The sequence below is a fragment of the Saprospiraceae bacterium genome, from assembly GCA_016714025.1.
GTDB lineage: Bacteria > Bacteroidota > Bacteroidia > Chitinophagales > Saprospiraceae > Vicinibacter.
Window position 1 is genome coordinate 2,305,758 of record JADJOB010000002.1, and the last position, 57,671, is coordinate 2,363,428.

At 36.7% G+C, this 57,671-nt stretch carries 51 protein-coding genes (2 of these 51 cut by a window edge); 31 read left to right on the forward strand and 20 right to left on the reverse strand.

The window, feature by feature from the left end; translation table 11 throughout:
- Positions 1-1,108, reverse strand: the 5' portion of a protein-coding gene (locus IPJ80_12340) for a PIG-L family deacetylase (protein ID MBK7914269.1). The gene continues 1,376 nt to the left of window position 1, outside the view; only the first 1,108 of its 2,484 coding nucleotides appear in the window; its start codon is at positions 1,106-1,108; its stop codon lies beyond the left edge, outside the window.
- 137 nt (positions 1,109-1,245) lie between these two features.
- On the opposite strand from IPJ80_12340, the gene IPJ80_12345 reads away from it, so the two are divergent.
- Positions 1,246-2,319 (forward strand): bifunctional 3-deoxy-7-phosphoheptulonate synthase/chorismate mutase type II, encoded by a 1,074-nt coding sequence (locus IPJ80_12345; protein MBK7914270.1) that lies wholly within the window; start codon positions 1,246-1,248, stop codon positions 2,317-2,319.
- Between the two features lie 95 nt (positions 2,320-2,414).
- On the opposite strand, the gene IPJ80_12350 is transcribed toward IPJ80_12345, so the two are convergent.
- Positions 2,415-3,257 (reverse strand): cupin-like domain-containing protein, encoded by an 843-nt coding sequence (locus tag IPJ80_12350; protein MBK7914271.1) that lies wholly within the window; start codon positions 3,255-3,257, stop codon positions 2,415-2,417.
- Positions 3,258-3,455: 198 nt separating this feature from the next.
- Here IPJ80_12350 and IPJ80_12355 point away from each other — a divergent pair, with 198 nt between their 5' ends.
- Together IPJ80_12355 and IPJ80_12360 are read left to right on the forward strand one after the other, a co-directional pair.
- Positions 3,456-4,622, forward strand: a complete 1,167-nt coding sequence (locus tag IPJ80_12355) for a phosphoribosylformylglycinamidine cyclo-ligase (GenBank protein ID MBK7914272.1) — start codon at positions 3,456-3,458, stop codon at positions 4,620-4,622.
- Positions 4,623-4,627: 5 nt separating this feature from the next.
- The gene (locus tag IPJ80_12360) at positions 4,628-4,921 is read left to right on the forward strand and encodes a hypothetical protein (GenBank protein ID MBK7914273.1); all 294 of its coding nucleotides are present in this window, start codon (positions 4,628-4,630) and stop codon (positions 4,919-4,921) included.
- Here IPJ80_12360 and purB read toward each other — a convergent pair.
- The 5 genes from purB to IPJ80_12385 form a co-directional block, all read right to left on the reverse strand.
- Entirely contained in the window at positions 4,913-6,256 is a 1,344-nt protein-coding gene (gene purB / locus IPJ80_12365; GenBank protein MBK7914274.1) for an adenylosuccinate lyase, read from the reverse strand. The genes IPJ80_12360 and purB overlap by 9 nt on opposite strands.
- Positions 6,257-6,266: 10 nt before the next feature.
- Positions 6,267-6,965 (reverse strand): TIGR02206 family membrane protein, encoded by a 699-nt coding sequence (locus tag IPJ80_12370; GenBank protein ID MBK7914275.1) that lies wholly within the window; start codon positions 6,963-6,965, stop codon positions 6,267-6,269.
- Positions 6,966-6,976: 11 nt separating this feature from the next.
- Positions 6,977-7,561 carry a tRNA-(ms[2]io[6]A)-hydroxylase gene (locus IPJ80_12375; GenBank protein ID MBK7914276.1) on the reverse strand — a complete coding sequence of 195 codons (585 nt, stop codon included), beginning with the start codon at positions 7,559-7,561 and terminating at the stop codon, positions 6,977-6,979.
- Positions 7,562-7,766: 205 nt separating this feature from the next.
- Entirely contained in the window at positions 7,767-9,047 is a 1,281-nt protein-coding gene (locus IPJ80_12380) for an AAA family ATPase (protein ID MBK7914277.1), read from the reverse strand.
- Positions 9,048-9,058: 11 nt separating this feature from the next.
- A complete protein-coding gene (locus tag IPJ80_12385; GenBank protein MBK7914278.1) occupies positions 9,059-10,090 on the reverse strand; it encodes a hypothetical protein in 1,032 nt (343 codons plus the stop codon).
- Positions 10,091-10,155: 65 nt separating this feature from the next.
- On the opposite strand from IPJ80_12385, the gene IPJ80_12390 reads away from it, so the two are divergent.
- From IPJ80_12390 to IPJ80_12400, 3 genes are read left to right on the forward strand one after another with little or no spacing between them, the layout of a single operon-like run.
- The gene (locus IPJ80_12390) at positions 10,156-12,912 is read left to right on the forward strand and encodes a TonB-dependent receptor (protein ID MBK7914279.1); all 2,757 of its coding nucleotides are present in this window, start codon (positions 10,156-10,158) and stop codon (positions 12,910-12,912) included.
- A 30-nt stretch (positions 12,913-12,942) separates the two neighbouring features.
- Entirely contained in the window at positions 12,943-14,982 is a 2,040-nt protein-coding gene (locus IPJ80_12395; GenBank protein ID MBK7914280.1) for a hypothetical protein, read from the forward strand.
- The gene (locus IPJ80_12400; GenBank protein MBK7914281.1) at positions 14,982-15,719 is read left to right on the forward strand and encodes a methyltransferase; all 738 of its coding nucleotides are present in this window, start codon (positions 14,982-14,984) and stop codon (positions 15,717-15,719) included. The genes IPJ80_12395 and IPJ80_12400 overlap by 1 nt, the downstream gene beginning before the upstream one ends.
- 78 nt (positions 15,720-15,797) lie before the next feature.
- On the opposite strand, the gene IPJ80_12405 is transcribed toward IPJ80_12400, so the two are convergent.
- The 4 genes from IPJ80_12405 to IPJ80_12420 form a co-directional block, all read right to left on the reverse strand.
- Positions 15,798-17,132, reverse strand: coding sequence for an MATE family efflux transporter (locus tag IPJ80_12405; GenBank protein ID MBK7914282.1), 1,335 nt, complete (start codon positions 17,130-17,132; stop codon positions 15,798-15,800).
- Between the two features lie 87 nt (positions 17,133-17,219).
- Positions 17,220-17,465 (reverse strand): DNA-binding protein, encoded by a 246-nt coding sequence (locus IPJ80_12410; GenBank protein MBK7914283.1) that lies wholly within the window; start codon positions 17,463-17,465, stop codon positions 17,220-17,222.
- A 112-nt stretch (positions 17,466-17,577) separates the two neighbouring features.
- A complete protein-coding gene (ald, locus tag IPJ80_12415; GenBank protein ID MBK7914284.1) occupies positions 17,578-18,690 on the reverse strand; it encodes an alanine dehydrogenase in 1,113 nt (370 codons plus the stop codon).
- A gap of 572 nt (positions 18,691-19,262) precedes the next feature.
- Positions 19,263-20,096: a 1,4-dihydroxy-6-naphthoate synthase gene (locus IPJ80_12420; GenBank protein ID MBK7914285.1), complete on the reverse strand. Its 834-nt coding sequence runs from the start codon at positions 20,094-20,096 to the stop codon at positions 19,263-19,265.
- Between IPJ80_12420 and IPJ80_12425 the strand changes: the two genes are divergently transcribed.
- Together IPJ80_12425 and fsa are read left to right on the forward strand one after the other, a co-directional pair.
- Positions 20,095-20,796 (forward strand): RluA family pseudouridine synthase, encoded by a 702-nt coding sequence (locus IPJ80_12425; protein MBK7914286.1) that lies wholly within the window; start codon positions 20,095-20,097, stop codon positions 20,794-20,796. The genes IPJ80_12420 and IPJ80_12425 overlap by 2 nt on opposite strands.
- Positions 20,797-20,977: 181 nt before the next feature.
- Complete coding sequence (gene fsa, locus IPJ80_12430; protein MBK7914287.1) at positions 20,978-21,649, forward strand: fructose-6-phosphate aldolase; 672 nt, start codon at positions 20,978-20,980, stop codon at positions 21,647-21,649.
- Here fsa and IPJ80_12435 read toward each other — a convergent pair.
- On the reverse strand, positions 21,638-22,465 hold the full coding sequence (locus tag IPJ80_12435) for a nucleoside phosphorylase (protein ID MBK7914288.1): 828 nt from the start codon (positions 22,463-22,465) through the stop codon (positions 21,638-21,640). The genes fsa and IPJ80_12435 overlap by 12 nt on opposite strands.
- Before the next feature lie 19 nt (positions 22,466-22,484).
- On the opposite strand from IPJ80_12435, the gene IPJ80_12440 reads away from it, so the two are divergent.
- The gene (locus IPJ80_12440; protein MBK7914289.1) at positions 22,485-22,844 is read left to right on the forward strand and encodes a hypothetical protein; all 360 of its coding nucleotides are present in this window, start codon (positions 22,485-22,487) and stop codon (positions 22,842-22,844) included.
- 51 nt (positions 22,845-22,895) lie between these two features.
- Here the strand turns inward: IPJ80_12440 and IPJ80_12445 are convergent, their stop codons facing one another.
- Positions 22,896-23,402, reverse strand: a complete 507-nt coding sequence (locus tag IPJ80_12445; GenBank protein ID MBK7914290.1) for a hypothetical protein — start codon at positions 23,400-23,402, stop codon at positions 22,896-22,898.
- 6 nt (positions 23,403-23,408) lie between these two features.
- Here IPJ80_12445 and IPJ80_12450 point away from each other — a divergent pair, with 6 nt between their 5' ends.
- Complete coding sequence (locus IPJ80_12450) at positions 23,409-24,404, forward strand: acyl transferase (protein MBK7914291.1); 996 nt, start codon at positions 23,409-23,411, stop codon at positions 24,402-24,404.
- Between the two features lies 1 nt (position 24,405).
- Here the strand turns inward: IPJ80_12450 and IPJ80_12455 are convergent, their stop codons facing one another.
- The gene (locus IPJ80_12455; GenBank protein MBK7914292.1) at positions 24,406-25,794 is read right to left on the reverse strand and encodes an N-acetylmuramoyl-L-alanine amidase; all 1,389 of its coding nucleotides are present in this window, start codon (positions 25,792-25,794) and stop codon (positions 24,406-24,408) included.
- Positions 25,795-25,927: 133 nt separating this feature from the next.
- Between IPJ80_12455 and IPJ80_12460 the strand changes: the two genes are divergently transcribed.
- From IPJ80_12460 to IPJ80_12510, 11 genes are all read left to right on the forward strand, one after another.
- The gene (locus IPJ80_12460) at positions 25,928-26,572 is read left to right on the forward strand and encodes a heme exporter protein CcmB (GenBank protein MBK7914293.1); all 645 of its coding nucleotides are present in this window, start codon (positions 25,928-25,930) and stop codon (positions 26,570-26,572) included.
- Between the two features lie 5 nt (positions 26,573-26,577).
- On the forward strand, positions 26,578-27,666 hold the full coding sequence (ccsA, locus tag IPJ80_12465; GenBank protein MBK7914294.1) for a cytochrome c biogenesis protein CcsA: 1,089 nt from the start codon (positions 26,578-26,580) through the stop codon (positions 27,664-27,666).
- A 353-nt stretch (positions 27,667-28,019) separates the two neighbouring features.
- Entirely contained in the window at positions 28,020-29,441 is a 1,422-nt protein-coding gene (locus IPJ80_12470; GenBank protein ID MBK7914295.1) for a Glu/Leu/Phe/Val dehydrogenase, read from the forward strand.
- Positions 29,442-29,935: 494 nt separating this feature from the next.
- The gene (locus IPJ80_12475) at positions 29,936-30,814 is read left to right on the forward strand and encodes a pirin family protein (GenBank protein MBK7914296.1); all 879 of its coding nucleotides are present in this window, start codon (positions 29,936-29,938) and stop codon (positions 30,812-30,814) included.
- Positions 30,815-30,937: 123 nt separating this feature from the next.
- Entirely contained in the window at positions 30,938-31,420 is a 483-nt protein-coding gene (locus IPJ80_12480; protein ID MBK7914297.1) for an Lrp/AsnC family transcriptional regulator, read from the forward strand.
- A gap of 26 nt (positions 31,421-31,446) precedes the next feature.
- Positions 31,447-32,247 carry a TraB/GumN family protein gene (locus tag IPJ80_12485; protein ID MBK7914298.1) on the forward strand — a complete coding sequence of 267 codons (801 nt, stop codon included), beginning with the start codon at positions 31,447-31,449 and terminating at the stop codon, positions 32,245-32,247.
- Positions 32,248-32,300: 53 nt separating this feature from the next.
- Entirely contained in the window at positions 32,301-34,652 is a 2,352-nt protein-coding gene (locus tag IPJ80_12490; GenBank protein ID MBK7914299.1) for a TonB-dependent receptor, read from the forward strand.
- Positions 34,649-35,587 carry a DUF4249 domain-containing protein gene (locus IPJ80_12495; GenBank protein MBK7914300.1) on the forward strand — a complete coding sequence of 313 codons (939 nt, stop codon included), beginning with the start codon at positions 34,649-34,651 and terminating at the stop codon, positions 35,585-35,587. Before IPJ80_12490 ends, IPJ80_12495 begins: the two co-directional genes overlap by 4 nt.
- A 4-nt stretch (positions 35,588-35,591) precedes the next feature.
- Positions 35,592-35,933, forward strand: a complete 342-nt coding sequence (locus IPJ80_12500) for a gliding motility protein GldC (GenBank protein MBK7914301.1) — start codon at positions 35,592-35,594, stop codon at positions 35,931-35,933.
- 5 nt (positions 35,934-35,938) lie between these two features.
- Positions 35,939-36,985 carry a hypothetical protein gene (locus IPJ80_12505; protein MBK7914302.1) on the forward strand — a complete coding sequence of 349 codons (1,047 nt, stop codon included), beginning with the start codon at positions 35,939-35,941 and terminating at the stop codon, positions 36,983-36,985.
- A gap of 2 nt (positions 36,986-36,987) precedes the next feature.
- Positions 36,988-37,482 (forward strand): hypothetical protein, encoded by a 495-nt coding sequence (locus IPJ80_12510; protein MBK7914303.1) that lies wholly within the window; start codon positions 36,988-36,990, stop codon positions 37,480-37,482.
- 29 nt (positions 37,483-37,511) lie between these two features.
- On the opposite strand, the gene IPJ80_12515 is transcribed toward IPJ80_12510, so the two are convergent.
- From IPJ80_12515 to IPJ80_12525, 3 genes are read right to left on the reverse strand one after another with little or no spacing between them, the layout of a single operon-like run.
- The gene (locus IPJ80_12515) at positions 37,512-38,090 is read right to left on the reverse strand and encodes a molybdenum cofactor guanylyltransferase (protein ID MBK7914304.1); all 579 of its coding nucleotides are present in this window, start codon (positions 38,088-38,090) and stop codon (positions 37,512-37,514) included.
- The gene (gene fdhD / locus IPJ80_12520; GenBank protein MBK7914305.1) at positions 38,087-38,947 is read right to left on the reverse strand and encodes a formate dehydrogenase accessory sulfurtransferase FdhD; all 861 of its coding nucleotides are present in this window, start codon (positions 38,945-38,947) and stop codon (positions 38,087-38,089) included. Before fdhD ends, IPJ80_12515 begins: the two co-directional genes overlap by 4 nt.
- Positions 38,941-39,321 (reverse strand): hypothetical protein, encoded by a 381-nt coding sequence (locus IPJ80_12525; protein MBK7914306.1) that lies wholly within the window; start codon positions 39,319-39,321, stop codon positions 38,941-38,943. The genes fdhD and IPJ80_12525 overlap by 7 nt, the downstream gene beginning before the upstream one ends.
- Before the next feature lie 27 nt (positions 39,322-39,348).
- Here IPJ80_12525 and IPJ80_12530 point away from each other — a divergent pair, with 27 nt between their 5' ends.
- On the forward strand, positions 39,349-41,106 hold the full coding sequence (locus IPJ80_12530; protein ID MBK7914307.1) for a M28 family peptidase: 1,758 nt from the start codon (positions 39,349-39,351) through the stop codon (positions 41,104-41,106).
- Positions 41,107-41,200: 94 nt separating this feature from the next.
- Here the strand turns inward: IPJ80_12530 and IPJ80_12535 are convergent, their stop codons facing one another.
- The gene (locus tag IPJ80_12535) at positions 41,201-42,886 is read right to left on the reverse strand and encodes a formate--tetrahydrofolate ligase (GenBank protein MBK7914308.1); all 1,686 of its coding nucleotides are present in this window, start codon (positions 42,884-42,886) and stop codon (positions 41,201-41,203) included.
- A gap of 38 nt (positions 42,887-42,924) precedes the next feature.
- On the opposite strand from IPJ80_12535, the gene IPJ80_12540 reads away from it, so the two are divergent.
- Positions 42,925-44,031 carry a PD40 domain-containing protein gene (locus tag IPJ80_12540; protein MBK7914309.1) on the forward strand — a complete coding sequence of 369 codons (1,107 nt, stop codon included), beginning with the start codon at positions 42,925-42,927 and terminating at the stop codon, positions 44,029-44,031.
- On the opposite strand, the gene IPJ80_12545 is transcribed toward IPJ80_12540, so the two are convergent.
- Positions 44,028-44,375 (reverse strand): hypothetical protein, encoded by a 348-nt coding sequence (locus tag IPJ80_12545; protein ID MBK7914310.1) that lies wholly within the window; start codon positions 44,373-44,375, stop codon positions 44,028-44,030. The two genes, IPJ80_12540 and IPJ80_12545, sit on opposite strands and share 4 nt — an antisense overlap.
- A gap of 154 nt (positions 44,376-44,529) precedes the next feature.
- Positions 44,530-45,612, reverse strand: coding sequence for an endonuclease (locus IPJ80_12550; GenBank protein ID MBK7914311.1), 1,083 nt, complete (start codon positions 45,610-45,612; stop codon positions 44,530-44,532).
- 35 nt (positions 45,613-45,647) lie between these two features.
- On the opposite strand from IPJ80_12550, the gene IPJ80_12555 reads away from it, so the two are divergent.
- The 8 genes from IPJ80_12555 to IPJ80_12590 all read left to right on the forward strand — a co-directional run.
- Positions 45,648-45,989: an MmcQ/YjbR family DNA-binding protein gene (locus tag IPJ80_12555; GenBank protein ID MBK7914312.1), complete on the forward strand. Its 342-nt coding sequence runs from the start codon at positions 45,648-45,650 to the stop codon at positions 45,987-45,989.
- 3 nt (positions 45,990-45,992) lie between these two features.
- Complete coding sequence (locus IPJ80_12560) at positions 45,993-47,078, forward strand: FAD-binding oxidoreductase (protein MBK7914313.1); 1,086 nt, start codon at positions 45,993-45,995, stop codon at positions 47,076-47,078.
- Positions 47,079-47,150: 72 nt separating this feature from the next.
- Positions 47,151-48,254 (forward strand): Re/Si-specific NAD(P)(+) transhydrogenase subunit alpha, encoded by a 1,104-nt coding sequence (locus IPJ80_12565; protein ID MBK7914314.1) that lies wholly within the window; start codon positions 47,151-47,153, stop codon positions 48,252-48,254.
- Positions 48,254-48,553: an NAD(P) transhydrogenase subunit alpha gene (locus IPJ80_12570; GenBank protein MBK7914315.1), complete on the forward strand. Its 300-nt coding sequence runs from the start codon at positions 48,254-48,256 to the stop codon at positions 48,551-48,553. The genes IPJ80_12565 and IPJ80_12570 overlap by 1 nt, the downstream gene beginning before the upstream one ends.
- Complete coding sequence (locus tag IPJ80_12575) at positions 48,550-49,950, forward strand: NAD(P)(+) transhydrogenase (Re/Si-specific) subunit beta (protein ID MBK7914316.1); 1,401 nt, start codon at positions 48,550-48,552, stop codon at positions 49,948-49,950. Before IPJ80_12570 ends, IPJ80_12575 begins: the two co-directional genes overlap by 4 nt.
- Before the next feature lie 403 nt (positions 49,951-50,353).
- Entirely contained in the window at positions 50,354-50,737 is a 384-nt protein-coding gene (locus tag IPJ80_12580) for a hypothetical protein (protein ID MBK7914317.1), read from the forward strand.
- Between the two features lie 33 nt (positions 50,738-50,770).
- The gene (locus IPJ80_12585) at positions 50,771-57,055 is read left to right on the forward strand and encodes an HYR domain-containing protein (protein MBK7914318.1); all 6,285 of its coding nucleotides are present in this window, start codon (positions 50,771-50,773) and stop codon (positions 57,053-57,055) included.
- Positions 57,056-57,533: 478 nt separating this feature from the next.
- On the forward strand, positions 57,534-57,671 hold the 5' end (the start) of the coding sequence (locus tag IPJ80_12590; protein ID MBK7914319.1) for a T9SS type A sorting domain-containing protein. The gene runs 4,974 nt beyond the window's last position; the window shows 138 of its 5,112 coding nt (coding positions 1-138); its start codon is at positions 57,534-57,536; its stop codon lies beyond the right edge, outside the window.

Below are 57,671 nucleotides of genomic sequence, written 5' to 3' on the forward strand. Positions count from 1 at the left end.
TAATATTTTTATCAGTCGTTGCTTCAGCATAAAAACCGGCGCAATCCAGGATTAAACCAATCACTTCCTGTAATTTCAATTTTGTCCAATAACTTTCAGGCAAATCTTCAATATATGTTTGTATTTTTTGAAGGCGTGGAATACTCAACCAAGGTTTTTCCTGGCTAAAGTCAAGAATCAGCGAATCAATTTGCTGTTTTACATTGCCTCCTCCATTAATGCGCGTCCAGCTTAAATCAAGACCATCAAAGGGATTGGAATGAGATTTATCTTTCGGTTGATCTAAACGCTCAAAGTATTCAAGTTGACTGCCCCTGCTACTGTTTATGCCAAAACCTTGTGATTTATGCATGCTTCTGCTTTGTGCAGCAATTTCATTGTTTGAATAGCCATAAGCAGGTAAATAGGAGCCGACATCCAAATGGTATAAATTTGATTTATCCATTGCATCGAATTTTTCTTTTCCCCCAAAGAAAAACCATGAAGTATTAAAGTAAATCCGGGAAACAATGTGCATCTCTGTTCCTTTCAATGCATCCATTTTAAATAGTGGACTATTCGAAAATTTGGCTGCTTCCAGCCCTAAAATTGCGGATGCAGTATGATGGCCATGTGTTTTGCCGCTGCTTCTGTGATCAAAACGATTGATGATTACGTCAGGTTTAAATTCGCGAATTACACGTATCACATCGCATAACACACTATCATAATTCCAGATAGTAAATGTTTCCTCTGCATTTTTTGAATAACCAAAATCATTTGCCCTTGAAAAATATTGGATTCCACCATCAATTTTTCGAGCTTCCAGCAATTCGTTGGTACGAATGACCCCTAATTTTTCATCTAATTCAGATCCAATTAGATTTTGTCCGCCATCGCCACGTGTTAATGAGAGATATGCGGTATTTAATTTCATGTCTTTAGATAAAAAACTTATAAGACGGGTATTTTCATCATCCGGGTGTGCAGCTATATATAATACGGACCCTAAAACATTTAATTTCTTGATTCCCTCTAAAATCTCTGCACTTGTTTTGCATTTTTGAGCAAATAAACTAAATGGAAGGAAAACAACGAGTAAAAGCAAAGTGCATTTTAAATGGTTCATTTTAATGGATTTGGTAATGATTCTTCTCAAAAGTGGGTATAATTTTAAAAACCTGGGGTGAATTCTATAGCAACACAAAGATGAGAATATATGAGTTAACCAGCGATCAAAATTCATTTACATTTGTTGTCTAAGATATGAATATTAACAGTTCGAACCATGCAGATAAGGAAGTTTCTAAATTATTAATATTAGGACCCTGCAGTGCGGAGTCTCCGGAGCAACTTTTGCAATTGGGTAAGGATTTATTAGAGTTTAAACCCGATTACGTACGTGCTGGTATTTGGAAACCGCGAACCAGACCGGGACATTTTCAGGGATTTGGCGAACCAGCCATTGATTGGATGCTTGAACTTAAAAGGGCCTACGGATTTAAGATTTGTACTGAAGTAGCGACTCCTCAACATGTTGAGCTGGTTTCTAAAGCTGGATTCGACGCAGTATGGATTGGCGCACGCACTACGGTTAATCCATTTTATGTTCAGGAAATTGCTGAAGCGCTAAAAGGCAGTAAAATGGTTGTCTTCGTAAAGAATCCAATCAATCCAGATCTTTTTTTGTGGTTAGGAGCTATTGAACGAATTCAAGAAGCAGGAATCAAATCAGTTGCTGCAATCCACAGAGGTTTTAGTTTTTATGGAAATTCAATTTATAGAAACATTCCCCGGTGGCAAATTCCAATTGAGTTAAAACGGCGTCTACCGGATTTACGCCTTATTGCAGATATATCCCATATTAGCGGGAAACCTGACAACTTGTTGGAAATTGCTCAAATAGCCATGGATTTGAATTATGATGGATTAATGGTTGAAATTCACCCGAATCCCTCCATTGCATTAAGTGATTCAGATCAACAAGTAACACCAGCTTTTTTCAAAAAGGAGATCGCTTCTAAATTAATTCTGAGATCCGTCCAATCCACTGATTCAAAATTCAATCAGAATATTAAAGCAATTCGAAGTGAAATTGATTTAATTGATGAAAAAATTTTAGCCTTACTTTCTGAGAGAATGGCCCTGGCAGAGCATATAGGCCTTAATAAAAAGGAAATCAATATATCCATTTTTCAACCAGATCGTTGGGATGAGATCGTAGAACGGTTTCTGCTCTTAGGTAAAACGATGAATCTAAGTGAAGAATTTATTTTTTCATTAATTGAAGCAATTCATATTGAATCAATTCAACATCAAAGTATAAAAATGAATAAATAAAAAATCCTTTCCATCTGGAAAGGATTCTCAATTTGGTTTTAACAGATACTAATAGGTTTCGTTCTAATTATACTTTCAAAATGCATGCCAAGCTTTCAGGCAAGATGTGCATTTCGTTTTGCCATTTTGATTTTCATATCCATCCATCGGTTTCCCAATATCAAATTCATCCCGCGGTCTACTACAAAATGGCGGGCAATATTATAAAACCCCTTTGCTTTTAAGCTGATTGAATTGGAAGCCCGTAAAGATAAAGAAAAACCGCCGTCAGTATATTCAATATGATGCCAATACATACTGGGAATAAAGAGGGTTTCACCATGTTCGAGAATGGTTTCATATCCTATTAATTGTTTAATTCCGGGATATTTTTCCTCATCAAGTTCAATGGGATTGACTAAACAAGCAACAGTATAAGGAATGTGGTATAAATATTTTGATTGATCCTGATCAAAAAGCAATACGCGTTTCCTGTTTTGAAGTTGCGTTAGAAATACATGAGAGCAATCAATATCATAGTGAATTCTGGTATAGGACCCCTGGCCACCAAAAAACATAAATGGGAATTCATTATAAAATCCATCCATTATGTTTGGGATTTTAATATGCTGGGCCAATTCCGGTGCTTGTTTAAATATATTCCATAAAAAAATTCGAAGTTCGGTAGGTTCTCGCTGAATAAGATCCAAATAATCACCAAATTTCATGGTGCCTGTTGAGCTCATATAGTTTTTTCCAGCTTTGCTAAAACTGCTATCGTAAATTGGGACCTTCAAATGACCGTAATTTGTTTTTAAATATTCAAACGTCCATAAATCTTTTGCGGGCCAGTCATTTATAAGATCGGTGAACACAACTGGTTTCATTGGGTCCAGATAATTCTCTTTAAAGGAATCCCTGTTTAAGCCTGAAACTTTCTCAATAGGGTATAAATTCATACAACGGCGCTTTGTATTAAATTGATTACAAATTTAACATCCAATAGAATGCATCGTTCATTTAACAGAAGGATTTTAAAATTCCATAAGTGATTAATGTGTAAGCTATGGATAATCAAATACATAACAAGAATCTTTTTGTATTTTTTTCTGATGAATTTGGTTGCGGCTGTAGTTCCTTTTACCTTTGACAGCATTATGTCAAAACGCTATCAATCTTTGGGGGTCTCGGCTGGGAAGGAAGATGTGCATCATGCGATCCGAAATTTAGACAAAGGGCTTTTTGAGAGGGCTTTCTGTAAAGTTTTACCCGATTATGTGGGTTCAGACCCGGATTTTGTGAATTTCATACATGCGGATACCGCTGGGACTAAAACAAGTTTAGCTTATTTGGATTGGATGGATTCCAATGATTTTAGTGTATGGGAGCGAATTGCACAAGATGCCCTGGTTATGAATTTGGATGACCTGGCTTGCGTCGGCTGCTTTGATAATATCATTGTTTCATCTACAATTGGTAGAAATAAACACCTGATTCCTGGAAAAGTCATTGAACACATCATTATGGGTACCGAATCGTTTATTGCTAAAATGAAGGATTTTGGAATTCAAATTCATTCAGGAGGAGGCGAAACTGCTGATGTTGGAGATATTGTCAGAACCATAGATGTTGGGATTACTGCTTTTGGAAGATTGCCAAGACAAGATCTGATTGTAAATCAGATTTCTGACGGGGATTTAATTGTTGGACTTGCATCATTTGGACATGCAATCTATGAATCAAATTATAATAGTGGGATTGGATCAAATGGATTGACAGCAGCAAGGCATGATGTTCTCAAAAAGGACTATGCACTGGCAGAAGAATCATATGCTCCACAAACAGAGAAGGACTACATTTACACAGGATCCTATAAGTTGTCTGATCAATTTATTTTCAACAATACATCTTATCGGGTAGGGGATTTATTGCTTTCCCCCACACGAACCTATTTACCGCTTTTGCAATACTTTGTTAAAAATTACAGAGATGCTATTCACGGAATAATCCATTGCACCGGAGGCGCTCAAACAAAAGTTAAAAAATTTATTGATCCATTGCGAATTGTAAAAAATAATTTATTCCAGATTCCACCTGTATTTGAATTGATTCGCTCACAATCTTTGTGTAGTTCACAAGAAATGTATGAAGTTTATAATATGGGTCATCGCATGGAGGTATACACCAATGTTTCAGGTGCCGAAGCACTCATTAAGTTGGCTTCAGAATTTAATATTGAAGCACGAATTATAGGATTTGTCGAAAAGGCTGCGCAGCCTGAAGTGCTTATTCAATCAGAATTAGGCGAATTTTTGTACAATTGAGTGAAATGGCCATTGAACCCGGAGAAGAACTATTGTGGAAATATGCAAAAAGTCAATGCACAGAAGCAGAAAAAGTTTACATCGAAGCCTGGTTGGTAGCTGATCCTGAAAATTTTAAAAAATTTCAACGTATTCAATTATATACAAACGCTATGAGTCAAAATGAAACCAATCCAACCAATCCAGAGCAACCACAAGATGAAGGAAAATCAAGTTATCAGAATTATTTAATGGCGATTATCATTCTATTGATTGTATTTGTATTGTTGGGAATTTTCGCAATTTTAAATTCAAAATAATTTACCGGCATTTCCTGTATAACTTTCAGGTCTCAAGGCTTTCAATTCTGTTTTTATTGAATCAGTTACATCCAATTGATCAATAAAATTGTGTAGATCTGTTTTAGTTAGTTTCTGTTTGCCCCTTGTCAGCGTTTTGAGTGCTTCATAAGGATTTTTGTAGGATTCTCTTCTCAAAATAGTTTGTATGGCTTCTGCCAGGATTACCCAATTATCATTTAATTCTTCTGATAAAATAGATTCATTCAATACAAGTTTATGGATGCCTTTTTGCAAGGAGTCAATAGCAATATATGTATGAGCAATAGGTACTCCAATATTGCGCAAAACGGTGCTGTCTGTAAGATCTCGTTGCAATCTGGAAACGGGCAGTTTCTCTGCAAGATGGGATGCCAGGGCAGTTGAAACGCCTAAATTCCCTTCAGCATTTTCGAAATCAATAGGATTTACTTTATGTGGCATTGCAGAAGATCCTATTTCTCCTTCTATGGTTTTTTGCCCAAAAAAGTCCATTGAAATATATAACCAGATATCCCTTGAAAAATCAAGGAGAATTGAATTGATTCGAATCAATAACTGCATCCATTCAGCAAGCTCATCATAATGGGCTATTTGTGTTGTGTGCAGTTGGCGCTTTAATTTTAATTGTTCGCTTAAAAAAAGATCAGCCCATTTAGCCCAGTCAATTGAAGGGAACGCTGCAATGTGGGCATTGAAATTACCAGTGGCGCCACCAAATTTACCGGAATATTCAAATTGTGAAAGTGTATTAATTTGTTTAGAAAGTCGTTCAGAAAAAACCTTTAGTTCCTTTCCGACCGTTGTTGGACTTGCAGCCTGTCCATGGGTCCTTGCAAGCATCGGTACTTGTTTCCATGCTTCTGCGATTGCTTCCAAACTACTTTTTAAACTGTTTAATTTTTCGAGAAAAAACCGTTCAGTAAAGTCACGAAGGGACATTGGAATGGCTGTATTGTTGATATCCTGTGAAGTCAATCCAAAATGAATCAATTCAATATGTGATGTAAGTCCAAATGATTCACATGCATCTTTAATAAAATACTCAACTGCTTTTACATCATGATTAGTAGTTGTTTCAATTTTTTTAATTTGAGCAGCTTGTTCTAATGTAAAATCATGATATAAGGATCTTAGTTGGATGCATTGATCAGATGTTAATTTATATTTTAAATCGAGCGTTGAACTCAAGTGAATGAAATATTCTATTTCAACCAATACCCGATATCGAATCAAAGCATATTCAGAAAAATACCCAACAAGATCTTTGATCTTGTTTTCATATCGACCATCCAAAGGAGAAATAGCTTGAAGCATTTACTATATTTTAATTTGTTTTGGGTATGAAATACTTACGACTTAACCAATATATAAATACAATGTGTAAAAACCCAAATACTTCAAATCCTATTAAATGCATAGGATATGGGTGTAAAATTAATGGGTTATTGGCTTTTGGAGCCTCCATTAAATAAATGTAATTGGAATTAAACAACAAGTTAAGACAATAAACCACTAATAAAACCAGATTTCCAAAGCAAAATACACGAAGCCAGGAGCGATCTCTGGGTTTCATATTTAATACGATTATCGCATAAAGGGGCACAAATATGATGGCACTATGGCTGAAATAATAATCTAAAAAGAAATAGTCCGAATAACCATGAGTTAACTCTGGAGTAATCAAGCTCTGCAAAGCTCCGGCGAGCCCTAACATCAAGATAAACTCGAACAAGAAATAATTGGGTTTTATTAATACAATTATCAGTGAAACATAGGAGATATTACATAAATGCAAGGGCAGTGAATCTTGGACTGTAAATTGGCCCATTTGAAAGATATATGCAAACAAATAGACTTCCCTGATTATAAAAATGCCGGCCAGGAAATACCTGTATTTTTCTTCAAATCCATTCTGCTTTGCGTACATTCCGGCCCATAAAAGCAAGCCGTAAACAATTAGACTAAACAACAATCCCCAAAACCATTGTGTAGATAGGACGGGTACAATGTAATGTTCATGCATTTATGTGTAATTTAATGTAATGCAGCACGAATTTCTAAATTTCGGATCACTTCTGACTCAATATCCGTCCAACGATCAAGCCATAAATACACGGTATCCTCCGGGAAGTAATTTAAAGCCATCTTGACGTATATATGTCCATGCTTTGCTTCAGAAGTCCAAAGCATTTTGTAAAATTTTTTAAGATCTTCATCTTCAAGTTGTTCAGCAATTAAACGGAAACGCTCAGCACCTCGGGTTTCTGCAACGGAAGCGATCAGTAAACGATCTAAAAATCGTTCTTCAAGTCCAGTTCGTGTGTTTCTTAATAATTCGGATATATACGGGTCTTTGGCCATTCCGCTCGGTAATTGAATCCCTCTTTGCTGCATGAGTTCATAGACCATTTTAAAATGCTCCAATTCTTCCAGGGCTGTTTCAATCAATTCGGGAATTATTTCCGTTCGATTTGGATATTTGGCAACAAAACTTAGCGCCATAGCCGAAGCTTTGCGTTCACAATCAGCATGATCGATTAAAAATGAATTAAAATCAGCTAGAACAGCTTCAAGCCAAGACCTGGGACTTGGAAAGCGGATATCAAGATTTAACTTCAAAATTAACTGGCACTAAACATCCAATACATCAACAACATGAGGATGACTGCAACGACAATTAACACATAAAAAAATTTGCGTTCTCCATGTGAGCTGCCTGATTTTGAAGTGCGTTGGTTTTTTGACATATTTTTTATGTTGATTCGCTCAAAATTAAATAATCTAATTTAATTATAGGATATAATGATTCAATAAATGCTTTCTTTTAAGTGTGCTGTCTTAAAAAATCTATAATTCGCTCATCAGATCGGATGTCCTGCCATCGTAATTTTTGTTTTAATTGAATGCCTTGCAGGCTTTTACATCTGCTAAAAGCTACATAGGCTTGCCCAAATTCAAAAGCGCCTGATCCCATTTCAATTGCAATGTTTTCAAATGTTTTGCCTTGGCTTTTGTGAATGGTGATTGCCCAGGCAAGTTTTATTGGAAATTGAATAAAATGACCAACAACTTCAGTTTCCAGGTCCTTGTTTTTTCCCGGAGAAAGCTTGTATTTAATTATTTCCCATGTAAATGCTTCCAGTTCAATTCGTTTGTTCTCAATGTCTATTTCAATTGAGTTTTCATTTAATCTACGCACAACTCCCAAACTCCCGTTGACAAAACGTTTGGATGGATCATTTCTGGTAAAAACCACCTGTGCTCCAATTTTTAATATCAATTGTTCTTCGCCGGGATATTGATTTAATTGCACTTGGCCATTTATTTTGGCCTTATAAATTTTAGGAACATCATCTAATGCCTGCAACCGTTCCATATTAATTCGGTTTGCAGAAGCATTGGTTGTGCACAAGTGGATTTGTAAGAGGTCCGGTTCATCCTTTGGCATGCAACAAATTTCGTTGATTTCTTCAAGTTCATCAGCATCCAGATCATTCATTCGGATCTTTTCCAATAATTTAATAAAGTAAGGATCCGATTGTCGGTAAATGCGATTCAGTTCAATCAATTCAAATGATTCAATCAAATTAAAGACCTTGGCTGAGAAAAAATAGGGACTTGCATATTCTTTCTGGAAATATTCTTTTTCAAAACTGGTACTAATCACAGGAGGTAATTGAAACAAATCACCACACCATAACATGGCTTTTCCGCCAAATGGTTTTCTAACTCCAGTCGAAAGTTGAAGCAATTGGTCAATATGGTCCAACAGTTCTGCGCGAACCATTGAAATTTCATCTATAAAAATTAAATCGATCTGTTCAACAAACTTTTTAGGAAGGATTTTATAATCTGCTTGACGAATCCATCCTGGGGGAAATTTAAAAAAGCTATGGATGGTCTGTCCTTTAATTTGAACAGCAGCTACTCCGGTAGGAGCAAGGTAAATGACTTTTTTTGCATTCAATTTTTTAAATAACTGAATCAAACTGGATTTACCAGTTCCAGCTCTTCCGGTTAGAAACAAACAGCCTTGCAGTGAATCCAACTGATCCAAAACATAATGATGTTCTGAATTCAGTTGAAATATAAACGAATCATCCATTCACACCCGCTTTACCTATCAAAATAACAGATAACAGGAAAATGATCACTAAATCCACCTATATATTGATTTCCTGAAAAGGTTCGTTTAGGGTAATTGCGAAAATGCCCATTCTTTTCAAGCATAAATGCTCTTCTGAATATTAAGTGATCTGTGAAATGATAACTTTGATTGGATTTATTTAGCAGTGAACCAGCAAGAATCATTTGATCAAAAAGATTCCAGCTATCTTCATAAGCAGTAGAACCTTCTCCATTTTTATAATTAGCATAAAATGGGTTAAAATAAGTTATACTTCTTGATTGATTGATTTGCGTTTCTGTCTCTAGTCCTTTCATTAAACTGATATCATCCGGGTTGTCGTTGAGATCTCCCATAATGATTATTCCAGCTGTAGGATCTATTTGCAGGATAGAATCCGCCAAATGTTTGTTTAACTTAGCTGCAATAACGCGATAGGGTGTTGTTAATACTTCACCACCTCTCCGGGAAGGCCAATGATTGACAAATACATATAGCATCTGGGTACCAAGTTTGCCTTTAACCATTAAAATATCACGGGTCAATCTGGGACTGCTGTCTCTTTCAAATAGAGGTATTTTAATTGATTTGGACTGGAGGACGGTAAAGTAGTCCGCACGATATAAAAGTCCGACATCAACGCCTCTGGGATCATTGGAATTATGATGCACTATCTTATAATAGCTTGAATTTATTTGTTTGTTTTGTACTAAATCTTCTAAAACAGTTTTGTTTTCAATTTCACAAACCCCGATCATAATCAATGGGACTTGTTTGCGAGCTGTTTCCATAGCATGAATGACCCGTGCCATTTTTCCGATTTTGTCCTGGTATTTTTCTGGCGTCCAGTTTTTTAATCCATTGGGTGTAAATTCTTCATCTATTGTAAGACTGTCATCGGAAACATCAAAAAGGTTTTCTAAATTATAGAATCCGATGCCAATCTGTTGCCCAAATAGGTCGGAAAAAGGGAAGCACCAAAACAGAAAAAAGAGCGTACAGTAAAAGTATCGAAATATCATGCTAATTTTGTTATTTAAAACCTGAGGTGGTTTATTCTTACACAAAGTAACAAAAAGCGGAAATAATGCATTCCCAAATAGTGTTCATCAAGTCATATTTAATTGTATTTATTTCCATCCTGCTTGCGGGACCATGTTTTAGTCAAGTATTAAAGGGGAAAATTGTCAATAATCAAACCCAAGAACCTATAGGGAGCGCAATTATTAGAGATAAAACGACTCAGAAAGATTTTATTTCTGATGAATCCGGGTATTTTTCTATAATGCTTGATAATCCTGAGCAGTTGTTGGATTTGGAAATCATCAAAGAAAATTTTGCTTTATTTTCCATAAAATTATTTGCAACAGATTGGAATACAGACATTCAAGAGTTTTATTTGGTATCAAGTACAGGCAGATTGGCCAATGATCAGGAAACTTCAACCAGTACAAATGATCAGGAAACCGATGAATCTGACGTTTATAGCCTTTTGTCATCATCGGATGATCCGATTTTAGAAGCTGCCAGTTTTGACTGGAGTTCATTCCGGTTCCGACTGCGTTCTGTGCAATCTGTATATGATCAATTTGGTATCAATGGATTTATACTCGGAAATTTAGTAACAGGCTATTCCCAATACAACCTATTGTCAGGTCAAAATTTATTAACCCGTTATGGGGAGGCTTATCGAAGCTTTAAAGACAATCCTTATGATTTTGGAAGTTCTGGCCTAAGTCAATGGATTGATGCAAATGCCGCAAGTTTCAGAGAAGGGCTGGTGCTTCGATATTCTGAATCCAATCGGGCATATAGACACAAAATGGATGTCCATTATGTATCGGGTGCACTTAATCACAATTGGTTTTTAGTTGCTGGGTTAAACCGGCGTTGGGCACAGGAAGCTTATATACCAGGGAGTTATTACGATGCTTGGGGAGCATATCTTGGTGTTTCAAAATACCTTGGAAAGCATCATTCACTAAACTTCTTAGCAGTTAACGCACCAGTTGAGCGAGGGAAGGCTAGCCCTGCAACCAAAGAAGTTTATGCCCTGGCTAAGGATAACTATTACAATTCCTATTGGGGGCTTCAAGAGGGTGAAATCCGGAACTCTAGATCTGCTAGTTCAAAAATTCCAATGGCCATGTTGAATTATTTGTGGACCCCGAATGAGTCAATCCAAATTGAATCTGGTGTACTTGGAATAAAAGGAAAGCGCGCTGACAGTCAATTAGATTGGTACAATGCACCAGACCCTAGACCCGATTATTACCAAAAATTACCTTCCTATATTGAAGACAGCTTGGTTGGAGAAAGTGTACGGGATGCCTGGGAGCAAAATGTTAATGTACGACAAATTAATTGGACTCGTTTATATCATTCCAATTATGCAAATTATTCTATTGTTGAAAATGCAAATGGAGTTAATGGAAATACAGTTTCAGGAAACAGAGCAACTTATTGGTTAAATGAAAGACACGCAGATCCTGAAGAGTTGCAGTTTTTTGCTAAATTGAACTGGAATTTAAAACGCCATCTTTTTAATTTAAAATACCGTTTACGGGCAGGAAGCCTTGACAATTATTTGGAACTAACGGATTTATTGGGAGCAGATTTCCTTGTCGATGCAGAGGATTTTATAGACAACCCAGATTTTCAGCATCCTGACATTCGATATTCAAACCACATCATTCACAAAGGAGATGTATATGGGTATCGTTATAAATCTCACCATTCAAATCATTCGATTTTAACGGATTACAATTATTATGGTAAACGTTTAGATTTTAATGCTGGAATTTCTACCGATTTTAATTCATTCTACCGGGAAGGATTTTTTCAAAACGCAATCAATCTAAATTCTTTGGGTCAATCGGATAAAATCAATCAAACGGGGTATGCTGCCAAAACAATGCTTACCTGGAAGATAAATGGTAGAAATTATTTCAGATTGAATTATGCATACCAGAAATTGCCCAATCGTTTTGATCAAACATTTGTTAATCCGGAATGGAGCGCAAATGTTTTAAAGGAAACCAATCAAACCAAAGTGCAAACGGCAGATTTAAGCTATTTTTATAAAAGCCCCAAAATTAAAATTGAATGCACAGCGTATGCTTTAAATTATAAAGACCAGATTATTAATAAAAACTTCTTTTTGGACGAGCAATTAGAAGCTGCAGGCAATGTTGATTTAGCGGATGGGGGATTGATTAATGCATTTTATACCAAACTAGACCAAAGGCATTTAGGCATAGAGACATCTCTTGAATATAAAATAGGAAGGGGCTTTGTGATTTCAGGAATTTATACAGTGGGGGATGCAATCTATACATCACGTCCTGAGATGTTATTGTTTGATAAATTTAGCTCCAGCAATGCGAAGCATATCATTTACTTAAAGAATTTTTATATTCCAGCGAGTGCAATGCAAGCAGGATCTCTTGTTCTTAAGTATAATTTTAAGCGAAACGGTTTTGCTACTTTGAGTTTCAATTATTTAAGCGATCAATATCTGGAGCCTAATCCTTTGCGTCGTGTCCCGCAAGCTGTAGCTGATTTGGATCCGGCCAGCACCCAATTTAATAAAATAATTAACCAGGAAAAACTTCCGGAAGCATTTTACATCAATCTGTTTTTATACAAAGGATTTAAGCTATTTAATCAGGATTTTGGTTTGACTTGTAGTATCAATAATTTATTAAATAGACAAAATCTGATTTCTGGAGGATTTGAGCAATACCGATTTGATTATGCTGAAAAAAATCCCGATAAGTTTCCTTCAAAATATTATTATTTGCAGGGGATTAACTATTTCTGTGGATTGAGTTGGAGATTATAATTTAAAATGAATTTAATTAAACTTGAAAATATGAATTTTATAAAAAGATACAGCGCTTTGTTTGTATTTGGATTGTTAGGAATTACTGCTTGTCTGGATCACGATTTTGATAAGCCACCTCAGCCTGTAGCAGAAATTGGCTTTGATCCAAATTCCTCTATTGCTGAATTAAAATCAAAATATGTATCTGGAAAGTTTACAACGATTACAAACGATTTTTTAATTCATGCGACAGTAGTAGCAGATGATAAAAGTGGCAATTTTTATAAAACGATCGTGATTCAAGATTCAACTGGTGGAATTGAATTAAAATTAAATCGAACAGGCATTTATACTGATTTTCCTGTAGGTATGAAAATTGGATTAAAATGCAAGGGTTTGACAATAGGAGATTACAATGGGTTGATTCAATTAGGTTTGGGTACTTATCAAAATGGGAACTATACGAATTTATCTGGAATAGAAGATGTGTTAATTGACAATTATGTCTTTAAAGGACCTAAAAATCAACCCATCGTTGCAAAGAAAAAAACTATAAGTACCTTAACAGCACAGGATATAAGTACTTTAATCCAGTTAGATAATGTTGAATTTGCGCGAAGCGATACCGGTACAACCTATGCAGATGTGATTGCTAATGTTTCAGTCAATCACACATTAACAGATTGCAATAAAAATGAAATCTTGTTGCGCACCAGCAATTTTGCAGATTTTGCCGGCTCTGTAGTGCCATCAAAGAATGGAAGCATAACAGCCATATTGAGCAAATACCAATCTGATGCGCAGCTCTATATTAGAAACTTAAATGATGTACAATTTACAAACGATCCATGCCTGGGAGGTGGAAATTTAACCCAGATTTCAATTTTGGATTTGAGAAAAATATTCACAGGAACCATTACAAATGCGCCATCCAATAAAAAAATTGTCGGTACGGTAATCAGCGACCGGGTAAATATGAATACCACAACTAAAAACCTAGTCATTCAGGATGTTACTGGTGGAATTACTATTCGGTTTTTATCAAATCACAGTTTCAATTTAGGAGACCAACTTCAAATTAATGTATCTGATCAGGAAATTTCTGAATTTGATGGATTGTTGCAAATCAATAATGTTGACAATGCAAATGCAACCAAAATCGGTACGGGTAACATTGTTCCTCAAATTAAAACGCTTTCTGAAATCATCGCAAATTTTGAAAACCTGGAATCTAGCCTTGTTGAAGTATCCAATATTACAATTAGTAAAACGGGCTCCACAACTTTTTCGGGTTCATGTACTTTGAATGATGGGACTGGTAGTATGTTGTTGTTTACCAGAACCCAGGCTTTATTTGCAAATGAGAATTTTCCAACAGGGTCAATAAAGCTTTTAGCCATGGTAACTCAAGGTGGCGCAAATAAAGACATGCAATTAACCATGCGTAATTCAACCGATGTGAGTGGCGGAGGAGGTGGAGGTACACCAATTTTTATTAGTTTGCGTACGGTTCGGTCTTTATATTTAGGCACTACAACCAGTGTCCCAGCGAATCGAAAAATTCATGCAAGTGTTATAAGTGATGTCTCCAATGGCAGCACCACAACTAAAAACATTCACATACAAGATAGTAGTGGTGGAATGGTTGTTCGATTTACAGCTGACCACAATTTTGGGGTGGGAGATGATTTGGAAATTGATATATCATCACAAGAGTTGTCTGAGTTTTCAGGTTTACTTGAAGTCAATAATGTACCCTTGGCAAATGCTAAAAAAATTGGAACCAATGTACTGTTGCCAACACGTTATTCAATCAATCAGATACTTCAAAACTTTGAAGCATTGGAATCTACTCTGGTTGAGATTATTGGAGTTACAATAACCAAAGCAAGTGGTACCACATTTTCAGGTACCTGCACGCTCAATGACGGATCAGGAAGTATGGATCTTTACACACGCACACAAGCCAGTTTTGCAGGCACTAATTTTCAAACAAGTGTTGTCAAAATAATCGGAGTCGTTAATCAGGGTGGAGCAACTCAAGCCAAACAAATTTCAATCAGAAGTCTGAATGATATTACGCCTTAATGGCTTTGAGTATTACCAAGGAGGCATTCAGATTTAAACAGTTTTCGGTTTTAGTAAGTCCGGGTGTTTTTCCTATTACTACGGATGCTGTTTTGTTGGGTTCTTGGATTCAGCTTGATTCTTCAGATAGAATTCTTGATATTGGTACAGGGAGTGGTATCTTGTCATTAATGGCTGCTCAGAAAGCGGCTGTCCATGCAAATATTACTGCATTAGACAGTGATAAGAATTCAGTACAATGTGCAACGTACAATTTTGAACAATCTCCCTGGCAATCTAAATTGAATGCATATTGTTTGAATGCTGAAGATCTTTTAAACTCCAATTTAAATCATCAACTCGGATATCGATTCGATCAAATTATATGCAATCCACCTTACTTTTCGGATTCCTTATTGTCTCCCAATGGAGATAAAAACAGGGCCCGTCATCAGTTTTCATTAAGTTTTCCGCTATTAGTGAAAATTGCAGAAGCGTATTTAAATCCAGATGGTAAAATCAGTTTGGTATTGCCGGCTGTTGGTTCTGACATGCTTGTAAATCAAATGCAACGTGTAGATTTGTGTTTGTCCAGAGTTTTAAAAGTTCGAAATAAGCATGCATCAAAAACAAATCGAGTCTTATTGGAGTTCGCTAAATCTAAAACGGGATGTGTGGAGTTTGAGTTGTTTTTATATGATGAAAACGGAAAGCGCAGTAAGGAGTATTCTATTTTAACCCAAGAGTTTTATCTATAACAGCTTTTATTTAGGGGAAATAGCTGACTAGATCAAATTTTATAAGGCCAATACTAGGAAATATATTTTTAAAACAATTCAATTGCTTGAGTTCAATTTAAACGAACTAGTGATTCGAAGAAAGCGGCGGTATAATAAGAAAGCCATGCTGCTGAGACATACAATAAATCCAGTCCACACACCTGAAACTTGCCAATTAAGCACGACACTTAGAAAGTAACCAATTGGAATCCCCACAAACCAATAACACAAGGTGGTGTAGATTGTAGGCAGCTTTACATCTTGAATTCCTCTCAAAACACCAATTCCAACTGCTTGAATAGAATCTCCTAGCTGAAATGCAGCTGCAAATAAGAACAACAAAGCTGCATGATGTATGACCTCTTGATCGGATGTAAACAAATAAGGAATTTGATTTCTAAAAATGATAAAAAACACGGCGCAGATAATGCCATATATTGCTGAAAACTGTAAGACAGAAACACCAATTTTTCGAACCAGGTGAATGTCTTTCATGCCAAAGGCTTCACCTACTTTAATTGAACCAGCAGAGGATAATCCGATAGACACCATAAAGGTCAAAGCAGCAACAGAAAGGGATACCTGGTGTGCTGCCTGTTGGGTAGCTCCAAACCAACCTACTAAAATACCCAACACGACGAACGCTCCAATTTCACTTACATATTGCCATGCACTGGGCAATGCAAGACGGGTAATTTTTTGTAATTGCAATCGGTCAATGGTACGATTACTAAGCTGATATATTTTATATCGGGAGTGATACAAAACATATATACCCAATGCAAGTGCTATTAAAATCCGGGTAATAAATGTTGCTACACCGGCACCAACCAATTCCATTTTTGGGAAGCCATAATTCCCATAAATAAGTAAATAATTTAAAAATGCATTAATAGGGATGGATGCCAATGATAGAATCATAGGAATTTTTGTAAAATTTAAACCATCACAAAATTGTTTTATACTTAGAAATACGGTCATAGGAACAATGGACCAAAGCATCCAATTCATATACGGAAGTCCGAGATTAGCAACTTCTGGATCTTGTCCAAGATGAAAAATAACTCCTCCAAAAATATAGAGTAACAAAGAGGTTAAAATAGCTACTGAAACATTGAGATAAAATGCGTTATTTAAAAGTGCTCCACAAGATTCCGGATTTTTTGCGCCTTTTAATTCTGCAACTAATGGTGAAATCGCTACGGTAAAACCGATGCATAATACATAAGGTAATCCAATCATATTGGTTACTAATGATGCCGCTGCCAAATGTTTATAACTTAAGTGGCCAACCATAGCTGAATCAATAATATTCAGCATCATTTGAGACAAATTCCCTAAAATAATTGGGAATGCCAGTTTCAATAAATCCAACTGTTGTTGTCTGTTCAAAATTTCTACAATAAAGGAAAAAAAAAAGGGTCTGCTAATGTTCAAGAAAGCAAACCCTCAATAAATAGGTAAGGTAATAAGACTTAATTAATTTTGTTTGGCGTTTTCTTGTATTAGTTTTTTTGCTAAATTTAAAATTCGTTCATCTTCAATGTGAACAATCCCTCCATTTGGACCGGGCTGAATATGATTGCCGCTGTTTTCAAGATGATGCGCTCCAAAGTAATTTCGCACAACCTGTTCATCCAGATTTAATTCATCCGCAATTTTACGAATGCTTCCGGTAGGTAAATTGTGTTTAATTGTGCGGAGCTCATCCAAGGTTATATTCATAGTTATTGGTTTAAATGTGAACAAAATAAATGACCGTTCAAGTTAGTACGACATTTAGGTTCCTGCAAGTATTTACAGGAAAAAATTTTTCGTAAAATGTTTAGGCTAATTTCTAAAGGACCTGGCTGACATCTACATAAGGTAAGCCAAAAGCATCAGCTACCCCCTGATAAACTACCTTGCCATGAACAACATTCAGTCCACTGGTAAGTGGTTTACTGTCTTTGCAGGCTGCTTTCCAGCCTTTGTCTGCCAATTGAATCGCAAAAGGCAAGGTTGCATTCGTTAAAGCTAATGTGGAGGTAAATGGAACAGCACCGGGCATATTCGCCACACAATAATGAACTACATCATCAATAATATATATTGGATCATCATGCGTTGTTGGTTTACTTGTTTCCATACATCCCCCTTGATCTATTGCCACATCAACCAGTACTGTTCCAGGTTGCATGGTTTTTAACATATCACGAGTTACGAGGCTAGGGGCTTTAGCACCAGGGATTAATACGGCCCCAACGATTAAATCATGGGTTTTGACCAATTCCCGAATGGTTAATTCATTGGAATACATGGTCGTGACATTTGGAGGCAACACATCAGCCAGGTAGCGCAAACGAGGCAAACTCACATCCAATAAAATAACTTGTGCACCCATTCCAGCAGCCATCTTAGCAGATTGAGTGCCTACAATACCACCCCCTAAGACCAATACTTTGGCAGGTGGAACTCCCGGAACACCGCCTAATAAAATTCCTTTTCCTTTTTGTGGCTTTTCTAAAAATTTAGCACCCTCCTGGATAGCCATCCTTCCAGCAACTTCAGACATAGGTACCAATAAAGGCAGGCTGCGATCAGCCAATTCAACTGTTTCGTAAGCTAGACAAATAGCACCGCTTTCTATCATCGCTTTCGTTAAGGGTTCATAGGAAGCAAAGTGAAAATAAGTGAATATGAGTTGATTCTCTTTGACCAAAGGATATTCTGAAGCAATTGGTTCTTTGACTTTTATAATCATTTCAGCGATGCCATAGACTTCTTCGATGCGATTTAAAATAGAGGCACCGGCATCCTTATACATTTGATCCGTAAATCCGCTCCCTTCGCCAGCTGTCGATTGAATATATAGTTTGTGACCTCTTTTACTTAATTCGAGAGCACCCGCAGGGGTGAGGGCCACGCGGTTTTCGTTGCTTTTTATTTCTTTAGGAACACCAATAATCATGGGAAAAGGAGTTTAGTATTTGAAAAGGCGAAAATACAATAAGGAAGGAAATAAAAGGGAACCGCCTAAAAAAAGATAGCCCGTATACAGTTATACGGGCAAATCTTCATTTAATAACCAAAACTCAAAACTCGTTTAGAATTATTCCAAGAACTGTGCCAAAAACGATCTGAAGGCAGCATGCAATCTTGAATTCAATTTAAAAGTCCTATAATTTGGAAAAGGGAAACTATAATAATCGCCTGGTATTATTAGGATTGGAGGGGAATAGAGTCACTAATTATGATGGAATTAAGCGGAATTTAAAATGGATTCGTGGGCTAAAATTCAAGAAGTGAATTTAAGCTAGGGATTTGGAAACACCTAGAATCTGGTTTTTCAATGAAAGTATTTACTATAAAAAAAAATTGCTCGTGACGTTTCACGAGCAAAAACGAATTTTACATTTAATAACCAAAACTTACACAGTGTAAATATATAATATATTATTAAAAATCACTATATGTAAATGGTTAAATTTTAGTATTTAATAAAGATTTTATTAAATTAATATGTAATCTATTTATAATCAGTTATATAAATATATTATTACCCTTGTTGGATGAAGGATTTAGAGATTCAAACATACTTGAAAGTGCTGACCTGCCAAGCTTGCCAAGTCCCAAACTAAATTGATTTACATATAGACGGATGTGTTTTTGAATTACATCAGGGCTCATTTCGCTTGCATGCGTTTGAATATAAGGCATTAACTGCTGTTCATTGAGTAGTGCAAAGTCCAGACTTTTACGAATGGTTTGTTGCAGGGCGCTTGCTTTTTCCAAGCCCAATGTTTTACGAATACCAATTAAACCCAATGGGATAGGATAGCCTGTTTTTTCAACCCATAACTTGCCTAAATCAGCCAATTCTATAAGTCCTTTTTCTTTATAATTAAAACGGCTTTCATGAATAATTACACCCGCTTCATACGTGCCAAGCAGCACACTTTGTTCTATTTCTGAAAAAACTTTATGGTGTAGCTCCTTGACTTCTGGAAATAAATTTCGAAAAAGTAAAGCTGCAGTCGTGTCCTTGCCAGGCAAAACGATGCGTTTGGTTGAAAGTGTTCTGAGATCGATATCATGGGCTGCCACCAATAGGGGGCCGGTATCGAAACCAGCTGCAGCCCCTGTTTCTGAAATCCAATACTGCTCTGTTATTTTAGGAAGTATGGCTGCGCTGAATTTTATCACATCGTAAATTCCTTTAAGAGCTTGCTCATTTAATTCTTGAATATCCATATAATCACAGCTTGTTTCCAGCTCTTTTGGATTGCCAATTAAATTGTTAATCCAAGCTCCAAAAATATAAGTGTCGTTTGGGCAGGGCGAAATGGCTAATTTTATCCGATTATTGCTATCCATGAAATTCGATCCATTTATAATTTACGAAGATAATCACATCCTCATCCTTGAAAAACCTGCCGGACTTTTGTCCCAGGGTGATCATACCGGCGATGAAAACTTGTTTGATTTGTTAAAGGAATTCATACGTATTAAATACGAAAAACCAGGGAATGTTTATTTAGGGTCAATTCACCGATTGGATAGACCTGTAGGTGGAATTATGCTTTTTGGGAAAACTTCCAAAGCAACCACAAGGCTTCAGGATCAAATGAAAGCAGGATTAATTAAGAAAAAGTACTTGGCAATAACCGAAAAACATCCGGACATCGAAGAAGCAGATTTGGTGCATTACCTAACCAAAGATGAATCAAAAAACAAGTCAAAAGTGTACGATCACCCTAAAAAAGATTGCAAACTTTGTAAGTTGCATTATAAGGTCCTTGCAAATATTAAAGGATTTGCTTTGTTGGATATAACACTGGATACGGGTCGATCCCATCAGATCAGAGCTCAATTAGCTCATATGGGTTTCCCAATAAAGGGGGACAGTAAATATGGAATTTCCCATGGAATTAAACATGAAAGTCTAGCCTTATTTGCCTATCAACTCGGATTTACTCATCCTGTTACTAAAGAATGGATGGAATTTACTCATTTTCCACCCTCAGATAAAAATTTTAATCCATTTAAAGCCTTTTTTCCCAAACCCCAAGGGTAATACAGAATTTGTCCAGAATATTTAGACAAGCTCCTCTGAATCTTATTTATTATCTTAATTTTGCCGCCGGTGAGAGTTCACGACCAGCTCCTGCTGAATCCCCCAGGGTAGAAATACAGCAAGGGCGGGTGGTTGAGCGGTGCGATGGACTCTTGCCTTTTTTAATAATCCAAGCAGAACCATGAAATTTTTTATCGATACAGCCAATTTGGACCAAATTAAGGAGGCCAAGGACCTGGGCATCCTGGATGGGGTAACTACCAATCCCAGTTTGATGGCCAAAGAAGGAATTACCGGAAAAGAAAATATCTATCGGCATTACCACAAAATCTGTGAACTTGTAAAAGGCGACGTTAGTGCAGAAGTCATTTCGACGGACTATAAAGGCATGATGAAAGAAGCCAAAGAGTTGGCTGAAATTGCTGAAAATATTGTGGTGAAAGTTCCAATGATTAAAGATGGAATTAAGGCAATTGCTGAGTTAAAAAGTCTTGAAATTAAAACCAATTGCACCCTCGTTTTTAGTGCCGGTCAAGCTATCCTGGTCGCAAAAGCAGGTGCAACATATATTTCACCTTTTATTGGCCGGATCGATGATACAAGTTGGGATGGAATGCAATTGATCACTGATATTTTTGAAATTTACTCCCTGCAAGGATTTGAAACAGAAATTCTGGCCGCATCCATACGAAACGGATTGCACATTGTGGAGGCCGCTAAAGCAGGAGCAGATGTGGTGACTTGCCCTTTAGATGCAATTCTCTCATTGTTAAAGCATCCTTTAACCGATATCGGTTTGCAAAAGTTTTTAGACGACCACAATAAAGCCCAGGCCGCATTATTAAAGTCCTGATATTTTTTCTAAACATATTTCAATCATACGTTCAATCGTTTTTTCAGGATTCTTTGAGAACTGCCCTGTAATTCTATTTGCTAAAATTGCATTGACAGACAGCGCCTGATAACCAAACATCTGACTTAAACCATAGATTCCGGAAGTTTCCATTTCCAGATTTGATATTTTTCCAATTCCTTTCAAATCAAGGGCTTCCAACTCTTGTAACAAATTGGATTGTTTTATCCGGTTAAATCTTCCTTGGGGGCCATAGAAACCCACAGCAGTCAATGTGTTCCCAACAATCAAATCTGAATGTAGAAACGCGTTTAATAATGATGGATCCGCCCGATACAAAAAATAGCGAATTCCATTTGGCATCTGTGAATAGGGAATCGTATGCGGTTGGTAATAATCAGCCAAATTATCTGTTCCAATACTCCAATCCGTAATCAAAATGCTATCCAATGGAATGTCCTTTTGAATAGCCCCTGAGGTTCCCAATCGAATCCATTTAATCTTAATGAGTTCATCATTTGGTTTTCCAGTTTTTAAATCAATATTAAACAAAGCATCCACTTCATTCATTACAATATCTATATTGTCAGTACCAATTCCGGTTGATAGAATACTGATTCGTTTGCCGGATAAATATCCCGTAACAGTGAAAAATTCTCTGGATTCAACTTGTAATTCAATAAGATCTAAATAGCTGGATAAAATGCGGACTCGATCCGGATCGCCAACACTAATGATGATAGGTGCTAAATCCCCCGGTTTTAGCTTAAGATGATATAAGCTACCATCTGGATGTAGGATCCAATTCGCTTCCATTTTTAAATTCAATTAAAGTATGAAGAAAAACAAAATTTACCATTTAACCCATTGTGGAACTTGTAAAAAAATATTAAGTGAACTTAATACAGATACTTGTGAACTGTCTGATATCAAGCAAAACCCAATCAGCGAAAAAGAACTTGATCAGCTGGCTTCTCTTGCAGGCTCCTATGAAGCCTTATTTAGTCGTAAAGCTGTAAAATATCAAAGTTTGGGATTGAAAGATAAAAAGTTAACGGAAGCAGATTTTAAAAAGTTAATACTTTCCGATTATACTTTTCTGAAACGTCCGGTTGTAAAAATTGGGTCAAAACTTTTTATAGGGCATACCAAACAGGCAATAGAAGGTAGCAAGGAGGCATTGAAACCTAAATAAGAATTTGTTGGGTTTGTGGAGGATTTATAAAGTGGTTCTTGATTTTATACATTAAATGCATTCAAGATATACCTTGCTGCTTAATACAGTATCACTTACATGTCCACCACGGTCTCTTAAGACGATTTTATATAATAAAGAGTCCAATGGATATTGTGGAGGTGAACTGCAAGGGGGTATTTGATCTTTAAACAGGCAGCAACTGGTAAACACTAAGATACTCATCTGGCCTTTTTGTGGTCGTCCTTCAGAATCTGGTAGCACTGGCAATTTATATTGGTCTTGTATTTGATTATTGCGACTGTCTATCAAGCTTATGTCATATCGATTGTCGTTTTGAGGAAAACCCAAATCCCCATCACCATCTTCAAATTTCAGTAAGAGCCTTAATGAATCCTCAAAAAAATCTCCTTGAATCATGCGTGTTTTTGTAAGTCCAATAAATTCAATTTTTGGAATTACCGAGCCGGTATCATCTCCTGTGCAGGCTACCAAGCAAAATCCTAAAAAAAAGAATATGCCGGGAATTGAAAGCAGATTTTTAGTTTTACCTCTCATAATGACATGCTGGACCTAAAACGATTACAAGATAAAGTTTTATATACAAATCAATCCAATAGCTTTGAATTGGTCCAGGAAGTCTATCTTTTTCAATCTCAAAACAATCCAGTTTTTCGGCAATTTTTAAAACTGATCGGTAAATTAGATTGCAAAATCAATCAGTATGAAGATCTTTGTTTTCTCCCCATTGAATTATTTAAGTCCAATGAAGTTAAAACAGGTAATTGGAATGAAGAATTAGTTTTTCGCTCCAGTGGAACAACAGATTCACTTAGATCCTGTCATTTTATTGAAAAGCTAGGGTTTTATAATGAAGTTAGCAGGCTTTGTTTTGAGTTTCATTTTGGATCTTTGGAAAAATATGAATTCCTGGCATTGCTGCCAAATTACCTGGAGCGGCAGGATTCTTCCTTAGTGGCCATGGTAAATCACTTTGTGAATTCATCAAACAAGCTGGGTAAAGATGTATTTTTTATAGATGATTTTAAATCATTGGAACTAAAATTAAATGCCTTGCATAAATTGAATAAACAAGTCATTTTATTTGGAGTAAGTTTTGCATTATTGGATTTTGCCAATCAGTTTAATTTAATTCATCCCAATTTAATTGTTATTGAAACAGGTGGCATGAAAGGCAGACGCCGCGAAATAGCTAAAACGGATTTGATAGGGCAGCTTCAATCCGGATTTCCTCAATCAAAAATTGTCTCTGAATATGGGATGACCGAATTATTATCTCAAGCTTATGCCTTAGATGGGATTAATTACAGTTCACATCCATTATTAAAATTTTTAATTACAGATCCTTCCGATCCGTTTTTATTTTTACCAAACTCTAAAAGAGGAATTATCAATGTCATTGATTTGGCTAATATTCATTCATGCTCATTTATTAAAACAGGCGACCTGGGTCAACTAAATCCGCTGGGAGAATTGCAGGTATTGGGGAGGTTTGATTTTGAAGAAATGCGCGGATGCAGTCAATTATATGAAGAATAATTTATTTTGAAAATCCTTCAGTGATCCAGTCAGCAAGCAATTGACGGTTTTTTGGAAATAAAATACGCTTCCGGTCTTCCGGGTTGTGAATGTTTGCCAATTCTATGAATATGGGTTCCGGATCTGAATTGCGCACTACGTATAGCGGGCGACTGGATACAGTGCCATTGTATTTTTCTTCCTTCCGATAGACTTCATATTTTTCCTCAAAAACTTGTTGGATGTCTACTGCTTTGTTTTTACTTTTTTCAGAATCAGATTGATAATAAAAGAAAACATCCTGACGGTCTTCTTCGCCTTGAGCATCAATATGCAGCGACACCATCCACTGATTCGTATATCCTTTCTTTTTATATTTTGAATACAATTTATTTACTTTATTCATTCCTTGACGAAGTCGTTTTTTCTGACTTGTAGGAATGTCATGGCCGCCATAAGACGTTTCATCTTTATCGCAATCTAAGTATTTTTCATCCCGGATTCCATCGTTTTCATCTTCAACAATTACGAAAACAGTAGCTCCTTTTTGCATTAAATTTTTAGCAAGGCGTAAACTGACATCGTATGCATATTCATCCTCACAAATTGTGTATTCGCCATCTACATTTTTTGCTATGGCACCAGGATCCGGGCCTCCATGACCTGGAACAATATAGAAGACCTGGTCCTTCAATTCATCTGTAGTAATTTCAACATCTTTGTATTTGTCACCAAACAAAGGCACGTTCAACATTTTAGAAGAAACTTTTAATGAAGTAGGCGCGTCATCAACCAAAGCGGATGATTCAGCCAAGGCCTTGACTTCTTTTTCAGTTAGTTTACGATCTGCAACCAACATTGAACGCATCGGTGCCATCGATGCAACCAGAAACTCTTTGCGACCTTCTCTGTTTTTCTTCCTTTCTATTGGAATCGTTTCTTTCAAGCTGGTTTTCATAGCAGTTCCTTCATTGTTTTTAACACCATACAATGAACTTTGATCCAAAACGATTGGGACCCAAATTTTTTTATCCTTTTTATAATCCTGACTTTTAAGCTTTTGACTTGTCAGCTGCTTGTTGTAATCTTCAATTTTTTTAGCTTGCACCATGTTTTTAATGCCTATACTACTGCGTATACTCTTCCCGTCAAATGACTGCACCGTAACCGGTAGGAGGTAGGTTTTATTCTTCTCCAAACTGGCATTTTGTTTCAATCCATTGATTTTGTAGAACATGCTGACATTGTCAGGTTTATCAGCGAGTTTGTAACTTCTCAGCAAACCATACACACCTTGACCGGCTTTCGCTTTTACCTTAACATAATTCAATGATTTTGAAGGTTTTGGGAGTGCATGTACCAGCTGAAACGTACTGATCGTAAAAAGACACAGAGTGAGGATTCTACGCATTGCTAAAGAGTTTGAAAAGCAAATATATTATATTTATTTATAATTTGTATGTTATTGAATTACAAATTAATACAATATAAATTTGCAATTATGTAAGCCGTTGAACTTCAATGCCTACCTTTGAATTTAGCATATGATAAAAGCACTGTTGAGCAAAGAAATTTTATGTGAATGGCGAAGTTTTCATCAATTCGCCGGTTTGCTGAGTTTTTTGTTGGCAGTAGCCTATTTGGTTTATTTCTTTGGAGGAGAAGTCAATCCAAAATTTTGGAATTTAATGTATTGGATTATCTATTTGTTTTTAGTTTTTTTCAGCGCAACCCGGAGTTTTGAAGAAGACAATAACAGATTCAAAATTTACACCAATCAGCTGGTTGCTATAAAGTGGGTGTTTATATCAAAAGCTTTGTATCAATTGATTCAATGCGTCATTTTTGGTATGGTGCTGTATCTGATCATGAATATGTTGATCCCTCAAAAACACCTGGAACTTTTTCCATGGTTGATGATCTTATTTTTAATGAGTTTTGGAATGGCCGTGTTAAATACGTTTACTGCATTTATTGCGAGCAACGGCCAGACTAGGCAAGTATTGATGGTAGTCATTAGTTTGCCTTTGTGTTTTCCGCTGATAGGAATGTCTTACTCCTTAAGTATCGATGTCTTAAACGGGCAATCAATATTTGAAAACCTCGACAAATTTTATCCACTTTTGGCAATAGATTTATTGGCCATTGCACTTGTTTCTTTCCTCTTACCTTTAACCTGGAAATCTTAATTCATATGGTTAAACAATCTTGGTGGAAATATCTCTGTGTTGGTTTGATGCTCTATGCTTTAAGTTTTGGATTATTAAATCCACTTAAGCATGGAATTAAGGATGTTAGTCCGGATCGAATTGAGGCTGGGACCAAAGCAATTCTTACAGTAAGTGCTTACAATGCGCATTATTTGAATCAAACAGAACCTATCACAGCTTATTTAAAATACAATCCGCCTTCTGATTCAAAAGATAAAAACCAATATTTACTTAAAGCTTTGATTGTTAAAGCAATAACAGACAATCAAATTGAATTGGAGTTTCACATACCGGAATTTTTACCGGATTCAAGGCCGTTGGCTTTGTTTTCAGTGATTGTGAATAGTCCTGCCGATGGGGCAGCTGCCATTCCTTCTAAAGTGATAATTCATCAAAATCGTCCTTCACTAGAAGAAGGAATTCGCTTATGGTCAACCGATCAACATCCGGATTTTCATCAAGCAAAACGAAGTTTATTTCCTTATCGCAACATTTTAGTAGAAACAATACGCAACACATTTTACCATGTGTCGCTTTGGTTTGCTATGTTTCTTATGTTTGGAATGTCCGTTTATTTCAGTTATCGGGTTTTAAAATACCAAGATCTGGATGCTGATCTTAGGAGTTATGCCTTAGTCCGAACGGGTTTTTTCTTTGGGATCCTGGGATGCCTCACAGGGTCGCTTTGGGCTCGATTTACCTGGGAAACCTGGTGGACTACAGATATTAAACTCAATATGGCAGCACTCACTATGCTTATTTATTTAGCCTATTTGGTGTTGAGAGCATCTATTGATGATTTGGATCGTAAGGCCAGAATTTCTTCAGCATACAACATCTTTGCCTTAGTTGCAGTCATTCCACTCATATTCGTTTTACCAAGGTTAACAGATAGCCTGCATCCAGGAAATGGGGGTAATCCTGCATTTGGCTCAGAAGATATGGATAACAGCCTGCGTATGGTGTTTTATCCGGCCGTATTAGGTTTTATGCTCTTGGGACTATGGATTGCCAGTTTGGTGTATCGCGTAGATGCAATTGCAGCAAAATTGGAGGAAGAGGAGCTTGAATAGGGAGTGTGCTCAACAAACTGTGTCAATTTAAAATCCAACTAACAGCTGACTTCCAAAGTTGCCCTTTTGATTCATTTTGACCTTATGTTTTACCATTCTGATATATTTTCTTGAAATAATTTTGTCCATTTCTGAAATAAAGCCCAATTTCGCAGCTCTATTGCATAATGACATGCTCCTTCAAATCCTGAATGCCATAATACCGCTTGTAAGTCAGCCTGAAACTGATTTTATGAGGCAAACAGGTAAAATATATGTTGTTTTTGGAGTTTTAGCAATTATTTTTATTGGAATCATCATTTTTTTAATAATTCTAGAAAAGAAAATACGAGTCATCGAAAAAAGAACAGAACATGACAAAATCAAGTAATGCCACATTTTTAGATAGTGTAAATCGCAATTTTGACCGAGCAGCTGCTTATACGGATATCTCTCAAGGAATTTTAAAGCAAATCAAAGCCTGTAATGCTGTTTATGAAATTCGTTTCCCGGTTCGCATTGGGGACAAGATTGAAGTAATTGAAGCCTATAGAGCACAACACAGCCATCACCGAATGCCAACTAAAGGAGGGATTCGATACAATGAAAATGTTGACAAAGAAGAAGTAGAAGCATTGGCTGCATTGATGACTTACAAATGTGCCATTGTGGATGTGCCATTTGGTGGAGCCAAAGGGGGTGTAAAGATTAATCCTAAACTATACACTGAGGATCAATTGGAACGTATCACAAGAAGATATACCACTGAATTAATTAGAAAAAATTTTATTGGTCCCGGGATCGATGTGCCTGCGCCTGATTATGGAACCGGCCCACGTGAAATGGCCTGGATCTATGATACCTACTTGACATTTAAAGGAGGAGATATTGATGCTGCCGGATGTGTAACCGGAAAGCCAGTAAGCCAAAATGGTATCCGAGGTAGAAATGAAGCAACGGGACGTGGAGTGTTTTATGGATTAAGAGAATTGTGTGATACCCATGATGCAATGAAAAAAGTTGGCCTGGACATAGGCTTAAGAGGTAAAAAAGTGGTGATTCAAGGACTTGGAAATGTGGGTTCGTTTACCGGAAGTATTATGCAAAACGAAGGAGACGTAACTATCATAGCCGTTTCTGAATATGAAGGTTCTATTTATAGTGAAAAAGGAATTCACATTGAAGATTTATTAGCCTACAGAAAACAAAACGGAAGCATTTTAGGATTTCCTGGTACGACGAATTTGCCAAGTAAAGAAGCTGCCTTAGAGTTAGAATGTGATATATTAATTCCTGCTGCATTGGAGAACCAGATTACAGCCGACAATGCTTCAAGAATTAAAGCTAAAATAATTGGTGAAGCTGCCAATGGACCCGTTACAGCAGATGCCGAAACGATGCTTAATAAAGCGGGAATTATAATTGTTCCCGATATGTTTCTAAATGCTGGTGGTGTAACCGTATCCTATTTTGAATGGTTAAAGAATTTATCTCACATGCGTTTTGGAAGAATGGAAAAACGATTTGATTCCAATACCTATTCTAATTTTGTTGGGTTAATTGAAAAGATGACTGCAAAACAAATTGGCGATAGGGAACGTGAATTCTTAACACGCGGCGCAGATGAAATTGATTTAGTTCGATCCGGTTTAGAAGAAACCATGGTGACCTCTTTTCAACAAATTTGGGCCACTTACAATAGTAAAAAAGATATGGATGGTCTCCGCAGTGCAGCCTTTGTTTGCGCACTTGAGAAAATATCCAACGACTATTCCAGTTTGGGTATCTTCCCATAGTAATACCCTTATGTCCCCATCTTATACCTGTGCTCACCCGGGGTTGTTCACATTCTAATGGGTAAAACACCGCTTAAGATGCTTTCAAAATATAGAATGTAGAAGCTTGGATTTAATTTAGACAAACTACAAATAAGGGATTGATACGGTTCAAGTATTCTTCATTCTTTATGTATCCACGAATAAAGTCTTAATAATCCAAACAAAATACAAGTTTTGATAGAATTGATGTATTGGGATAATAATCGAAATTTGAACTGCGATTTATAATTCGTAATTGAACTTTCGTAATTGATAATTGGCAGTATCTACGCTCCAATAATCCGTCATTTGAACTTCGTATTTCGTAATTCATATTTCGTCCCGCGAGTACGCGGTATGTACGCAACGCTCCCATAATCCGTCATCCGTAATTCGTAATTCGAAATTCGTAATTCGCAATTAATTTAACCTTCTTCCATTTTGCTTGTTCCTTATAAAAATATCTAAATAACATGAAACAACGTACTATTGAAGTAGTCGTTCCACCTCCGGAACCCCATTTTGTGGGAGATGGTTTTAGAGTACATAATTTTATACCGAGTGCGTATCGATTGGATATGGAACGGATGAGTCCGTTTATTATGTTGGACTATGGTTCGAAACATTATTTTCCACCTACCGATACTCCAAGGGGAGTAGGAGTGCATCCTCACCGGGGATTTGAAACAGTTACGATTGCATATAAGGGAAAAGTTGCCCACCACGACAGCGCAGGAAACAGTGGAATAATTGGTGAAGGCGATGTGCAATGGATGACTGCAGCGTCAGGAGTGCTACATAAAGAATACCATGAAGAAACGTTTAGTAAAAACGGAGGTGATTTTCAAATGGTGCAACTGTGGGTGAATTTGCCGGCAAAAGATAAAATGTCTGCACCTAAATATCAGGAGTTACAACATTCAAATTTGGGCGTTTTTGAGTTGCCTGATCATAAAGGATGTATTGAAATTATAGCAGGCCATTATGGAGATGTTAAGGGTCCAGCCATTACGTTTACTCCTTTAAATTTAATGAATGCTAAATTGAAAAAAGGAAGCCATACGGCATTTGCCTATCCTGAAAATTATAACACGGGTTTATTGGTCATCGAAGGGAGCATTAAGTTAAATCAATCTGAAGTAATTCCCGAGAACCACTTTGCATTGCTAAATAATGATGGAGAATCATTCCATATAGAGGGATTAGAAGATAGTATTGTGTTGATTTTAAGCGGATTACCTATTGATGAGCCGATTGCAGCGCATGGCCCTTTTGTAATGAATACAAATCAGGAAATCGCCCAGGCTTTTCAGGATTTCCACCTTGGAAAATTTGGTCACCTGGAAGCTTAGTGCGCCAGCTTGCAAATAAAATTGCGATTAAACCCTGTATTTTCTTGATTTCACAAAATATTATTCTATCTTAGCCGTTGAAAAGAGGTAAATTCAATTTTTTATTTGTTAAAACTCGTAAAAATGGCTGATAAATTGGATAAAATAGATGTAAAGATTCTGAATCTATTACAGGAAAACAGCAAAATCACCAATTTGGAATTGTCCAGAAAAATTGGTCTTTCTCCCGCTCCAACTTTAGAACGTGTAAAAAAATTAGAGCAACTTGAAATCATTGAGAGTTATCATGCCAAAGTAAACCCTAACAAAGTTCAACTCAGCATAAGTACCTTCGTTTTGGTCAACCTGGCATGGAATAAACCACGGGCCATGGAGAGCTTTGTCGATAAAATTAAAGGAATTGAAGAAGTTACCGATTGTTATGTAATCACCGGGGATGCAGATATCCTAATGAAGATTGTATGCAAAGACATTCAATCATACGAAATGTTATTATTTAAAAAACTTTCACAAATAGAAGAAGTTGAACGATTGAAAACATTGATGAATCTATCAGTGGTTAAAACTTCTAATAAGCTTCCTATACATATCGAGGATTTGGATTAATCCTTATTGGTTTATCGCAATCAATTATGTCATTTAAATCTGGTTTGCTGTGGCAGATAAATTCAGGCAGTAATCCAGCTTCCTATCTATTCGGTACAGTCCATCTGCAAAGTCCAATCTATACAGATCATCTTCAATTAATTACTGAAAAAATTAAATCCTGCAGTTTTTTTGGAGCGGAAGTGGATTTAGATCGAATGGAATCTTCGGATCTTCAACATTTTTTTAAATTACCGGATTCATTGAATTGGTCATCTTATTTGCGACCCGGGCAATGGAATAAAATGCAGCGGATCAGTTTGCAGCGATTTGGTATTGATCTAAATCAATTTACAGGGATGTTTCCAATGATTGGATTGAATCAATTGAGTTTACAACTTATTGGTCGGAGTCTTGAAAAATCTCTGGATCAGCAATTATGGGAACTAGCCAGACAATGTGATCGGCACATGATCGGATTGGAAGATTTTGATATACATTTCAATATGATTCGTTCCATTGATTTACAGGATCAGATTAAAATGATTCGGGAGTTATTTAATAATCTGGAGCGTTCCAAGCGCAAATACCAAAAAATGATCTCTGATTACAATGATCAGGACATCCGGGCAATTTACAAGAGTAGCAGAAAAATGCTTGGAAAATACCGTCATTTGATGCTGAACCAACGCAATCAATTGATGTTGTCGAAAATGCTGGAATTAATGAAAACTGATACTGGTTTTTTTAGTTGTGGTGCAGGGCATTTATACGGAATGGAAGGATTACTCCGCTTGTTAAAAAAAGCTGGCTTTGTTTTGCAACCTGTGAAACTTTTAGCTGTTTAAGGAGTGAGGTTTTTGATTTGATTTCTTCAGATCAATTTGTTTAGCTAATTCTTATGAGAGCAATAATTTACGTTTTCTTAGGCTTGTTTTTATTTATTGGATCAAGTCATGGTCAGGATAAGTTCACCATCAGTGGATATGTTCGAGAATTTGGTTCAGGTGAAAGTATGATAGGGGTGAATCTTTATTTAAAAGAACAACCAAGTATTGGAACAGTGAGTAATACTTATGGTTTTTATTCCATAACACTCGAAAAGGGAACACATACCTTGCTGTTTTCTTATCTGGGTTATGTGCCGGTAGAATTACCAATTACTTTAAACAAGGATACTTCGATTGAAATCAACATGAAATCCGGAGTACTTATGGAAGAAATAGAAGTGAGTGCAAAAAATCCAAGACAGAATATTGAAACTACGGATATGGGTACTATCGATGTGTCTATGGAGGCGATGAAAAAACTTCCAGCCTTGCTGGGTGAGGTAGATTTATTGAAAACGCTGCAGCTATTACCAGGAGTTTCATCTGCAACAGAAGGTACTTCAGGAATTTATGTCCGGGGAGGTGGTCCGGATCAAAATCTAGTACTTCTTGATGAAGCCATCGTTTATAATACAGGACACTTGTTGGGATTTTTTAGTGTATTTAATTCAGATGCTATAAAAAACACTTTATTAATAAAGGGAAACATACCGGCAAACTATGGAGGAAGAATTTCTTCAGTGATTGATGTCCAAATGAAAGAAGGAAATAATGAAGACTACGTAGCAGAAGGTGGCATCGGATTGATTTCCAGTCGCTTTACGGTGCAAGGACCAGTTCAAAAGAAGAAATCATCTTTTATTGTTTCAGGAAGGAGAACCTACGTGTTGGATCTTGCACAACCATTTATTAATAACACAAAATTTGCAGGAAGTAATTATTATTTCTATGACCTCAATACCAAAATTAATTATCAGTTGAGTCAGAAAGATCGGATTTATCTCAGTGGTTATTTTGGTAGGGATGTGTTTAAATTTTCAAATCAGGAAAGAGGTTTTGAAGTCGAGTTGCCCTATGGAAATGCCACAGGAACTTTTCGATGGAATCACTTATTTAAGGACAATTTGTTTTTTAATCTGGCTTTGATTGCCAATAATTATAAATTTGGATTGCATGGCGGTCAGGAAGAATTTCAGTTTAATGTAGATTCCGGTGTTCGTGATTATTCAGCGAAGGCAGATTTGGACTATTATCCAAATCCTTCGCACCAGATAAAAATGGGAACCCGGTATACTTATCATAAGCTTTCTCCAAATGTGGTAAACGCAACCAATGGAGAAGTGAATTTTTCAACAAGTTTTAAGCCAAAATATGGACATGAAACGGAGTTGTATGCCTTGGATGACTGGACTATCTCCAGAAAATTAAAATTAAATATTGGGGCACGTTTATCGATGTTTAATCAAACAGGTCCTTATCAGTCTTCTGTTGATAGCACTCAATATTCCCGTGGAGAACTTGTTAAAACCTACATTGCACCGGAGCCAAGAATTGGAATGAATTATACGGTTTCAAGATCCGCTTCTTTTAAAGCCGGGATTTCTGTATCCAATCAATACATTCATTTGGTAAGTAATTCAGGAAGTACCTTGCCAGCCGATATTTGGGTGCCCAGCACAGAAACGGTCAAGCCTCAACATGGAATTCAATATGCGATCGGGTATTTTAGAAATTTTTTAGACAATGCAATTGAAACTTCTGTAGAAACCTATTATAAAGATCTACGCAATCAATTGGATTATAAAGAATCGTATGTAGAAAATTTTTCTGCAGAAATTGAAAATGAATTTGTTAGTGGAAAGGGGAGGGCTTATGGAGTTGAGTTATTTGTCAAAAAAAATAAAGGAAAATTGACGGGTTGGGTTGGGTATACCTTATCAAAAACGGAACGATGGTTTGATGAAATTGAAAACGGACGCGTTTATCCGGCAGTTTACGATCGCCCGCATGACCTGGTCGTTGTGTTTAATTATGAGTTTGCAAAAAATTGGCAGGTATCAGGAAACTTTATTTATGCTACTGGAAAAAGTTATACGCCTATTAAAAGTGTATTTTTTATAGAAGGAAAACCCAATATTGAATACGGAGATAGAAATAGTTTGCGTCTTGATGATTATCATCGTCTGGATATTTCTTTTATTTACGAAAAACAGGAGAAGCTAAGAAAGCCTTTTCACAGCAGCTGGGCATTTAGTATTTATAATATATACAATCGGAAGAACCCGTTTTTTACTTACACGGATTTTCAATCAGATGTTTTTACAGGCAATGCTTCAGCAAAAGCTTTAAAAGTATCACTGTTTACTATTATACCGTCTGTAACCTGGAATTTTTATTGGAACGCATCTAAATATTTTAAATGAGATCTTACAATTTAGTTTTACTCTTTTTGTTTATTGTCCTTTTTATGAATTCTTGTGAAGAAGAATTTATTCCAGCAGAATCTGTTTATGAAAAGGAATTGGTCATTGAAAGTTATATTGAAAAGAGCGATGCAGCCCTTCCAGTTTATGCAATTTTGACCTACTCGCTTCCTTTTTATTCTTCATTCAATATCGATGTTATTAATAATTCGTATGTTAAAGATGCTGATGTATCCGTTTTCGATGGCAAAAACAGATATACCTTGCCACAATTGTGCTTGAATGATATTCAGGAGCCCTTGCGAAGTGACATCATTAAAAACTTTGGTTATAATCCGGATAGTTTTAAAACCGATTTGTGTATCTACGTAGATTTGTCAAATTCGATTCCCGTTGAAGCAGGTACAAGCTATGAATTAAGAGCAATTACAAATGGCGACACATTGTATAGTACAACTCAAATTCCTGATTTAATTCCTATCGACAGTTTTTGGTTTGATAAACCTGCAGGAAAAAATGCAAATGACACCTTTGCTCAATTATTTTGTATAATAAGTGACATCCCAAATCAAAAGGACTATTATCGCTATTTTACAGCTGGGCAAAATGAGCGCTTAATTCCCAATGTAACTTCTGTTACGGATGATGTATTTTTTGACGGGCAGAAATTTAAATTTACTTTGTCTGAAGCCATAAGCAGGGATGAAGACTTTGGCGATAATTCTGGTTTATTTAAAAGAGGGGATACCGTCTTGATTAAATGGTGCAATATTCCTCAAAGTCATTTTGATTTTTGGAATACATTAGAGACCAGCGCGACTCGGCAAGGTCCATTTGCATCTTATGTAAGAATTAAGGGAAATATCGAAGGTGGACTTGGTATCTTTGGCGGTCAAAATTGTAAAAACTATACCATATACGTGCCTAAAAAATAAAGAAATGTCAAAAACCAACGAAGTCATACTCAAAGTGGTAATGGATGAGGAGAATATTCCATCTGAAATATATTGGAAGGCGGAAAATCAACAACAAGATTGGGAAAAGTGTAAAGCATTTTTATTATCCCTATTTGAAGAAAAATCAAAAGGTACTTTGAAATTGGATCTATGGACTAAGGATTTTCAATTGGAAGAAATGAACCAGTTTATGTATTACACGCTGTTTTCACTTTGCGAAACCTATATGAAGGCAACACAAAATCAAAACATGGCAAACCAGTTTATGAGTTTCGTTAACTATTTTGGAGAGGAAAATGAAGTCATCGAGCGTAAAGATTCTTGAAATATATGAATTTCGCCTCCAGTAAAACGAATAAATCGACTTCACTTACCGCTGAGAATCAAACCATCATTTTTCGACTTACTGCATTATGGGCATTGAATGAATGTGGTTTGGGAGGATTTTTACATGCACTCAATGTGCCTTTTACCGGACTTATCATAGGAGGAATTGCTGTAGCACTGATAAGCTTTATTGCCCATTTTTCGGCAGTCAATAAGGGTATCATTCTGAACTCCCTGATTATTGTTTTGATTATAAAGTTGCTGATGAGTCCACACTCAAGTGTAACTGCTTATTTTGCAGTAAGTTTTCAAGCAGTCTGTGCACTGATCTTCTATAGGATTTTAAATATTAATTTAGTAAGTATTTTGCTGGTATGCATATTGACATTTTTAGAATCTGCATCACAGAAATTAATTACGCTTACTGTGGTTGGTGGCATGAGTTTTTGGAATGCTATTGATGTATTTGTTGAAAATATTAGTAAGCAATTATTTACCACTGAGATTACACATGCTTCACTTTGGTTGGTAGGAATCTATTTTTCAATCTATTTTGTTTTTTCAGTATTGCTGGCTTTTTTTATTTATAGTTTACTTGAACAGTTCAAGAAAATGAATATTTCAAGTAGGGACAATCCTTCGTTATGGCAATTTGAAAATGTAACCGTAGCAAAACCTAAAAAACAAAAACCAGTTTGGGTTAGGATCATTTTATACTCCGGAATTATCATTTTTGTAATCTTGACTATATTTATTTACAATAAAGAACAATTTTACAACAGTTTTTTACTTTACTACTTTGCCAGAACTGTTTCAGTTATTTTGTTTTGGTATTATATTGTTATGCCTTATGCAATGGCATTCGTTAGGAAATTTTTAAACAATAAGATTCCAGCATACCAAACGGAAGTTGATGAAATTATTGAATTATTTCCAAAGCTTCGTTTGATTGTTTACTATGCCTGGAATCAAACAACAGATTATAAAGGTTTGCGTAGATTAAAACATTTTTTTACAATTACCTTGTTTGAAATTATTAGTTTCAAATAATAATGGCAATTTATGTCCTTACCGGTGAAATTGGCTCTGGAAAGACATCCACTTTGTTTAATGCAATTGCAGGCCAAACAAAAGTAGGTGGGTTTCTGAGTCCAATTGAAAATCAAATTCGCCAATTTTATTTTATACAAAATGGACTTTACATTCCGATGGAATCGATTGGAGCGCATTCTAAAGCGGACTTAGTTGTAGGTAAATATATTTTTGATTCAAGTGCATTTCATCATGCGAAAGTTCAATTTGCACAGGATTGGGATTCAAATCTAAAATTATTAGTTCTGGATGAATTTGGTCCATTGGAATTTAAAAATCAGGGATTGCTGCCTGAACTAAATCCTTTTTTAGTAGAATCTCAAGAAGCAGAAAACCAAACTATATTGGTAGTGGTCAGAAACACACTTTTGGAGTCTTTTGCTAAATCTTACTCGGTGAATCAAATAATTTATAAGGATGATGTTGCTGATTTTTTTCGAAGAGTTCTCGGTTAGACCCAATTGTTATGCTCAATTAGAGCACATTAATTTAAATGATGACTCCAATGTTCTAAATCCATTTTTGTATTTATACCTTCCAGCAACTTAGGTTCATTAATCTCCAGCATCAAGGTATTCACTGATTGCAAAATAAGTCTTGGAGACTTTAACTTACTATGATATTGAGATTCTATTGCTGATGCTGTCGTATATCGATAAATACTGCACAAAGGAAAAGGATCACCGGTGTTTGGATTTCTATAAGCTATTGCGTCGTATGGCGCTTGATTATGTGAAATTAAATTTTGAATTTGAAGCTCATTAATAAAAACAAGATCAACGGCAACTACTAACCAATTTGCCTTATTGTTATATTGAAATGCGCGATAAATCCCTTCAAGCGGTCCAGTGTCATCGGATTGATCTGGAATGATAGCGTCTGCTTTAATTTTTGGAATTTGTTCTTTACGACAAGAAATAAATACCTTTTTGCAAAATGGATTAAGTTGATCAATCCACCATTTATATAAGGGTTTATTATCTTTTAGTAATAAATATTTATCTTGTCCGAGTCGACTGCTGACCCCACCGCATAAAATAAGTCCGTAAAGTGACTCGTTCATGAAAATTGAATCCGTTGTGCTCCACAATAAATGTTTGCACTGTGTGTTTTTAAAAATCCGATCAAGCTCATTCCCATTGCTTCTGCTGTTTCAACTGCTAAGCTGGATGGAGCACCCACTGCGGCAACAATAGCAGTCCCCGCCATAAAAGCTTTGTGAATCATTTCAAAACTGGCACGGCCACTTAGCACTACTATCTTATCATCTAAAGGAACAAGTCCATTCTCTAATGCCTTTCCAATTAATTTATCCAATGCATTATGTCTTCCAACATCTTCAGCTTTGTGAAGTAGTTTACCATCCGTGTCAAATAATCCGCAAGCATGTATGCCACCCGTTAATCGAAATAATTCCTGATCTTGATTCAGGGTGTTTATTAAGCCAAATAAGGTGTTTCTTGATATGATTGGCAGTTCTTTTTTTAGTAAAAAGGAACAATTGTCAAGTACTAAATCAATACTGGTTTTGCCACACACTCCACAACTGGAGTTTGTATAAAAATGTCGGTCCAGTTGGTCAACATTAGGCAAAGCATTTGGTTTCAAGTGAACAAGAATGGTTTGCTGTTCAACTACCTCCCCAGAGCAACTGAAACGAAATTCAAAACGCTCAATGTCAGTGGATGGGTGTAACAAAATGCCTTCAGTGTATAAAAAACCACGAACCAGATTTTCATCATCTCCTGGAGTTCGCATGGTGATTGAAATGGTTTTATGAATCGGTTTGCCATTTTTAAAATATACCAATATAATTTCAAGGGGCTCCTCTGTAGCTACATAATCCGTTTTAAGCTCCAGATTCTCAGTCAGCTTATTTACTGATTTTACCCGATACCCTATATTAGATGAAATCAACATTTGGTTGCATTCGGATTTGGAAAATTATTTGATTCATCTTCATTGGGCCTGTCTACAAGACATTGGTAATCTTTTTCCACCAAAACGTATAAATAATCTTCTCCTTTTAACAAAATACGTGCATCAAAACCAATTTGGTCATCAGCAAACCATTGGGAAGCGATTGACAAGGGTACATAAACCCGAATATGATTGTTGATAAAAGTAACACTTATTTGTTCATGATCTGCCTGAATCAAAGAATACCGAAGGCAATCAGAGTTTTGATCTGAAAAGTTGACGCATTCTTCGATAGATCCATATTGTTGAAAACTGGCAACTTCCTTTTGACTTAAACGCAATCGAATTGAGTTTTTATTGGTGCGTAATTTCATATTCTTTATTTTTACTAAATTAGCAAGATGAAATCCAAAACAAAGATATTCTTAAGTCTGTTGTTAATGGCTACTATCTCAACAGCTCAAACCAATTTCAGTTTTACAAATCCTGATTTTCCTTCTTTATTGAAAGGAAACTTTGATCCCGGATCCTTTCCCAAACGGACGGTTGTAGCTGATCTGCAATTGGCAAATTATCTAATTGAAAAGATTCAAGCGGATTCTTTAAAGTACTTTTTAAGTCAATTGGTGGCTTTCAAAAATAGAAATACAATTTCAGATGATCAATCCAGGGAATCCTGGGGTATTCGTGGGGCCCGGAATTATATCAAATCCAATTTAGACAGATGGGGTCTTAATAACGGGACGAACGGTCCTGTTATCATACATTCAGAATTTGAATTTGACTTCGAAATGTGTGACAGACTTCGTCATGCCCAGCTCATGGCAATGATTCCAGGAGTTGGTGCTTTGAAAGAAGAGCTGGTAATTTTGGAAGCTCATTTGGATAGCCGTTGTGAAAATAATTGCGACACCACGTGTGTTGCAGAGGGAGCTGATGATAATGGAAGTGGATCTGCTCTCCTAATTGAACTTGCCCGGGTATTGTCTCACATAGAATTGAATCGATCCGTTTTGCTTATTTGGATTACGGGAGAAGAACAAGGTTTGGGAGGATCTACCTCATTTGCTGAATATTGTAAACAAAATGCCATTAAAATTAAATCAGTTTTCAACAATGATATTGTTGGTGGAATTGAATGTGGCATTACCTCATCGCCCCCCGGATGTCCGGGACCCTATCTTTATGATAGCATTCGTTTCAGGGTGTTTTCAGCGGGAATTACCAATAGTATGCCCAAAGCCTTAGCCCGATTGTCCCGAATCCTTGTTGAAAATAAACTTGCTCCAATTATGCCAAATGTAACCAAAATTGATGTGATGTTTGGTGAAGATCGATCAGGAAGAGGCAGCGATCACATTCCTTTTAGAGAACAAGGATATCCTGCGATTCGTTTTAGTTCGTCTTACGAACACGGGGATGGAAATCCTTCACAGGCAGGGTATTCAGATCGTCAGCACAGTACCCGGGATGTACTCGGTCAAGATATCAATGGAGACGGTTTGATAGATAGCTTTTTTGTAAACTTCAATTACTTACGTAACAATGCAATCGTCAATGCAATCTGTGCTACCAATTCAGCCAGCAATGCATTAAATCCGTTTGTATTGACCACTAAATCGGAAGTGCGGGCACTTTCAATTAAAATTGAAAATCCACAGTCAGCCCGAAAATTTGTTTACGGACTTCGCAGAATTAATAGTTCTTTCTTTGATACGATGGTGATTAGTAACTTGTCTGAGTTGACGATTTCAAATTTGAATCCAACACAGTATTATGTTTCAGCCTGTGGAGTTGATAGTTTGGATTGGTACAGTATGTTTAGTCAGGAATACATCACGCGGGTTTTAAGCGCAACTGAGGAAACAATTAAAAAGCTTCCTGTGGAGTTGGTTCAAAATAAACCCAATCCATTTGACGAACTGACCTTGATTCCAATTATAGTAAATGATTTAAACTATATTAAAGATGCAAAACTGGTTTTTACATCAGAATCAGGGAGTGTTTATAAATCCATTCCATTAAATTTGAAAGAAGGAATCAATGAAATATTGTATGATTATCAATGGAATCAATATGCATGTGGTACTTATTATTACTCTTTAGTTATTAATGGAAATGTATTTGAAACTAAAAAGATGATTTTGATAAATTACTAAATGCAATGTGGATCGTTTTTATAAATTGATTTGCATTTATGAAATCTTCTTCAATCAATTTACAAGCTATTTGCTTGTATTGGATGCATAGAGATTAAAATAAGCCGCTAATCACACCATTTTCATCGATATTTATTTTTTCAGCAGAAGGCTCATCAGGCAAGCCGGGCATCCGCATCATTTCACCGGTGATGGGTACAATAAATCCAGCGCCTGCAGCAATTTCAATTTGTCGTACAGTCAAAATAAAATCTCTTGGGCGTCCGATTAAATCCGGATTGTCAGAAAGTGATTTCTGTGTTTTAGCAATGCAAACCGGCAATGTTGACAAGTTAAGATTTTGAATCCGTTTAAGATCAGCTTTAGCTTCAGGGGTATATTCAACTCCTTTGGCACCATAAATTTTATTGGCTATTGCAAATATTTTTTGTTCTGGTGTCCAATCCAATTCATAGCAAGGAATAAACTTTTGATTCCAGTTGTCAGCAACATGGGCAACTTTTTCTGCTAATTCGATCGCACCTTCACCACCTTTAGCCCAAACTTCTGAATAAACAGCCTCTGCACCATACATACTGCTCCTTTCTTTGATAACTGCTAATTCTTCCGGTGAATCGCTTACAAATTTATTGATAGCAACAATTGCCGGTAAATTAAATTGACGGGCATTTTCGAGGTGTTTTTCAAGATTCGCGCATCCTTTTTCAACAGCCTTAGGATCGGGCTCTGATAAGTTTTTTAATGATTTTCCACCATGATATTTTAAAGCGCGAACGGTTGCAACGATCACTGCGGCATTGGGTGACAATCCAGCTGCGCGGCATTTAATGTCTAAAAATTTTTCAGCACCAAGGTCAAATCCAAATCCAGCTTCTGTAACAACATACTCAGATAAAGACATTCCCATTTTTGTTGCAATAATGGTGTTGGTTCCTTGGGCAATATTTGCAAATGGACCTCCATGAATGATCGCAGGGTTTCCTTCAATGGTTTGTACTAAATTTGGTTTAATGGCATCCTTTAATAAGGCGGCCATAGCACCTTCAGCTTTCAGATCTTTAGCGAAGATTGGTTTTTTATCCCAGGTAAATCCAATGAAAATATTACTTAAACGATTTTTTAAATCATTGAGATCTTTGGATAAACACAGGATGGCCATGATTTCAGAGGCCGCTGTAATGTCAAAACCGGTTTCTCGTGGGATGCCGTTTCCTGTTCCTCCTAAACCTATCGTGATTTTTCTTAATGAGCGATCGTTCATATCCATAACCCGCTTCCAGGCAATGGTGCGGGCATCCAGACCTAATCCGAATTTTTTATTTTGAAGGTTATTGTCGATTAAAGCGGCCAATAAGTTATGTGCTTTTTCAACTGCCGAAAAATCTCCTGTAAAATGTAGATTGATATCTTCCATAGGAAGCACTTGTGACCAGCCACCACCTGTAGCACCGCCCTTAATCCCAAATACAGGTCCTAAGGAGGGTTCCCGGAGTACAACCGTGGTTTTTTTACCGATTCGGTTAAGACCCTCAGCCAGTCCTATCGAAGTTGTGGTCTTTCCTTCGCCTGCCGGAGTAGGAGATATAGCAGATACCAAAATCAATTTACATAGCTTTACTTTTTCTTCATCGATCAGTTCCAACGGAAGTTTAGCTTTATTCGAGCCATATTGTTGGAGAAGATCTCCCTGAAGGTTTAATTTTTCAGCTATTTTTGTGATTGGTTTAAGCGTAATTGATTGCGCTATTTCAATATCCGACTTAAGTTTTTCTGAACCCATTATATATGCATTATTTAGACGGTCTTTGTACATCAAAAATGACACCAATTGTAGTTCTCTGCTTGTTTTTTATGTATTCATGTAAAAACAAAGAGATGAAAACATCCATCCCCAAGCTGATGACCTATGATACCATTCCACAGGAAAAGGTTCATTATCCTCAGGAAAAGCATTTAAAAAATATCAAACAACTCACTTTTGGAGGAAATAATGCAGAAGCTTACTGGAGTTTTGATGGAACCATGCTGACATTTCAATCTGATTATGCAGCCTGGGGTGCATCTTGTGATCAAATTTTCTATTTCAATCCATTTAAAGACGATTTGGCTAAAGAAAAACCTCATTTAATTTCAAAAAGAGGTGGCAGAAATACCTGTTCTTATTTTATGCCGGGAGACTCAATGATAATTTATGCGTCAACGCACAGAGACAGTGCAGAGTGTCCTCCAGTTCCTGAACGAAAAGTTGGTGGGAAGTATGTTTGGCCTATTTATGCATCCTATGATATCTACGTTTCTGATTTACGCGGAAATACAAAAATGCAACTTACCAATATAGAAGGTTATGATGCCGAACCAACGGTTTCACCCAATGGAACCAAAATAGTTTATACGGCTTTGAGACAAGGAGATTTAAATTTATGGACCATGGATATCAATGGGCAAAATAAAAAACAAATTACCTTTTTGCCTGGCTATGATGGAGGTGCATTTTTCTCTCCGGACGGCAATAAAATTGTATTCAGAGCTTCGAGACCACCAACTTCAGAATTAAGGGCTGAATATTACGATCTTTTAAGACAAGGCTTGGTGCAGCCAACAGAAATGGAACTATTTGTTTGTGATTTGGAAGGTGGACATTACCAACAAGTCACCAAATTAGGAAAAGCAAATTGGGCTCCGTTTTTTCATCCTTCCGGCAAAAAAATCATTTTCTCTTCAAACCACGCAGGTTCGAAAGGATATCAGTTTAATTTATATATGATTAATTTAGATGGAACAGGACTGGAACAAATCAGCTTTGATCCGATATTCGATTCTTTTCCGATGTTTTCTCCTGATGGGAAGTACCTTGTTTGGTCATCTAACCGAAATAATGGAGGTACCCATGATACAAATCTCTTTATGGCAGAATGGGTAGATTAATTGAGTTGTTCTTGATTAAATAAAATACCTTTTTTAGCATCGTAACTGGCCACACCAGATTGTAAATACAATTCTTTTTTATAAGGATATTGACGTGCATCAATGATATAAACCTTGCAGCCTATCGCTTTTCGCAACTCATCATTGGATTCTCTCCAGCACATTGCCAGTTCTTCTGTAGTTTCGTCATAATTTTTTTTCCACTTTCGTGTAAACATCACCTCCAAATACATTATTCCATTTCTGAAATTAACCAGGCGACTGGACAAACCATAATTAATTCTATAGACGACATCAGATTTTAAGAGATGTTTGCGGTTTATTTCTTTGATATTGATAGCCATAAACCCAATGGCACATAAATTATGCCATTTTTATAAACAGGCTTGGGTATAAATATCTTTAATTAATTATATTATATTGATATACAGTTAAATATAAATAATAATATTAAATAATATGTTTTTTAAACAGCACCCTAAACTATCGATAAAAGGCTTAGTTTTTGATGATTGACAAGCGTTTAATGAACTGCTTTTGAGAATTTGAAAAAACCACAAAATAATATCCGGGAGATAAGTCCTCTAAATTCCAGCTTGTACCGCTAGTTTTCAAATTCAAATTCGTATGCTTAACCAGATGGCCTATGCTGTTAAAGATTGAGCAATCAATTCTATCGAGCTTGGTATCAGAATGAATATTAATAAACGCATTGAAAGGATTTGGTGAAATTGAAATTTGATTGTGATCAAACGCATCTGTTGCACTAATCTGGCTGCAATTAGGAGATTGATTGCAATACGATCTTTTAGCTAAACTGCAATCCAGCACAAATGGATTGGGTTTTTGGTCTTGATATTTTGCAATGAGATACGTTCGGGTCCATTCCAAAGAATCTGTCGGGTCTTTTAAATGCCAATCACATAAAGTAGGGCGCATACTTTCAAAAAAACTTCGGTCTGCCTGCAATTCATACATGGTAAAAAAATAAAAAACTGCCCTTGCTACATTGCCTTTATGATCTTCCCGTGGTTCAAAAAGTCCGTTAATGGATTCACTGTATTCATCAATTAGCTGGGTTGGGATGGTCGACTGAACAAACGATTTGTAAAACCAATCTTCCGTTTTTTGATCACTGATTTCGCCATAGGGATAATTGCTTCGGGCTTCATTGACTGCGGCACGTGCAGGAAATAAATGGTGCATATCAGATCGGGCATTTCCATTGTCAGCTCCTTTGCTTTGAGGAAATGTGTGTTCGCAATTGATGCCATTTGCATTTCCATTTTTAGATAAATATCCAATGGGATCAGAGGATGCCGGACTCAAGTATAAAGTGTGGTGTGTATAAACGCAGGAAACGGAGTCATGAACATTGTAAATTTCCTGATACATTTTTAACCTTGCATTTGAATAATCAAGTACCGTTGCTGGTTTATATTCCTGTACCAGTTTGTTGATTAAAACAAAGGATGTATCATTTGGAAAAATTGAAATTTGCTTAAACTGTGCAACGCTAATTTCAAATTGAAAAATAACAAGCCCAAAGTATAGAATAGAACGGAATCTAAAATTAAACATAGTGTAAAGATCGCATCTTTATTTAATTTTACCGGGTGAATATTGAATATTTCAGAAACTATTGTCTGGCTTTAGACTTTGTTGAAGAATGCTTTCCGTTTGGACCGGATGCATTGGTTTTAAAACTTAAAGGTAAAATATTTGCAATTACCAATTTGAATGATGAATCATTTAAAGTTAATTTGAAATCCGATCCTGAAAAAGCGCTACAACTTCGTGAACAATATGATGAGATTCAACCAGGTTTTCACATGAATAAAAAACATTGGAACACAGTAAATTTTGAATCCAGACTTTCAGATAAATTTTTAATCGAACTTATTAATGAATCATACGAATTAGTGCGCAAATCCTTGCCTCTAAAAGAACGGTTTTAGCGGATGAAAGAAATAGATTATTTAATCGTAGGAAGTGGAATTGCAGGTTTATGTGTTGCTGAATGTTTGAATGCTGTAACAAATTCCTTTCTTGTAATTGACAAGCAATTACCCGGAGCCGCCAGCATTGTTAGTTCGGGATTGATCAATCCTGTTACAGGGAAACGATTTGTAAAGTCCTGGAATTTTAATGAAATTGAAACAAGCTTTCTTGCATTTTATAAAGACTTGGAAAGAAGACTTCAACTTGAATTTTTTTCTGAAATTCAATTGCTGGAAACTTTGCATTCTGCTGAAGATGAAAATCAATGGCTCAGCAGAACAGTTGATCCGGACTATATAGAATACATGGGATCATTGGATACAAATAAAATTGATGGTTATAAAAAAACAGGATCGGGGGTATATGGAAAAATCAAAAAAGCATATCGTATTGATGTTGAAAAATTAATGCCCAGATGGATTGAAATATTGAAGCAAGAAGATAAATTGATTCATGAATTGTTTGATTACAATACAATTCAAATTAAAGAACAATTTATACTATGCAATTCAATCAAAGTCAACAAAGCAGTTATCTTTTGTGAAGGGCATCGTTTGATAAATAATCCATATTTTAATTGGCTTCCATTATTTTCTTTAAAAGGGGAGTGTCTAAAGTTTTATAGCAAAGGCTTGCCGCAAGATCAAATTTATAAATCATCTTATGCCGTCGTGCCGCAAGGGAATCACAGGTTTTGGTGTGGTTCAAATTTTGGATTAGATGATTTGGATTCTAACTGTACTTCAAATGAAATGTCAAAGCAATGGAATTTTGTCAAAGAACACGTTGAAGCAGATGTAAACCTAATTGACCATTATGCAGGAATTCGACCTGCGATTAGAGACAGAAGGCCGGTTCTTGGATGCCACCCGGAAAATTCAAAATTGGTAGTTTTTGGCGGATTAGGCACGAAGGGCTTTTCTATTGCTCCGTATTGTGGGCTCGCTTTGAAAGAATATCTTATAAATTCAAAACCACTGCCCAAAAGCATACATATTAGCCGGTTTCTTAAAAAATTCTATCAAAATCATCCAGAATCCAAATAAATGGCCCTATCTGAATTTTGACACCCCTTATTTTTTTAATTGGATTATTTTTGCAGCTCTAAAAAAAAGAACATGGTTCTTGGTATACTAAAGGAAATCAGAGAAGGCGAAAAACGGGTATCACTTAATCCACAAATTGCTAAACAATTTATAGACAAAGGCTTTCAGGTTATACTTGAAAAATCAGCCGGTGTAGCCTCTTCCTATAGGGATCAGGATTATGAACAGGTTGGAGCAAAGGTAGCAGCATCTAAAGCCGAGTTGCTACAAACCTGTGATCTGGTTATTAAAATTAACCCACCAGGATTGGAAGAAATTAAGCAGGCCAAGTCAGGCTTGGTTTGGTTGAGTTTACTTTATCACCTAACCAATACTGAATTAATCCAAGCCATAGCAGCCGCCAATCAATCTGCTATTTCAATGGATGCGATTCCAAGGATTTCAAGGGCTCAGAGTATGGACGTGTTAAGCTCTCAAAGCAATTTGGCTGGTTATAAAGCAGTTTTATTGGGCGCAGACCAAATGACAAGAGCATTTCCCTTAATGATGACCGCTGCAGGTACCGTCAGCCCGGCGAAAGTCTTGATTTTTGGAGTTGGTGTTGCCGGATTGCAAGCCATCGCAACAGCAAAACGACTCGGAGCTGTTGTTGAAGCTACGGATGTTCGCGCAGAAACGAAAGAACAAGCTGAATCCCTGGGAGCTAAATTTATAACCGTTAAAGATGATGGTGTTAAAACCGAAGGTGGTTATGCCAAAGAGGTCACTGCAGAATACTTAGCAAAACAAAAAGAAGCGGTAAACAAGAGCTTGTTCAATGCAGATTTAGTAATCACAACTGCCTTAATACCAGGCAAGAAAGCGCCTCTTTTAATAAGTGCGGAGCAGGTGTCTAAAATGAAATACGGTGCAGTTATTGTGGATATGGCCGCTGAACAAGGCGGAAATTGTGAATTAACCCAAGATGGAAAAGTGATTGTTGAGCATGGAGTCAAGATTGTTGGAATCAATAATCTGGCTTCCAGTTTAGCTACAAATGCCAGTGAACTGTATGCAAAAAATGTATTCAATCTTTTGATGCACCTGGCAACTAAAGATGGATTTAAAAATGATCGCGAAGAAGAAATAACCAAAGCGACCTTAATTGTTGAAAACGGAAAAATACTAAGAGCCTAATGCAAATACTGGAATTTATTAGTACACACATTCAAACCATTTACCTGGTTATCTTGATGATATTTGTAGGAATCGAGTTGATTTCACACGTGCCTTCTGTGTTGCACACCCCTTTGATGTCTGGGGCCAATGCAATCCATGGTGTTGTGATCATTGGAGCGATCATCGTAATGGGACAAGCGGAAGAAACGCTTCATTTGATTTTGGGCTTTATTGCTGTGATACTAGGTACTCTCAATGTTGTAGGAGGATTTGTTGTTACAGATCGCATGTTGGAAATGTTTAAGAAAAAGAAATGATGGAGCATTTATTGGAGGTAATTTATTTGATAGCAGCCGTCACTTTTATGATTGGCTTGAAAATGTTAAGTAAGCCAGATTCAGCAAGAAAAGGCAATGGCATTGCAGCATTTGGAATGGTTCTGGCCATTTTTGCAACCATTTTCATTTACCGGGATGCCAACGGAATGCACCTTAAAAATTTAATGTGGATTTTCCTGGCCCTGGTTATTGGCACCGTGATCGGATATTTAATGGCAAAACGGGTCCAAATGACCGCCATGCCTCAAATGGTGTCATTTTTTAATGGAATGGGTGGAGCCTGTGCAGCAATCATATCAATTATTGAATTTGGGCATTTGGAACACGGATTGCCTGAAGATTTTTCTTCTAAAATCACCATCATCCTTGCTGGTCTTGTCATTGGTACGGTTTCATTTGCTGGCAGTATGATTGCTTTTGGCAAACTTGAAGGAAAAATCAATGATTACAGCGTTCCCGGACAGCAATTTTTTAATGTTGGCTTGTTATTGGCAATTTTTGTTAGCTCCATTTTATTTGGAACAGGTGTAATTAGTGGAAGTTTATGGTTTTATACCATCCTGGGTCTTTCTGTTTTATACGGCTTATTGTTTGTATTTCCAATTGGAGGAGCTGATATGCCGGTGGTGATTTCACTTCTAAATTCATTTACAGGAGTTGCAGCTGCATGCGGTGGATTTTTATACGACAATTATGTAATGCTCATAGGAGGGATATTAGTGGGTTCTGCAGGTACGATTTTGACTGTTGCCATGTGTACTGCCATGAATCGATCCTTACTCAATGTTTTGGTAGGTAATTTCGGTGGCAATGCTTCGGCAACAGGCGGAAGTTCCAGCCAAGGCTCAACCAAGGAAATCTCCCTTTCAGATGCTTCAGTTTTAATGAAATATTCTAAAAAAGTTGTCATTGTGCCAGGATATGGATTGGCCGTGGCACAAGCTCAGCATATTTGCCATGAATTGGAATCCATCCTAGAAGAAGAAGGTGTTGATGTAAAATACGCCATTCATCCGGTTGCAGGCCGTATGCCAGGTCACATGAATGTATTGTTGGCCGAGAGCAACGTGAGTTACGACCGTTTAATTGAAATGGAAGAAATAAACCCCGAGTTTTCATCTACGGATGTGGTCTTGGTGGTTGGGGCCAATGATGTAGTCAATCCGGCTGCGAAAACGGATCCATCTAGTCCAATTTACGGAATGCCCATTTTAGAGGTTGAGGATGCAAAAAACATAATCATACTGAAAAGGTCTATGAAAGCAGGGTATGCCGGTATTGATAATGAACTGTTTTATAAGCCAAAAACCTACATGCTTTTTGGGGATGCGAAAGACTCATTGACAAAATTGGTGAGTCAAATCAAAGCAAGTTAATCATTCAGAGTACGAACATAAAGGAAGGAGCTTTAAGATTTCATTAAGGATTCCAATCAAAAATTACCTAAAACAGCTCCCCGCTACACTAAAGTTAAAAAATATATTTATAAACAGCTGAATATCAGGAAATTAATTAATTAAAAAAAATTAATAAATATTTCTTGTATTTGAATATTGCTTATATATTTGCAATGGAATAGTGCGGAAGCGCCTATGCCTCTTTGTTTTTAACCAAACTCATGACTTTCATCTACCGGACGAAGCAACCTCTAGATTAAGTCTTTTCATGTTTCTGCCATTTCTTGACCCTCGTCAAGGAATGCTACGTTTGTGTTATACGCAGATTGGCTTAGTTGCATTTCAAACGATTTCTAATTAAATTATTTAAAAAATCGATCTCATGAATGGTTTGAAATTTATTCTATTTTTTATTTGCTTATTGAGTTTTTCTGCTATCAAAGCACAGAAATCTGTGTTGCCTGCATTAAAGGACAATCAATCGGTTAAAGTTTTAATTACCAATGAAATCAGCAGTATGGCTGAACTTCTTAAATCCAATCCTAGTAAGGACCTTTCTGATAAATTGGATTTATATAAGTTGGCTCTTGAATTTCTTGATGAGCCTTCAATTGTTAAAACAACAACGGAATATGCGATTACTTCTGCTTTTTTAAATAATGAAGTAGATAAAACCGGAGTGCCAGATCAAATTGCATTCGAACGATTTTATAAAAAAGTTTGGAATCAAAATTTTAAAGATCTGCTAAACTTAGTTAAGCTTTAATCCCATTTTCAATTAGACTCTTAATTCAATCTCATGAATAATTTTTTAGCGAAGAATTTTAAAGTTAAATTAAGCAGCTTATTGCTTATTTTATCTTCTTCTCTTTATCTGTCTGCGCAGACTTTTACCGGAAGTATAATTAATACAGCTGGTAATAGTTTGATTCCATCAACAGGTACAGGAGGCTGTACTGTTGCACCCCAAACAACAGGAGGAACTCTTTTTAATAATGTCGTATCTGGATTATCGGGTACCTGTGTTCGCTTATCAAGCATCCAGGTAAACTTTACCCACACTTTTGATTCGGATATTGATATGTATTTAAGAAGTCCAACAGGACAAATCATTGAATTATCTACAGATAATGGAGCAGGTAATGATAACTTTACAAACACCATTTTTTGCGATACTTCCTGCGTAAATATTACAGCGGGTGCCCCGCCCTACACAGGAATTTTTAAACCAGAAGGAACTTTAACTGCCTCCGCCTGTGGTGTGACCATCACTCCAACAGTTCAATCATTAAATGCATTTTCTGCTGCAAATGGTACCTGGCAATTGGTGATTATCGATGATGTAGGCGCAGATGCTGGTGTTATGTTGGCTTGGTCCATGAATTTTGAAAACATTGCTGATATTGTAGGTCCGGTTGGAACTACTATTGTCCCAATGGCTCCGGGAACCTGTACTCCTCTGGGAGGAATTGCATGTTTAGCTCCGGTAATTACCAGTTGTGCAAGAACAAACAATGGTATTTTTTACTCATTGGCAAATCTTACCAATCAATTTGATAAATGTGCTTACACACGTTGTAATGGTACTGTAACTTTTCCAGGTGCCGGTGTATACCGGATTTTCTGGTTGAGTTTAAATGGCTGTGCTATAGATACTGCTCGTCAATTCGTTACCGTTTTGGATGCAGAACCTCCTACAATTATGGGTTGTCCGAAAGCAGTAAACATTAACCTGGGACCAGGAGAATGCGAAGCGGCCTGGGATGCACCGCCATTTATGGCAATGGATAATTGTCCATTTTCTGGCCCACTTACCACGTCTCCAGGATGTAATTTGGGAGCGAATAACTTTTTAACCGCTACAGGCTTCAATATAGGTTTGATGTTTAGCATTCAAAATACCAGTGCTCAACTAATGCGTGTTAGAGGTCTTAGTTTTATGCCTTATACAGGTTTTGGTAATATCTATAGAGTTTATACAACAATTGCAAATACAGGTTATTTGCCAGTAGCAAATAATCCAGCAGCTTGGGTTCAGGTTGCAAATGATATGATGAAAACAGGCCAAAATGTTTTTCCACCTCCTAATCCAAGATTATTAACCCAATTTGATTTGACAACCGTGATTAATATTCCTCCAGGTGAAACCAGAGGAATGGCAATCTATGGTGGACCTGTAAGCGTTTCTCAGTATTATGTAAATGCGGCGGCACCTTGTAGTACAACATTGCAAGGAGATGCAAACTTAAAAATCGATGTAAGAGACGGTCGTGTTCAGTACGGGGTTGGATATTTTGTAGTTGCTGGTACATTCAATGCCAGAATGTTTAACGGAAATGTAGATTACTCATTAGGTTCAGATTTAATCCCCTTAGTACAAACTTGTGGTCAACCTTACGGACCTGGTTCATACTTTCCAATTGGTTGTAAAACTCTTTGTTATGAAGCTACAGATGCAGCAGGAAATAAAACCACTTGTCAGTTTGATGTATGTGTGATTCCTTACGCAAATACTGTAACAGCATTAGCATGTCATGATGAAATCCAAATAAGCTTAGATGAAAATTGTACTGCAACTATTGGTGCAGATGAAGTTTTAGCTGGTGGCCCTTATCGTTGTTATAATGATTATACTGTCGAAGCAAGAGATTGGATTACCAATGCCATAGTAGATCGTCAGCCAAATGTTCCTGGAGTCCAAGTTTCATCACAAGACATTGGCAGGGAATTGAAATTAACCGTTAGAGATCCAAGAACTGGAAACAGTTGTTGGGGACACGCTACTGTTGAAGATAAATTACCTCCTACTCTGATTTGTAGAGACACCTGCGTTCCGTGTCATTCTGGAATAACTCCATTTTATACAGGAACTCCCGTTGTAAGAGAAAATTGCAGCAGCTATTCATTAACCTATTATGATGATGATACGCAAGGAAGTTGTGCATTGGGATATGATCGCGTTATAATCCGTGTTTGGACTGCAACAGATCCATATGGTAATAGAGCCAGATGCAATCAAAGAATTCAAGTATCATTAGGTACACTTGCTGATGTTGCTGTTCCAGCAAGCAGAGACAATGTCGATGCACCTATGTTAAATTGCAATGAGAAAATTTATGATAAAGACGTTACCCCACATTACTTAGCATACCCATATTGTGTTGATGGCTACTTGTTAGACTCTGCACATTGGTTTGCAACAGGTGGTTTCTTACCAAGTCCTAATGGTGACTTAGCCGGAGAACGTTTACCTAGAATTTTAGGTTGGAATTGTTTAGATTCAGGTCCATTTACCGGACATCCTAGTCCATTCCCAGTGTATTATCCTGCACACCCAAGCTGGAGAGCAAACAATCCAGTATGTTGGGGACCAGATGAGGTCGTGATGTGGGAAGGAACTGGTTATCCTGGTAATGCAGCTTGTAGAAATTTAGGCGTAACCTATAATGATATAACAATTGATCTTAGAACCCCTGGTTGTGATGCAGGTCCAATTGGATGTTTTAAAATCATACGTCAATGGACTGTAGCAGATTGGTGTACAGGATTAATTGGTGGTCACAACCAAATAATTAAAGTTGGTGATGGCTTTGGACCAGAAATTCTATATCCGGATACAGTGAATGTAAACATGGAAGTTTGGACATGCACAGGTCGTTGGGAAGTTCCACCAGCTTGGTTAAGAGATAACTGTTCAAATGAAATTCATTATTCTGTTCGTGTGGATGATGGAACTGTTTTAGGCGATGAAACCAATGGTTATGTAGTTATTAATATGCCAGTGGGTGTTCAAAATGGTTACATCGTTGCTACAGATTGCTGTGGAAATCAAACAAAACGAAGAATTGCATTAAACGTATTTGACAACGTTCCACCGGTTGCAGTTTGTGAACAAAAAACAATTGTTAGTATTAACGGCAATCAATCTCCTGGTGAAAACTTTGCAAAAGTATTTGCTGAATCATTTGATCAGGGAAGTTTTGATAATTGTCAACCACACATTTTCTTCAAAGTGATCCGTATGGAACACTTAAGAGGTACTAACAACGGTAGCAATGCTAATCAAGCTGATAATGGTACTAATTGTGCTGGCATCAATGGGGATGATAATCCACTTTTAGATGGCAATCAAATTTATTTTGACGACCATGTTAAATTCTGTTGTTCAGATGTTGGTAATACAGTAATGGTTGTTTTCCGTGTATTTGATCGCGAACCTGGCGTAGGACCAATTCCGCCAAATCGTATGAATCAAGGAGGAGTTTTATACAATCGCTTCAGCGATTGTATGGTTGAAGTTGAAGTACAAGATAAGAGTGTACCTACAGTAGTTCCACCACCAAATATCGTGGTAAGCTGCTGGTTCTGGTTTGACGTTGATAAAATTGACGATCCAAACGATCCTACATTCGGTCGCGTTGTAACAGATTTAGGAGATCGTCATAAAGTGGTAACTAACGACTTAGTATGTTACAAATATTGTGTACGTAATGATTATACTGGTTACCCAGGATATGTACCTGGTGCACCACCATCAAACCCACCAGCTTGGAACAGAGCTTGTGATTACTACAGAAGCTTGTTTGATACAGCTCATTATGACAGAAAATATGAATTGGTTTGGGGATTTGACGGATACGTATTAAGCGCATGCGGCAATACACCAACCATCAGTGTAAATGATAACAGAGAGTGCGGTCAGGGTCAAATTACCCGTACGATCGTAGCTCGTGGACCAAATGGAGTAAGTGTAACAGGAACTCAGATTATCTGGGTTGTTGATTGCGATCCATTCTATATCAACGGAGCAGACAATTGCGATCCAGATGATGACATTACCTGGCCAGGTAACTGTACAGGTCAGGCAACTACTATTGATGGTTGTGGAGCTGACATCAGCCCAGACAATCCATTATTAGGAAGACCTGTAGTAGAAAACGGAGCAGACGATCTTTGTGCATTAATCAGTATCGAGTATGTGGATGAAATATTCACAATCGAACCAGATGCATGCTTCAAAGTATTACGTCATTGGACAGTAATTGACTGGTGTCAATACGATCCAAGCATCGATCCAGAAAATGGTCGTTGGGAATATTTACAGATTATCAAAGTTCATGACACAGACAAACCAGTTGTAAGTATCAGCGTAGGAGATTGCGAACCAGCAGTTAAGAATGCAACAGACAACATTTGTTATGGTCACATCAGCTTAACAGCAGATGCAACAGATAACTGTAGCCCATTGGATTGGTTATTCTATGACTATAAGATAGATGCATTCAATGATGGAATAGGAGCACATTCAGGATATGACTATAAAGTAGGTCCATTAACTCGTAAAGAGTTTGCTGCAGGTCGTACACCATTGTTCCACCATAACCCAGCTGCTGACGATGAAAACAATCCATTCGATGCAAGCGGTAACTATCCAGTTGGTATCCATAAGATCTGCTGGTTTGTAGAAGATGGTTGCGGAAACATTGGAACATTATGCCAATTATTTGAAATCAAAGATTGCAAAGCACCAACACCATATTGTTTGACCGGAGTAATTACCGTACCAATGCCAACAAGCAAGTGCGTAACAATCTGGGCAAAAGATTTGGATAGAGGAAGCTATGACAACTGTACAGATCAGGATGACCTGAAATTCTATTTCAATGGAGATCCAAATGCAACAAGCATTACAATATGCTGCGATGATTTCGTAGCAGCAGGTGCAAATGACGAGTTGTTAGTAGATGTTCAAATGTGGGTAGAGGATGAAGAAGGAAATACTGACTACTGCAAAACAGTAATCATCGTACAAGACAATCAAGATGTTTGTCCTAATACAGGAAGTGCAAAAGGAAGAATTTCCGGTGAATTTAAAACAGAAGATAATCAAGGAACTGAGTTGGTTGCATTAGGCATTTATGATCCGAATACAATGATGCGTCAAATCATTACTGGTCAAGATGGTAAATACTTATTCGGAGATTTGAAACCAAATACATACAGTATTACTCCTGACAGAAATGATAATCCGTTGAATGGAGTATCCACTAAGGATATCGTTAAGATTCAAAGACATATTCTTGGAATTGAGACTTTAAACAGTGGCTATAAAATGATTGCAGCGGACGTTAATAACAGTGCAGCAATTACTGCTTCTGACGTCTCTGAAATCAGAAGGTTAATTCTTGGAGTTACAAGCAGCTTCTCTAAAGTTAAATCATGGACTTTTGTGCCTAAATCCTATGTGTTTGGTGCAAATCCATTCATTGCTCCAAGGGATTCAAGATTAACTATCACTGGAACAGAAAACTTCCTGGAAGACTTTGTAGCCGTTAAAATGGGTGATGTAACAACTGACGCCAGAGGCCACAACGTTGCAGGAAGCAGCAGCAGAAATAATGGTAAATTACATTTAGAAGTTGACAACAACGTAACTGTTGCAGGTGAGCTTTATAAAGTAGCTTTCAAATCAAGCGACTTTACAAATATCGCAGGATACCAGTTTACATTGAAATTCGACCGTCAGTCATTGGCATTCGAAGGAATCGAAGCAGGTGCATTGAATGTTGATGAGTCAAACTTTGGAACAACTCAAGTAAGCAACGGTATTTTGACTACAAGCTGGGATAGCAAGGTAGCTCAAAGTGTTGATGCAAATGCAACCTTATTCACAGTTGTATTCCGTGCAAGTAGCCAATCAAACATTGGAAGCTTGTTAGCAATTACAAGTGATGTAACTACAGCAGAAGCTTATGATGCTCAATTGAGCATAAAAGACATCAGCTTAGGCGTACGTACAGAAAAAGGTGTGGTAGAAAGTGGCGTATTCGAATTGTATCAAAACAGTCCGAACCCATTTGCTAAAGAAACTGTAATTTCTTACAGACTTCCTCAAGCAGGAGCAGCTAAATTGAGTATCTATGACGTAACCGGCAAGGTATTGAGAGTATTTGAACTCAATGGCGTAAAAGGAATGAATACTGTTAAAGTACAGAAATCAGAATTGAACGCTACTGGAGTATTATACTATCAGTTAGATGCCGCTGACCATACAGCAACTAAAAGGATGGTTGTAATTGAATAATATTTAGAATAAATTAAATATAGAAAGGCGGTCTAATGACCGCCTTTTTTTTTTGGCATGAATTTGGTATTTAGTATTCCGAATTCTTCATTAAGCCATTTTCTACCAGCAATAGGTAGGTAAATGCTTTATAAATAAGTTTAATACCGCTTTCTTTCTTGAAGGCTAATACCAAGGGGTCTGCATATATTACAGATCATTCTTCACAGGTATTAAATATTTCATAAAAAAAAATGTATTTATTTTCTTGCAGACTCTATGCAAATCATGCATCATTGTGCTGTCACTCAATCAAAAATGCTTGATGGCATAACACACCATCAAGTATAAGAAGATCAGATTTTTCTGATTTCTGATCTATGAGAAACATTTAATACCAGTCTACTCATCACTCCATTTTTGGATCGCATGCTTATGGGCGTTTCCGAAAATCGGCGAAGCAATTATTGATTTACAAATAAATCCAAATTTCTATTGTATGAATAGACTAAGTTTACTATTAATGTGGCATAAAAAGGTGTCGTTACTTTTTATCGCTATTACACTTTCTCTTGCTGTTAAAGCAGGGATTGTGTTTGACGGCAGTCCGGGCACTGGAGCCCCACCACCTACATTA

Excerpts from the sequence above, each read along its gene's own strand:
- IPJ80_12345 (MBK7914270.1), top strand. The coding sequence starts at position 1,246 with ATGAATATTAACAGTTCGAACCATGCAGATAAGGAAGTTTCTAAATTA.
- IPJ80_12350 (MBK7914271.1), bottom strand. The coding sequence starts at position 3,257 with ATGAATTTATACCCTATTGAGAAAGTTTCAGGCTTAAACAGGGATTCC.
- IPJ80_12355 (MBK7914272.1), top strand. The coding sequence starts at position 3,456 with ATGTCAAAACGCTATCAATCTTTGGGGGTCTCGGCTGGGAAGGAAGAT.
- IPJ80_12360 (MBK7914273.1), top strand. The coding sequence starts at position 4,628 with ATGGCCATTGAACCCGGAGAAGAACTATTGTGGAAATATGCAAAAAGT.
- purB (MBK7914274.1), bottom strand. The coding sequence starts at position 6,256 with ATGCTTCAAGCTATTTCTCCTTTGGATGGTCGATATGAAAACAAGATC.
- IPJ80_12370 (MBK7914275.1), bottom strand. The coding sequence starts at position 6,965 with ATGCATGAACATTACATTGTACCCGTCCTATCTACACAATGGTTTTGG.
- IPJ80_12380 (MBK7914277.1), bottom strand. The coding sequence starts at position 9,047 with ATGGATGATTCGTTTATATTTCAACTGAATTCAGAACATCATTATGTT.
- IPJ80_12385 (MBK7914278.1), bottom strand. The coding sequence starts at position 10,090 with ATGATATTTCGATACTTTTACTGTACGCTCTTTTTTCTGTTTTGGTGC.
- IPJ80_12390 (MBK7914279.1), top strand. The coding sequence starts at position 10,156 with ATGCATTCCCAAATAGTGTTCATCAAGTCATATTTAATTGTATTTATT.
- IPJ80_12395 (MBK7914280.1), top strand. The coding sequence starts at position 12,943 with ATGAATTTTATAAAAAGATACAGCGCTTTGTTTGTATTTGGATTGTTA.
- IPJ80_12400 (MBK7914281.1), top strand. The coding sequence starts at position 14,982 with ATGGCTTTGAGTATTACCAAGGAGGCATTCAGATTTAAACAGTTTTCG.
- IPJ80_12410 (MBK7914283.1), bottom strand. The coding sequence starts at position 17,465 with ATGAATATAACCTTGGATGAGCTCCGCACAATTAAACACAATTTACCT.
- ald (MBK7914284.1), bottom strand. The coding sequence starts at position 18,690 with ATGATTATTGGTGTTCCTAAAGAAATAAAAAGCAACGAAAACCGCGTG.
- IPJ80_12425 (MBK7914286.1), top strand. The coding sequence starts at position 20,095 with ATGAAATTCGATCCATTTATAATTTACGAAGATAATCACATCCTCATC.
- IPJ80_12420 (MBK7914285.1), bottom strand. The coding sequence starts at position 20,096 with ATGGATAGCAATAATCGGATAAAATTAGCCATTTCGCCCTGCCCAAAC.
- fsa (MBK7914287.1), top strand. The coding sequence starts at position 20,978 with ATGAAATTTTTTATCGATACAGCCAATTTGGACCAAATTAAGGAGGCC.
- IPJ80_12435 (MBK7914288.1), bottom strand. The coding sequence starts at position 22,465 with ATGGAAGCGAATTGGATCCTACATCCAGATGGTAGCTTATATCATCTT.
- IPJ80_12440 (MBK7914289.1), top strand. The coding sequence starts at position 22,485 with ATGAAGAAAAACAAAATTTACCATTTAACCCATTGTGGAACTTGTAAA.
- IPJ80_12445 (MBK7914290.1), bottom strand. The coding sequence starts at position 23,402 with ATGAGAGGTAAAACTAAAAATCTGCTTTCAATTCCCGGCATATTCTTT.
- IPJ80_12450 (MBK7914291.1), top strand. The coding sequence starts at position 23,409 with ATGCTGGACCTAAAACGATTACAAGATAAAGTTTTATATACAAATCAA.
- IPJ80_12455 (MBK7914292.1), bottom strand. The coding sequence starts at position 25,794 with ATGCGTAGAATCCTCACTCTGTGTCTTTTTACGATCAGTACGTTTCAG.
- IPJ80_12460 (MBK7914293.1), top strand. The coding sequence starts at position 25,928 with ATGATAAAAGCACTGTTGAGCAAAGAAATTTTATGTGAATGGCGAAGT.
- ccsA (MBK7914294.1), top strand. The coding sequence starts at position 26,578 with ATGGTTAAACAATCTTGGTGGAAATATCTCTGTGTTGGTTTGATGCTC.
- IPJ80_12470 (MBK7914295.1), top strand. The coding sequence starts at position 28,020 with ATGACAAAATCAAGTAATGCCACATTTTTAGATAGTGTAAATCGCAAT.
- IPJ80_12475 (MBK7914296.1), top strand. The coding sequence starts at position 29,936 with ATGAAACAACGTACTATTGAAGTAGTCGTTCCACCTCCGGAACCCCAT.
- IPJ80_12480 (MBK7914297.1), top strand. The coding sequence starts at position 30,938 with ATGGCTGATAAATTGGATAAAATAGATGTAAAGATTCTGAATCTATTA.
- IPJ80_12485 (MBK7914298.1), top strand. The coding sequence starts at position 31,447 with ATGTCATTTAAATCTGGTTTGCTGTGGCAGATAAATTCAGGCAGTAAT.
- IPJ80_12490 (MBK7914299.1), top strand. The coding sequence starts at position 32,301 with ATGAGAGCAATAATTTACGTTTTCTTAGGCTTGTTTTTATTTATTGGA.
- IPJ80_12495 (MBK7914300.1), top strand. The coding sequence starts at position 34,649 with ATGAGATCTTACAATTTAGTTTTACTCTTTTTGTTTATTGTCCTTTTT.
- IPJ80_12500 (MBK7914301.1), top strand. The coding sequence starts at position 35,592 with ATGTCAAAAACCAACGAAGTCATACTCAAAGTGGTAATGGATGAGGAG.
- IPJ80_12505 (MBK7914302.1), top strand. The coding sequence starts at position 35,939 with ATGAATTTCGCCTCCAGTAAAACGAATAAATCGACTTCACTTACCGCT.
- IPJ80_12510 (MBK7914303.1), top strand. The coding sequence starts at position 36,988 with ATGGCAATTTATGTCCTTACCGGTGAAATTGGCTCTGGAAAGACATCC.
- IPJ80_12515 (MBK7914304.1), bottom strand. The coding sequence starts at position 38,090 with ATGAACGAGTCACTTTACGGACTTATTTTATGCGGTGGGGTCAGCAGT.
- fdhD (MBK7914305.1), bottom strand. The coding sequence starts at position 38,947 with ATGTTGATTTCATCTAATATAGGGTATCGGGTAAAATCAGTAAATAAG.
- IPJ80_12525 (MBK7914306.1), bottom strand. The coding sequence starts at position 39,321 with ATGAAATTACGCACCAATAAAAACTCAATTCGATTGCGTTTAAGTCAA.
- IPJ80_12530 (MBK7914307.1), top strand. The coding sequence starts at position 39,349 with ATGAAATCCAAAACAAAGATATTCTTAAGTCTGTTGTTAATGGCTACT.
- IPJ80_12535 (MBK7914308.1), bottom strand. The coding sequence starts at position 42,886 with ATGGGTTCAGAAAAACTTAAGTCGGATATTGAAATAGCGCAATCAATT.
- IPJ80_12540 (MBK7914309.1), top strand. The coding sequence starts at position 42,925 with ATGACACCAATTGTAGTTCTCTGCTTGTTTTTTATGTATTCATGTAAA.
- IPJ80_12545 (MBK7914310.1), bottom strand. The coding sequence starts at position 44,375 with ATGGCTATCAATATCAAAGAAATAAACCGCAAACATCTCTTAAAATCT.
- IPJ80_12550 (MBK7914311.1), bottom strand. The coding sequence starts at position 45,612 with ATGTTTAATTTTAGATTCCGTTCTATTCTATACTTTGGGCTTGTTATT.
- IPJ80_12560 (MBK7914313.1), top strand. The coding sequence starts at position 45,993 with ATGAAAGAAATAGATTATTTAATCGTAGGAAGTGGAATTGCAGGTTTA.
- IPJ80_12565 (MBK7914314.1), top strand. The coding sequence starts at position 47,151 with ATGGTTCTTGGTATACTAAAGGAAATCAGAGAAGGCGAAAAACGGGTA.
- IPJ80_12570 (MBK7914315.1), top strand. The coding sequence starts at position 48,254 with ATGCAAATACTGGAATTTATTAGTACACACATTCAAACCATTTACCTG.
- IPJ80_12575 (MBK7914316.1), top strand. The coding sequence starts at position 48,550 with ATGATGGAGCATTTATTGGAGGTAATTTATTTGATAGCAGCCGTCACT.
- IPJ80_12580 (MBK7914317.1), top strand. The coding sequence starts at position 50,354 with ATGAATGGTTTGAAATTTATTCTATTTTTTATTTGCTTATTGAGTTTT.
- IPJ80_12585 (MBK7914318.1), top strand. The coding sequence starts at position 50,771 with ATGAATAATTTTTTAGCGAAGAATTTTAAAGTTAAATTAAGCAGCTTA.